This window comes from Citrobacter europaeus (genome assembly GCA_020099315.1).
GTDB classification, from domain to species: Bacteria; Pseudomonadota; Gammaproteobacteria; order Enterobacterales; family Enterobacteriaceae; genus Citrobacter; species Citrobacter europaeus.
This window is the reverse complement of sequence record CP083650.1, coordinates 3,112,318-3,169,988: the sequence shown is the minus strand read 5'-3', so window position 1 is coordinate 3,169,988 and position 57,671 is coordinate 3,112,318. Positions and strand designations below refer to the sequence as shown.

The window sequence follows — 57,671 nt, the reverse complement described above, 5'->3', positions numbered from 1 at the left end:
CTGCCCGGATATCATTCTCTCCGGTTTTTTAAACGGACTGATTTATCATCTGCGTGGTAAAGATGATTCTGCGCCGGAACTGGCGCTTGAGCGTCGTGTTAACAACAATACGGTACTGAAAAAGCTGCGTATCGCCTTTTCGCTGAAAACCGATGATATTCTGGCCATTATGACCGGGCAGAAGTTTCGTGTGTCGATGCCGGAAATCACCGCCATGATGCGCGCACCGGACCATAAGAACTATCGCGAATGCGGCGATCAGTTTCTACGTTATTTCCTGCGAGGTTTGACCTTCCACGTGCATAACGCGAAGTCTTAAAGCGTAAAGCGGGCGACCACGATGAATATCGGGTCGCCGGTGGTTTACTTCACTTCTTTAAAACCCGCCGATTCCATTACCGTTTGCATTTGCTTCATGCTGATGTTTTTATCGGCATTCTCAGAAAGCTTCATCCCGGAAATTGCCTGCAATGCTTTTATATCAACTTTTTCCATATCGATAGTGACATTTTCCTGCGCGTAGGTATCTGTATAGCTGAGCTTTTCTTCTATACCCGCGATATTTTGATATTTAGCGCTTAACGCGTCGAATACTTTCGCTGCTTCTTCTTTATTGCTGGCACCGATCGATGCATAGCTGATTTTACTTTCGGAGATCTGTTTCAGAACCTTATCGCCTTTATAGGTGTAAGAGACGGTAATATCCGAACCGTAAAGGTTGGCATTAAATGTTTTTGTCTCTTCTTTATCACCACATCCCGTCAGAGAAAAAACGACAACCGACGCTGCGACAAGTGAAACTAATTTTTGAAACGCTTTCATGTAAAACTCCATTTCATGAATGTTGGATGCTAAATAATAGCGCCAATGAATTTGATGGGTCCGAACGGCCTTAATAGCAGAGCAGTATAGAATAAATCTAATCGCGTTGGCTGAGCAGTCCGAAAATGGAGTGAGGCAGTGTGTTTAAGATTAGGGATAAAATCATTCAGCAAAAAAAGCGCTGCAGTTGCAGCGCTTGAGATGTCTGATTTACTTCACCTGTTGGCCAGGTTTTGCGCCTTCGTCCGGGCTTAACAGGAAGATATCTTTTCCGCCAGGACCTGCCGCCATTACCATCCCTTCAGAAATGCCGAAGCGCATCTTACGAGGAGCCAGGTTAGCAACCATAATGGTCTGGCGTCCAATCAGGGTTTGTGGATCCGGATAAGCAGAACGAATGCCGGAGAAGACGTTACGCTTCTCGCCGCCGAGATCCAGCGTTAGACGCAGCAGTTTGTCGGAACCTTCCACGAATTCAGCGTTTTCAATTAGCGCCACGCGCAGGTCAACTTTGGCGAAATCGTCAAAGGTGATGGTTTCCTGAATTGGATCATCCGCCAGCGGGCCGATTACCGGTGCGGCAGCGGCTTTCACTTCTTCTTTCGATGCTTCCACCAGCGCTTCAACTTGTTTCATGTCAATGCGATTGTAGAGCGCCTTAAAGGTGTTGACCTTGTGACCGAGCAGCGGCTGCTCAATGGCATCCCAGCTCAGTTCGCAGTTCAGGAACGCTTCCACACGTTCAGCAAGCGTTGGCAGAACCGGCTTCAGGTAAGTCATCAGCACACGGAACAGGTTGATACCCATGGAACAGATCGCCTGCAGGTCGGCATCGCGGCCTTCCTGTTTAGCCACGACCCACGGAGCCTGTTCGTCAACGTAGCGGTTTGCCACGTCGGCCAGCGCCATGATTTCACGGATAGCTTTGCCGAATTCACGACTTTCCCACGCTTCGCCAATCACCGTTGCGGCGTCGGTGAAGGTTTTATACAACGCCGGATCGGCCAGCTCAGCCGCCAGAACGCCGTCAAAACGCTTAGCGATAAAGCCCGCGTTACGTGAAGCCAGGTTGACCACTTTGTTAACGATATCGGCGTTTACGCGCTGGACAAAGTCTTCCAGGTTCAGGTCGATGTCATCAATGCGTGAAGAAAGCTTCGCGGTGTAGTAGTAGCGCAGGCTGTCGGCATCAAAGTGCTTCAGCCAGGTGCTGGCCTTAATAAAGGTGCCGCGAGATTTGGACATCTTCGCGCCGTTCACCGTCACATAACCGTGTACGAACAGATTGGTCGGCTTACGGAAATTGCTGCCTTCCAGCATGGCAGGCCAGAACAGACTGTGGAAATAGACGATGTCTTTGCCAATGAAGTGATAAAGCTCGGCGTCGGAATCTTTCTTCCAGTACTCTTCAAAACTGGTGGTGTCACCACGCTTATCGCACAGGTTTTTGAACGAACCCATGTAGCCAATAGGCGCATCCAGCCAGACGTAGAAGTACTTGCCTGGCGCATCCGGGATTTCAAAACCGAAGTACGGGGCATCGCGGGAAATATCCCACTGCTGCAGGCCGGACTCGAACCATTCCTGCATTTTGTTGGCAACCTGCTCCTGTAACGCGCCGCTGCGCGTCCAGGCCTGCAGCATCTCGCTGAAGGACGGCAGGTCAAAGAAGAAGTGTTCGGAGTCGCGCATTACCGGCGTCGCGCCAGAAACGACGGATTTCGGCTCGATAAGTTCGGTCGGGCTGTAGGTTGCGCCACAGACTTCACAGTTATCGCCGTATTGATCCGGTGATTTACATTTCGGGCAGGTGCCTTTAACAAAACGGTCCGGCAGGAACATGCCTTTTTCCGGATCGTAAAGCTGGGAGATTGTACGGTTCTTAATAAAACCGTTCTCCTTCAGGCGCGTGTAAATCAGCTCAGACAGCTCACGGTTCTCTTCGCTGTGCGTAGAGTGGTAGTTGTCATAGCTGATGTCAAAACCTGCAAAATCAGTCTGATGCTCCTGACTCATTTCACCGATCATCTGCTCTGGCGTGATCCCAAGCTGCTGCGCTTTCAGCATGATTGGCGTGCCGTGAGCGTCGTCCGCGCAGATGAAGTTAACCTGGTGGCCGCGCATTCGCTGGTAACGGACCCAGACATCAGCCTGGATGTGCTCCAGCATATGGCCGAGGTGGATTGAGCCGTTGGCGTACGGCAGTGCGCACGTTACCAGAATTTTCTTCGCGACTTGAGTCATAGTGGGCAATTACTTCTTTTGTAGTGAAAAGGGCTTTGATAGTACCAAAATGGTAATTACTGCGCCAAGCGATAAGGGCATTTATCCGTAAATGAATAATTGTTGCGGTTGGAGTAAACTACCTGGTGACTATTGTATATTCAGAACAACAAAAAGGAGTCGGGATGAACGCACAATCCCAGGCCAAATCACCAGAGACCCTGCGCGCCATGGTTGCCGGGACGCTGGCGAATTTTCAGCATTCAACCCTGAAGCATAATCTGACGACGCTTAAAGCGTTGCACCACGTCGCCTGGATGGATGACACGTTGCACGTTGAGCTGGTCATGCCGTTTGTCTGGCATAGCGCGTTTGAGGAATTAAAAGAGCAATGTAGCGCCGATCTGTTGCGTATTACCGGTGCGAAAGCGATCGACTGGAAGCTGTCGCATAACATTGCGACGCTGAAACGCGTGAAAAACCAGCCAGGCATTAATGGTGTAAAAAACATTATCGCCGTCAGTTCGGGTAAAGGCGGCGTGGGTAAATCTTCTACCGCCGTGAACCTGGCTTTGGCGCTGGCTGCGGAAGGCGCGAAGGTAGGGATTCTGGACGCCGATATTTATGGGCCGTCTATCCCAACGATGCTCGGCGCGGAAAACCAGCGGCCAACCTCGCCAGACGGTACCCACATGGCGCCGATCATGTCTCACGGTCTGGCGACGAACTCTATTGGTTATCTGGTCACTGACGATAACGCAATGGTGTGGCGTGGTCCGATGGCCAGCAAAGCACTGCTGCAGATGCTGCAGGAAACCCTATGGCCGGATCTTGATTACCTGGTACTGGATATGCCGCCGGGCACCGGTGACATCCAGTTGACGCTGGCGCAGAACATTCCGGTCACGGGGGCTGTTGTGGTGACCACTCCGCAGGACATTGCGCTTATCGATGCGAAAAAAGGCATCGTGATGTTCGAAAAAGTCGAAGTGCCGGTGCTGGGTATTGTTGAGAATATGAGCATGCATATTTGCAGCAACTGCGGTCATCATGAGCCAATCTTTGGCACCGGAGGCGCGCAGAAGCTGGCTGAGCAGTATCACACCCAACTGCTGGGACAGATGCCGCTGCATATCTCTCTGCGTGAAGACCTCGATCGTGGTACCCCGACGGTTATCAGTCGTCCTGACAGTGAATTTACCGCCATTTACCGTGACCTGGCTGGGCGTGTAGCTGCCCAGCTTTACTGGCAGGGTGAAGTTATTCCGGGCGAGATTGCCTTTCGCGCCGTGTAATTAACCGCGTGACAGATATTCACCGCATCATAATAAATTGATGCGGTGAATGTATGGGGTGAATAAACTTCGTTATATTGTTTATCCTGCCTGTATAATCCATGTCTTTTTCTGAATAAATCGCTTCAATGCATCATTTGAATTGATCAAATTCATCCTATTAATCTACAATCTCAATTAGTTCTGGTGAGAGAGTTAACCATTACTCACAGCCAGACGGCTTGCACGCTGTTTCCGCCCAATACAGGAATAATGAATGCTATGAAAATTAGTTTATTCTTGGGAGTTATTACTCTGATGTATGGAATGAGCGCTTCTGTTTTTGCCGCAGAGACTGCCACCGTGAATATAAGTGGTCGAGTAACCGAGCCTACCTGCAGCACTGATGTTGTCAATAACGAAGTGCAGCAACGCTGTGGCAATGCCGTTTCCTTTTCAAACGTCAGAGAGGGTGTCTCCAAACCAACAAAAGGTGCGGTAACGGAAATTGTTACTGTCCCCGGCGACGCTACACGGCAGATTGTGCTGACTCGTTATGATTAGAAAGTCTTTTATTAACCATGTATTTTTGTGGTGAATGATACATGGTTAATTATTTCCTCAAAGAATTTCACTCCGACAGTTAATCTCCTAAATTTATTAATTTATAAACAATAAAGAACTCAATTTATTTGTTGCAATTATATTGCACTTTGTAACTTGTTTTAAATCAATAAAACAACGCGTTTACATTGCGGTAACGTTTCTAGTGTGCGAATTTAATTTCAAGAGTTAAACCCTCTTAACAAATAGAATTCAATTCATTAAGGAAGATACTATGAAACGTTCAGTTATTTCTGCTGTTGTACTGTCTGCTGTATTTATGAGCGCTGGGGCTTTTGCTGCTGATACCGATCAGGGTGAACTGATTATTACTGGTAAGGTGGTTGGAACAACCTGTAAATTTACGGGTGACTCCACGGCGACCATTGGTATGAACCAAATTGGTGCTGACAGATTAAATACCTTAAGTGCGGGTGGTGTTTATGACGGATACTCAAATAAGACTACCGTGCCATTGACTGTTGAATGTACCGGGGATAAAGCACCGAAAATTACTTTCTCCAGTTCTCAATTTGATAGCACTAATAAATATATTACACGAAATACTGCCGCAAATAATGGTGCTGGCTTCTCCGTTTACTATGGTGATGACTTTACTAAACAGGTTAACCCAGATACAGGTATTGAGTTAACCAAAACCGCAGACAATAAATATACGCTGAACTTTAGCGCACGCTACGCAAAAATTGGTACTGCCGCTGTTTCCGCTGGTGACGTTGCCTCTTCGCTGACGATGACTGTTGTTACTGATTAAGATTGCTATCCTGTTTATCGGCGGCTCTGGTCGCCGATTATTTCCGTAGTAAGGATAATTATAATGAAAAATATAATAGCATTATTATTAGCTGGCACAGTATTGCCTGCATGGGGTGGGGTGTACATTTACGGCACACGTGTCATTTATCCGGCACAGAAAAAAGAAATTACCGTACAGTTAATGAATGAAGGTAGCCGTAGTTCCCTGGTTCAGTCCTGGATAGATGACGGAGATACCAGCCTGCCACCAGAAAAAATCCAGGTGCCATTCGTGATGAATCCTCCCGTGGCTAAGGTCAGCGGAGGTTCCGGCCAACAACTCAAAATCAGGCAACTGGCAAATACGCTGCCAAAAGATCGTGAAAGCCTTTTTTTTCTTAATGTGTTGGATATTCCTCCTAATTCTGCGGAATCAGCAGGGAAGAATATGATTAAATTTGCTATGCAGAATCGCATCAAATTTATATATCGTCCGCAGGGCATTGCCGGTGTAGATGAAAAAAGCTTTTCTCGCTTAAGCGTCAAATATATCAGTGGTGGCATTAATATCAAAAACAATTCTGCCAACTGGATAACGATACCTGAGCTCGTGGGTAATTCAAAAATAAACAGCGAGACAGTGTTGCTTGCTCCGTGGTCAGATAAAAAGGTTGTCACTGCTGCTGTCGTTAATCATTACAAGGTTACTCTTATTGACGATCACGGAAACTACTTAAGTGAAAAAATAAAAACGGAAAGATAGTCAAGGGCTGATTATGTCAAAGATAAACTCCATTACACTGGCAATCTTGTCAGTGTTAGCCACTTCATCCTCATGGGCTGAAGAAGACACGTTTGATACAAATTTTATGATCGGCGGTTTGAACGGCGAGAAAATCTCTCGCTATCAAATTGATGGTGATAAGCCAATGCCCGGCATATATGAAATGGATGTTTATCTTAATAACCAGTGGCGTGGCCGGTACGAAATTAATATCAACGCTGATCCTGACGCGACATGTCTGTCCTGGGCACAATTGCAGCAAATTGGTATTCGCACAGAGAATATTAAAACGGATAAAAAAGAGGAGTGCGTGCCGCTACGTGAAGCAGTTCAGGGCGGCAGTGTTGGTTATGACATCGGGCAATTTATTTTGAATCTAAGCGTTCCGCAGGCGTATGTGCTGGAATATGAACCAGGATATATGCCGCCTGAAACCTGGGATCGCGGTGTTAACGCTTTTTATACCTCTTATTACGCCAGCCAGTATTACAGTAATTATAAACACGGTGGTGATGATAAAAGCAGCTATGTGAACCTGAATAGCGGGTTGAACCTGTCAGGGTGGCAGTTGCACTCAAATGCCAACTATACCAAAGGCAACGAGGGCAGCGGCAACTGGAAAAGTAATACGCTATATATGGAGCGAGGTATCCCACAAATACTTGGCACGCTACGTACCGGAGATATGTATACCGGCGCGGATATCTTTGATGCGGTACGTTTTCGTGGTGTGCGTATCTGGCGCGATATGCAAATGTTACCGAACTCAAAACAGAATTTTACCCCAGTAGTCCGCGGGATTGCCCAGAGCAACGCGCTGGTAACCATCGAACAAAACGGCTTTGTTATTTACCAGAAAGAAGTTCCACCTGGCCCATTTGCTATTGATGATCTCCAGCTCGCTGGCGGTGGTGCGGATTTAGATGTGAGCGTGAAAGAAGCGGATGGTTCGGTATCTCGTTATCTGGTGCCTTATTCATCTGTACCAAATATGCTGCAGTCGGGCGTATCGAAATATGATTTTGCTGCTGGGCGCAGTCATATAGAGGGGGCTGGCAATCAGTATGATTTCCTGCAAGGTAGCTATCAATATGGTCTGAACAATCTGCTTACGGTCTATGGCGGCACTATGCTGTCACAAAACTATACCTCATTTGTGCTCGGGACCGGTTGGAATACACCCATTGGCGCAGTATCGGTAGACGCCACGCGATCGCATAGTGAGCAGGACAATGGTGATGTTTTTGATGGTCAGAGTTATCAGGTTGCGTGGAATAAGTATGTCGCTCAGACCGGCACGCAGTTTGCGCTGGCAGCTTTTCGTTACTCCTCGCGAAATTATCGTACCTTTAATGACTACGTATGGGCGAATAACAAAAATCACTATGACCGCGATGAAAATGATGTTTATGACGTTGCGGACTACTATCAGAACGATTTTGGTCGTAAGAACAGCTTTTCGCTAAATATCAATCAAGCGTTACCCGAGAACTGGGGATCCCTGGCCGTCAGCGGCCTGTGGCGCGACTATTGGCAGCGCAGTGGAACCGGCAAAGATTATCAGCTGAGCTACTCGAACGCCTGGCAGCGAGTCAGTTACACCTTGTCTGTTAGCCAGACCTATGATGAGAACAACCACGAGGATAAACGTTTTAACCTGTATATCTCCATCCCATTCTCGTGGGGGGATGGGATTTCCTCGCCGCGACGCGATTTGTTCGTATCCAACTCGACGACGTTTGATAATGACGGCTTTCAGTCGAGTAACACCAGTCTCAGCGGTGTTGCCGGAAACCGCGATCAGTTTAGTTTAGGGGCAAATCTGAGCCATCAACGTCAGGAGAGTGAGACAACGGCAGGTGGTAACCTGGTCTGGCGCGCGCCGATGGCGACCTTTGGCAGCAGTTATAGTCAATCGAATAAATATCAGCAGGCCAGCGGCAATATTCAGGGTGGGTTAGTCGTGTGGTCAGATGGTGTCGCGTTAGCTCCTCGGCTTTCAGATACATTCGCCATTGTTAAAGCGCCTGGGTTACAGGGCGCGGCCGTGCAGGGACATCGTTATCTAACAACTAACAGCAAAGGTTACGCGGTTTACGACAGTCTGACGCCGTATCGTGAAAATATGCTGATGCTGGATCTTTCCGACAGTAATAGCGATGTGGCGTTGCTGGGCAATCGAAAAGGCACAGTACCTTATCGCGGCGCGGTCGTGATGACGGAGTTTGAAACCGATCGGCGTAAACCCTGGTATTTCATTGCCGCGCGTTCGGACGGCTCTCCGTTATCGTTTGGTTATGAAGTGGAAGATGAACTTGGTAATAATGTTGGCCTGGTGGGGCAGGGTAGCCGGTTATTTATTCGTACCAATGATATTCCCGCTTCGGTACGCGTTGCAGTTAATAAACAACAGGGGCAGTTCTGTACGATTACCTTCGATAAGGCGATTGATGAGAATAAAGTCTATACTTGCCGCTAAGGATGCAAGATATGAAAGGATACGTATTTTTAATGTTTCTGCTGCTGTCATCCTTTGGCGCCGATGCCGGATGTACATTTCAGACAAAAAATGGTGCATTAACGACAATTAATCTGGATATGACATCTGGAACAGCAACGAACAAAATCAATCTCAGCTCCGGTAGCGATATAGTGTGTACTGCCAATAGTGACAGCTTATATTATACAACACCTCTCAAGGATTACATTGTTGCAATTCAGGGTAGCGGTGGCAAAAAGGTTTTAATAAATATCAATCTAACCAGCAATGATTTTCCTGTTAGCATTGGGAAGAAAACGGTTAGTGCCAGCGAAGTGTTGAATACCAAGGTTTTCACTATTACAGCAAGTTATGTAAATTCAGGAACGGCTAAGCAAACGGTTTCCGGTGATGCATTTAGCCTGAGCGACCCGGCGGTAAGCATAACCTCTGATAACTCGTGTACTTCAAACTGGCTTGCTTATCTTTATTGTTGGATTACCGGGCGTTTATCGAGTAATTCTGCATTTACGCAGAATATTAACTTTACTGTTACGCATAAACCGACGACCTGCCAGTTCTCCTTACCTCGATACGAAATTAAAATGCCAGATACCACATTAAATGAAATGAATACGGCAAATAATACAAAATCAGGATCTGCAAATTTGGTACTGAATTGCAATAGTGTTTATAACGTTACTACCAACCCCGTGAGTTTTAAGGTGGCTCGCGGTGACTGGGATGAAAGCGGGAAAATACTAAAAAATACGCTAACGAATGGCGCAAAAGGAGTGGGGTTCCAGATATATAACGGCACCGCGACGACTCCCCTAAAACTGGGGGATACTCTGATGAACAGAATAGCTAAACTGGATACAATCAACAATCAGTACACTTTCCCTATTACTGCGAAATATGTTCGTGTGACAGGAGAATCGTTACGGCCTGGTGAGGTTCAAAGTAAAGTCATATTTGCGGTATCTTATGACTAATTAGTGCGGTGCGATGTTTCTAAAAAATGTACCTTCGTGATGAAGGTACGTTTTTTTTATCGGTGATAAAAAATCTCGCCGTCGTAGGCTTTAATGATCTTAGCATCGGCATCATTGACCAGCACGTACGCGCCACCCATGTAGGTCCAGTGGGTGCCTGCGGTCGGTGCAGGCAGGTTGCGCAGATTCCACTGTTTAATGGTGTATTCTTCGGTGAGATACAGTGGTGGAACCTTGTCACCGGGTTTGAAATGGGTGAAGTCAGCAATAAAGCTGCTCAGCTCATACTTATCGATACCTGTGGGCGCAGCTGTTGCAGCCGGCGCGGCCCAGACGACACTGCTTGCAAGCAGGAGTGCACCCAGCAACATTTTATTCTTCATACCCATCCTCTCTACCTCTTCGGGTCATCAAAATCAGTCATGTATCATTCCTGGCTTACAGGGCATCTGACAAGGACTTTTTTGTTATCACACCAGTAATTTCGTAAAAAGTGTAAATGAATGTACAGCATTGCGACAATTTCAAGCGGCATTTTAGCGATGAAGTATCACGTTTTTGCATATCAACTCAGAGTGGAGCTGTTAAACGACATACAGGAGTTGCTCCGGTCTCTGTGACCCGGAACAGCTGTCTTCAAGAAGACCCATAACTGGAATAGCGTTAAAAATTGATGCTTGTTTAATCAATTTATTTACTTTACTGTAAAGTAAATAAATACATGGGAGTTTGCTATGGTTAACTGGGGAAAATTATTATTTTTCATTATGTTAATGGCTTTTTCATGTCATCTTAACGCCTCTCTGCATGAGGGGGTATCTGTGGAACCAAAGACTGTTGAACGCTGTCTGGTCACGCGGGACCGTGAGCTGGCTTGCTCTCAGTGCACTGATTTGAATTATCAGCATATGCAGCTACGACTCAGCTATTTACGTTTTTTACTACTACAAAATAGTTTCACTATCCAAACCTATGACTATCTCTGGCGTGAACATCAACGAACAATGTCTTGCCTTGAAATCAGCAGATACATTGTCACAAAAGCAATCAATATTCTGCTATGCCCAGCAACGGTCACATTGCCCATACCTCAACCTGTTTTTAATTTGTGGCAAACATCGCATATGGCTTTTATTCAGCGTGCCAGGCCTCCGCACGTGTTTTCACTGCGCGACCCCATTGACTAAACGGAGGAAAACACGATGCTGGCTCACTTCTTTATTTTCCGTCCTGTATTCGCCGCGGTCATTGCTATTTGCATCGTTTCTGCCGGTATCCTGGCTCTTTTCACATTGCCTGTTGAGCAGTATCCGGATATTGCGCCTCCGGGGGTGAACGTTACGGCAAACTACCCAGGCGCTTCTGCGCAAAACGTTGAGGACAGCGTAACGCAGCTACTTGAACAGCAAATCAAAGGAATTGATGGTCTGCTTTATTTTTCTTCAACCAGCAGTTCAGCTGGTCAGTCTCGTATTAGTCTTAGCTTTGAACAAGGTATTAATCCCGATATAGCGCAGGTCCAGGTACAAAATGCTGTAAATCAGGCTATGACACGGCTACCGCAGGAAGTGCAACAACAGGGGCTTTCTGTGACTAAATCACAGGGAGATAGCCTGATGGTTATCGCCTTATATGACCAGAACGATCGTTTAACCAGTGTCGATATTAGCGACTTCCTTATCAATACGTTGCAGGAGCCCTTAAGTAGAATAAAGGGGGCGGGAGAAACAACTGTTTTTGGTGCGCAATATGCCATGCGGATTTGGCTCAACCCACACCAACTCAATAATTATGGTTTGATGCCATCAGATGTACAAACGGCTATCGAAGCACAAAACTCGCAAGTGACCAGCGGAGAGATTGGCTCTCTTCCTTCTCTCAATGATCAGTATCTGAATGCGACGGTGACCGCCCAGTCCCGCCTGGAAACATCAACGCAATTTGAAAGTATCATTCTTCGGACAAATAATGATGGTTCAGCTGTATATTTGCGAGATGTTGCTCGAATCGAACTTGGGGCTGAAAACTATCAGAATCTGACCACACTTAATGGTCATCCTGCTGCTGGAATATCTATTCAACTCGCATCCGGAGCTAATGCACTGGAAACTGCTGAAAAGATTCGCGTTGAAGTTAACAGATTAAAAGATCGGTTTCCGCAAGGCATTGTCGTTGCTTATCCTCGTGACAGTACACCGTTTGTGACGGTGTCCATCGGAAATGTTGTGCAGACGCTGATTGAAGCGATTGTTTTTGTTGTGGCGGTAATGTATCTATTTTTACAAAACTGGAGAGCCACATTAATCCCCTCATTGACGGTGCCCGTCGTATTATTGGGCACATTCGGCATCCTCAGTCTGCTGGGTTATAGCATCAATACCTTAACACTCTTTGCCATGGTGCTTGCCATTGGGCTACTTGTCGACGACGCGATTGTCGTGGTTGAGAATGTCGAACGAGTGATGGAAGAAGAACATCTCGATCCGCTGCAGGCTACGCTCCACTCCATGCGGGAAATAACCGGTGCATTAATAGGTATCGCGCTGGTCTTATCCGCCGTTTTTATTCCAATTGCGTTTTTTGGTGGTTCAGTCGGCATTATTTACCGCCAGTTCACAGTGACCATTGTTTCTGCTATGTCGCTTTCCGTGCTGGTTGCACTGACTTTAACCCCTACGTTGTGCGCTCATTTGCTTAAAAGCCGAAATGAGAAGAAAGGTAAATTCTTCACTCATTTCAACAGGTATGTCGAAAAAAGTCAGCATCGCTACATTAATATGCTTGCGCAAATATCAGCGCGTCCTGTGAGAATCATTATTCTCGCTTTTCTGATGTCGATGTTCATGGTTTGGCAATATCAAAAACTCGCGACCAGTTTTCTTCCGGAGGAGGACCAGGGGGCAATATCAATCCAGTTCACTCTTCCTCCAGGGGCGCCAATGTCAATGACTCAGAAGGTTGGAGATGAAATCACACGCTATTTTATGACACAGGAGAGTGCCAATCTTAACGCTATATTTACGGTCGCTGGCCGAAATAACGCAGGTAGCGGGCAAAATGTGGGAATGTCCGTTGCTGAGTTAAAGCACTGGGACGAGCGTCAGGGTGAAACGAACAGCGCTCAGGCTATTATCGCAAGGGCTAATCAATATTTTAATCAAACGTCTCAGAACGCAGCTATCAGCATTGTATCTCCACCCACAGTTCGTGGGCTGGGACAATCCAGTGGGTTCGAATTATGGCTTCAGGATATTTCAGACCGCGGTTATCACAGTCTTAATCAGGCGCAAACAATGTTACTTACGGCCGCCAGAGAAAACCAAAATCTGAACGCTGTGCGAGTGAACAGCCTTGCCGCAAAGGCGTTGCTGCAGGTAGATATTGACAGACAAAAAGCACAAGCTCACGGCCTTGAACAGGCGGATATCAACGAAACTCTTTCTGCTGCATGGGGAGGGATTTATGTTAATGACTTTATTGACCGTGGCCGAGTAAAACGGGTTTATATACAAGGTGATGCGCCATGGCGTTCAATACCTGAAAACTTATCCGCCTGGTTTGTACGTAACAGTAGCGATGATATGACCTCATTCGCCAGTTTTGCCTCCTTCCGCTGGACTACTGGTCCACAAATGCTTCAGCGATTCAATGGATTACCTGCTGTGCAATTTCAAGGAGATGCAGCTCCCGGCATAAGTTCTGGGGCAGCAATGGCTGAAATGGTCAGGCTGATAGCGCCAATCGAAGGATTTGATCTGCAGTGGAGCGGGATATCATGGCAAGAACAGGCTTCCTCGGCACAGACACTGTGGGTATATCTTGCCTCCGTTGCGTTCGTATTTTTGTGTCTGGCTGCTTTATATGAAAGCTGGTCTGTGCCTATTGCTGTGCTTCTGATTATCCCACTTGGGGTTCTCGGCGCAGTGAGTGCAGCCTTAATCGCCGGGTTCGAAAATGATGTCTACTTCCAGGTAGGTATACTAACAACGATGGGGCTGTCAGCAAAAAATGCAATTCTCATTATTGAATTCGCTCTGGCGCAAATCCGCAGGGGTAAACCGTTGATTCAGGCCGCTTTTGAAGGCGCAAGATTACGCTTACGTCCTGTCATCATGACGTCTCTGGCATTTGTTGTTGGAGTTATCCCTCTGGTACTCTCTACGGGCGCAGGGGCCTCCAGCCAGAAAGAGATTGGAACTTCGGTAATCGGCGGTATGCTCACAGGCACGTTACTGACGCTGCTCTTTGTCCCACTGTTTTTTATTCTCATTCAGCAGGGAATCTCGAGACTGAAAAAAGGCAAACGTAAGGAATGCAATAATGGTTAATCAACGTGGGCGGCCAATGAAGTCCCGCCCTCGCATTTTACAAACGGCATGTGAGCTGTTTCTCAAGCATGGCATTGACGTGTCCCTTGATACTATCGCCAGTGAAGCAGGGACAACGCGGCCGACCCTTTACAGCCATTTTCCGGGGGGAAAGGATGCTCTCCTGCTGGCGACGTTTGAATTTCTGAATGACAAAATGCAGCCGCCTTTACGCCAGCTACTCCAGGAGCAACTGGATTTTCCCGATCTCCTGAGAGGTTTTGCCCGGGTTGTACAGAATCATTTCTATACCCCTGAGAATATCCATTTCCAGCGATTATTGATTCAAGTGCTGGTTCAAAAGCCCGATTTACACGTTATGCTGGAACAAAGAAACTCTGGACGCGTTTTGCAGGCGCTGACAGAAATTCTGGAACAGAAAAATAATGAAGGAATAGTCACGTTAGATAATCCGGAATTACAGGCTACTGCTTTCCTCGGGGCCATTATGGGATATCTGCTTCCTGGAGCAATAATCTCGCAAAAAGCAGTTGATCCCCATAAACTTGAGAAACTGGCTGAATGTTCAATTGCAACCTTTCTGTCTGCCTGGGGATTTAAGAGCGGATGATCGTGGTGTCTCAGCATTGAGACGCGCTACGAAATGCCTGAGTGGATGACGACGCCTGCGGCAATGAGCGCCCCTTCCAGAATAAACCGCTGCTGTTCACCTCCCTCGCTGGCTGGTAAAGTATGCGGTGTGGATATATTCCGCCATTCAGTAAATGGATAGCAGGGGCTTAAGTATGTAAGTTTCCCTTACTGTCCTTTTAATATTATTGAGTTTTATGTAACAACGACTCGGGGTGCCCTTCCTTGTGAAGGCTGAGAAATACCCGTACCACCTGATCTGGATAATGCCAGCGTAGGGAAGTCTGACACTGCTCGTGTCCCTTCTTCGCGCGGGCAGGAGCTGAACCATGCAGCCTGACCTGCACAGCCGCGCACTCGCGGCTCACACCTTGCACCAATTTAGAACGCTTTCACCACTCACACACTGTATGACCAACGAGGTCGTGCAAAGCTTTACGGCCAATACGCTACTGGCGCTGGGCGCATCCCCTGCGATGGTAATCGAGCCTGAGGAAGCCAGCCAGTTTGCGGCTATCGCCAGTGCGTTGCTGGTGAATGTCGGCACTTTAACCCAGACGCGGGCTACGGCGATGCGTGCCGCCGTTGAGCGGGCACATCTCGTTAAAACCCCGTGGACGCTCGATCCCGTTGCCGTGGGCGCGCTAGAGTTTCGCCGTCGCTTCTGTCTGGATTTACTGGTACTACAGCCTGCCGCTATCCGTGGCAACGCCTCGGAAATACTTGCTATGGCGGGTATGAACAGCGGGGGCCGCGGCGTCGACACGACAGATACGCCAGCCGCTGCGCTTTCCGCTGCGCAGGCGTTGGCTCGTCAGGTTGGGACCATTGTCGTGGTTACCGGCGAAGTGGACTACGTGACCGATGGTCAGCGTACCGTCTGCGTGAACGGCGGTGATCCGTTGATGACCCGCGTGGTGGGCACCGGATGCGCGCTGTCGGCGGTCGTTGCGGCCAGTTGCGCCCTGCACGGTGACCGGCTTGATAACATCGCCTCCGCCTGTAGCTGGATGAAACAGGCCGGGCAAATAGCCACACAACAATCAACCGGACCGGGCAGTTTTGTCCCGGCTTTTCTCGATGCCCTCTATAACCTGAACGCACAGGAGCAAGCATGAAACGGATTAACGCATTAACGATCGCCGGAACCGATCCAAGCGGCGGTGCGGGTATTCAGGCCGATTTAAAAACCTTCTCGGCGCTGGGCGCTTACGGCTGTTCGGTTATCACGGCGTTGGTGGCGCAAAATACGCGCGGGGTGCAGTCGGTTTATCGCATAGAACCTGACTTTGTTGCCGCACAACTGGACTCGGTGTTGAGTGATGTGCGTATCGACACCACCAAAATCGGTATGCTGGCGGAGACGGATATTGTTGAAGCGGTTGCCGAACGTTTGCGTCGCCATCGGGTGCAAAATGTCGTACTGGATACGGTGATGCTGGCGAAAAGCGGCGATCCGTTGCTGTCGCCCTCGGCGGTAGAAACACTGCGTACCCATTTGCTGCCGCAGGTTTCGATTATCACCCCTAATTTACCCGAAGCTGCGGCACTGCTCGGGGCTCCCCATGCGCAGACTGAGCAGGAGATGCTAGAGCAGGGAAGGGCACTGCGGGCGCTGGGCTGCGAGGCGGTGTTGATGAAAGGCGGTCATCTGGAGGATGCGCAAAGCCCCGACTGGCTCTTTACCCGTGAGGGAGAGCAGCGTTTTACCGCGCCAAGGGTGATGACCAAAAATACCCATGGCACCGGCTGTACGCTATCCGCGGCGCTGGCGGCGCTGCGTCCGCGCCATGACAACTGGGCACAGACAGTGCAGGAAGCTAAGCTGTGGCTTTCTGCGGCGTTGGCGCAGGCCGACACCCTGGAAGTTGGTGAGGGAATTGGTCCGGTACATCATTTCCACGCGTGGTGGTAATGGGTATACTGGCTGCAGAGAAGGCTGCAGGAAAAAGATAAATGGAACAAGCGCATACCCAGCTTATCGCGCAACTGAATGAACGCATTGCAGCGGCAGATAACACGCCGCTGTATATGAAATTTGCGCAAACAGTGAAAAACGCTGTGCGTAGCGGGATTCTGGAGCATGGAAATATCCTGCCCGGCGAGCGCGATCTCAGCCAGTTAACCGGCGTTTCGCGAATTACGGTACGCAAGGCTATGCAGGCCCTGGAAGAAGAAGGCGTAGTGACGCGCGCCCGTGGTTACGGGACGCAGATCAACAACATCTTCGAGTATTCGCTAAAAGAAGCGCGTGGTTTTTCACAGCAGGTGGTTTTGCGCGGTAAAAAGCCAGATACGCTGTGGGTCAACAAGCGTATTGTGCCTTGCCCGGAAGAGGTGGCTCAGCAGTTGGCTGTTGCCGCGGGGAGTGACGTCTTCCTGCTCAAGCGCATTCGCTATGTAGATGAAGACGCGGTTTCTATTGAAGAGTCATGGGTTCCTGCCCATCTTATCCATGACGTGGATGCCATCGGCGTTTCACTGTATGACTATTTTCGCAGCCAGCATATTTTCCCGCAGCGCACGCGCTCCCGCGTCAGCGCCCGAATGCCTGATGCGGAGTTCCAGGCGCACATTCAAATGGACAGCAAAGTGCCGGTACTGGTGATCAAGCAAGTAGCGCTTGACCAGCAGCAACGGCCCATTGAATACAGCATCAGCTATTGTCGAAGCGATCTATACGTCTTTGTGTGCGAGGAGTAACGCCTCGCGCGAAGGGGCGCAATCGCCGCCGCGATGCCCTACCACCCAGGACGCAACTGCGTTACCCAGCAGTACGGCATCAGCCAGGGTCCAGCCAGACGCCAGTCCGGCCAGCATGCCGCCAGCGTGGCTGTCGCCTGCGCCGATAGTATCAACGACCGCTGTCGCAAATGCCGGTACGCAACCGGATGTCTGAGCGCTGAAATACCACGCGCCGTCTTTATCGTGGCGAACCACTACCGGCGAGGCGAAACGTTGTACCCATTCTGCGCCAAAACCTTCTACATCATGGCTCAATGCAAACCGCTCGGCGGCAATTTCCGCTTCCTGACGATTAAGTGATACCAGCGGACGGCAGGCCATAATTCTTGCAAGTAAGGGCTCGGGAATGTCGCCGATGCGTGGCCCAAAATCAATAAACGGCGTCACCTCCTCCAGACCTTCCAGCCACTGCACCAGCAGTCCGCCACACCCAGAGGCTAACTGATAGCCCGAGAGATACACCAGACTATGGCGTGGGATATCCAGCTGTGCCAGCCAGTCAGCGTTCCACTGATTTTCAACGCCGCTAAAGGACATAAAGGTACGTTCGCCATCCGGCTCGACCAGAGCCAGACACCAGCCGTTATCGCCCGCGGCATTGTCGATCAGGCTGTGCAATCCCTCTTTTGCCATCCGGTTGCGGATAATGTCGGCCCACACCCCTTGACCCAGCGGTAAAGCATTACTGGCGTCGATACCTAAACGTTTGAGCGCCACGGCAATATTGAGCGCGCAGCCGCCAACGTTCACCCCCTGCTGTTTGAGTTCAATGTCACATCCGCGCCAGGGAAGGGCATATGCATCGGCAATGACATCAATTACCGCCGCACCCACCACCGTAACGGGCCGCTGTGTACGCAACTGCGGGAGGAGGTGTTGCAGATGCGTGGCGATCATAGCGCCTCCCGCTGCTCGCGCAGTCGCATCAATCCACTGGCGTAACGGATAAAGTCCAGTTGATTCACCGCATCCAGCTCATGTTTCAATGTCGGGTTAATCGCGCTTACGCCATGGATAGCGCCACAAATGGCGGTTGCCATCGCCCCGATGGTGTCGGTATCACCCCCGAGGTTTGCGCACAGAATAGCGCAGCGGTTAGGATCGGTCTGCGCCAGTTCAACCATAGCAATGGCGCAAGGCACGGATTCAATGGTACTGGTTCCGGCGCCCACAACCTGATACAACTGCTCGCAGGCAGACTCAATGCCGTCAGCATTACGGACGATTTTCAGTGCCAGCTCAAGTCGTGCAGATAGTGATGCGCTAAAGGTCGTGATCCTTTTTTGCTGCGCATGTTGGGCAATGGCAGGTAGCGCATCGACAATCTCTGACCACTGGCCTCCGTCGATAGCGCGTGATACCGCCCACGCGACCACAACAGCCCCAGCGATAGCCAGATCCGATTTATGCGTCGGGCTGGAGGCCAATGCTACATCATCGATAAAAGCATCGACATCGCGGGCGGGTAGCAGGCATCCCAGCGGCGAAACGCGCATTGCCGCTCCGTTGGTCACGCCGTTGTTTTCCAGTTCGGCGACAGGTTTGCCGTCGCGAATGGCTTTTAGCGCGATTTTTGAAGTTGGGCCGAGCACGTTTTTATTAAAGGCGTCAAAACGTTCGGCCCAGGCCAGAATATTGCGGCCAATAACGTCTGGCACAATCTCTCCGTCGCACTCGAGCAGGGCATCTGCCAGACACAGCGCCATTGACGTGTCATCAGTGAACTCCGCCTGGTTAAAATAGCAGGCGGCATTATTCTCCGCAGGGCCGGGCAAAAAACGGTCGATCCAACCGAAATGAGCTTTTACCCGGGTTCGTGGCCACAGTTCCGACGGCATACCCATCGCATCCCCTAACGCCTGCCCATAAAGAGCACCGAGAATACGTTCTGCTTTCATTTCACTTCCCCTTGTTTCAACGCTACATCGCGATCGTCCACCTTAATGGCGGTGATTTCTTTATCTGATTCGCGAAAGAAAATCATAAACATCACGGCAATGACGGCGATCATGACCGCGCCAAATCCCCACATGCCAGCCCAGTTGAAGGTAAGACCATTAACCGGTTCCTGATAAGCAAACATTTTTTCCATCATGACGCCGCCCAGACGGTAACCGAGCAGGCTGCCGAATCCCTGACAGCAGAGGGTGATAAGCCCTTGCGCAGCGGTGCGCATATGTACCGGTGCTTTTTTATCGACATAAATGTAGGCCGTGACGTAGTAGAAGTCGTAACTAACGCCGTGCAGCAGAATGCCGAGAAACAGCAGAGCATAAGTGAAATATTCCTCCGCGCCGCCGTAAACGAAAAATCCGTAGCGGATAGCCGCAGTAATAAGACCAAGCAGCAATACCTTTTTAATGCCAAAGCGTTTGGTGAAAAACGGTAGCGCCAGCATAAAGAAGATTTCAGAGAACTGGCCCAGCGTCATCCAGCCGGTGGCGTTTTTCATTCCGACTTCTGTCAGGTAGCCGTTGGCGAAGATGTAATAGAACGCCAGCGGCATTGCGAACAGGAAAGAGCAAAAGAAAAAGACGAGGAAGTTCTTATCACGCAGCAGGATCAGCGCATCCAGACCCAGCATGACTTTGAAATCCATCTTGCCGGTACTTTTTGGCGGCGTATCCGGTAAGAAGAACGCAAAGACGCCCAACAGCGCGGAGCTTCCGGCAGTGATAAGCAGGGGGATATTGGTGGGTGAAATATCGCTATAGCCAAGCATTTGCGGTAAGAAACCGCAGGCCAAACCAGAAGCAATCCAGCCGATGGTCCCCATCACACGGATGCGTGGGAAATCACGTTCAACGTCCGGTACGTTGGCAAAAGCGATGCTGTTGGTCAGCGCAATCGTCGGCATATAGGTTAACGAATAGGCCAGTAACAGCGGGAAGAATCCACTGAAGGTGGTTTGCTGGGCGGCGAAATACATCAAAATAGCGCCAGCGAACATCAATACCGCCAGCACTTTCTGCGCGGAGAAAAAGCGGTCAGTGATTGAGCCGACCAGGATGGGCGACAGGATCGCGGCAATCGCGGTACAGGCGTAAGACCAGCCGATCTCCCCGGCGCTAAAGCCGCTTTTACTCAGCCACAGCCACAGCGGTACAAACCAGGCGCCCCAGATAAACCACTCTACAAACATCATGAACGACAGCTTAACTGTAGTTTTCATCTTTAAATCCTTCATGACAGGTAAGGTACGCCATGATAGTACCATTCGATAATACCTTTAAAATACCTTTGAGGTCTAAATTTGACCGCCTTAACATTATTTCTTCCTGAATCGAGCCAGCAGAAGTTGCTGAAAAGTGCGCTAAAGATGGAAAAAAAACGCAGTCGGTACCAGGCTTATTGCTGCCCGCAACAAAACGGGCCAGGACAATCCACATTCCGTTTTCAAAGCGGAACTTACGGGAGCATAGCTATGACTGATATTGCGCAGTTGCTTGGCAAAGACGCCGACAACCTTTTACAGCATCGTTGTATGACCATTCCTTCTGATCAACTTTACCTGCCTGGACATGATTACGTCGACCGCGTGATGGTGGATAACAACCGTCCGCCAGCCGTGCTGCGTAATATGCAGACGCTGTATAACACGGGCCGACTGGCCGGGACAGGTTATCTGTCTATTCTACCGGTGGACCAGGGCGTGGAGCACTCCGCTGGAGCATCGTTTGCGGCTAACCCGCTGTACTTTGATCCGAAGAATATTGTGGAGCTGGCTATCGAAGCAGGGTGTAACTGCGTGGCATCGACCTATGGCGTGCTGGCTTCTGTTTCCCGTCGCTACGCGCACCGCATTCCGTTCCTGGTAAAAATTAACCACAACGAAACGCTGAGCTATCCCAATACGTTTGACCAGACGCTGTATGCCAGCGTAGAGCAGGCGTTCAATATGGGTGCGGTTGCGGTGGGGGCAACCATCTATTTCGGTTCAGAGGAGTCTCGCCGCCAGATTGAAGAGATTTCTGCCGCATTCGAGCGTGCTCATGAGCTGGGTATGGTCACGGTGCTGTGGGCGTATCTGCGTAACCCGGCGTTTAAAAAAGATGGCGTGGATTACCATGTTTCTGCCGATCTTACCGGGCAGGCTAACCATCTGGCGGCCACTATCGGGGCGGATATCGTGAAGCAAAAAATGGCGGAAAATAACGGCGGGTATAAAGCGGTCAATTTTGGCTACACCGACGATCGCGTCTATAGCAAGCTGACCAGCGACAACCCGATTGACCTGGTGCGGTATCAACTGGCGAACTGCTATATGGGACGCGCCGGGTTAATTAACTCTGGCGGTGCGGCTGGCGGCGAAACCGATCTGAGCGATGCGGTACGTACTGCGGTGATTAACAAACGTGCGGGCGGCATGGGGCTGATTCTTGGGCGCAAGGCATTCAAGAAAACCATGGCCGACGGCGTTAAGCTGATTAACGCCGTGCAGGATGTTTATCTGGATAGCAAAGTCACCATCGCCTGATTTCAGGCGACTGCCGTCGTGTTAGCGCAACAGCGGACAACCCGGCGGCAGTCGGCAACGTAACGCCGCGGGCAGGATTTCAATATGAAACTCTTGTCCGCTGAGCGGTTCGCCATCGAGATTAAAGGTAATTTCATGCGGGGCGCGGATATCAAACCACGATGATGCGCCCTCGATAATGTTAGGGTTGTCTTCGGATTGCGTTAACGCCGAAAGCAGCCCAGGCAACAGCTCTTCTCCGGTAAAAATACGCAGTTGCAGCAGACCATCGTTGATAAGCGCTGTCGGGCATAGCTGTTGCCCCCCACCGGCCTGGCGACCATTACCGATACCAATTACCAGCGCTTTACCCTGCCAGTGAAAGTCTTCCCCTCGAATATCGCAGATGTCGGGTTTGAGCGTATCCATGCGCATTAATCCGTGAATAAAGTACGATACGCCACCCAGCGCAGCCTTGAGTTTTTCTGGTGTCTCGGTCGTGATGCGTGTGCCGAAGCCACCGGTTGCCATGTTGATAAAACAGGTTTTATCATTGACCTGCACCATATCGATCGCCGTCGCATTTGCGGCGATAGCCAGCTTTAACGCCTTATCAAGGTCCTCGGGTATACCAACGCTGGTGGCAAAGTCATTCGCCGTTCCCAACGGTAAAATACCCAGCGCCGGAATATTGCCGCCCTGCGACTGGATAAGCGCCGTCGAGACTTCGTTTATTGTGCCGTCGCCGCCACCGGCAATCACCGTTTCAACGCCCAACTGACGAGCTTCATCAACGTATCGTTGGGCGTCGCCTTTTTCCCAGGTAACGCGAACATGGATTTCCACGCCCTCATCACGCAGATTCGCAATGGCGTCACGCAGGGGAAGGTTATCAGCACTTTTTCCATTGAGGATCAGTAAACTGGCAGGGAATGCTATCATCCTTTTGCCTCACTTTTTTTCGTTTTAACAAGTGTACGCCAGGAATGCGTTTCTGGCGTAAGAACTGACTGAAAGCGCAGGCGAAGAGATAAAAAAAGCCGCAGAGCGCGGCTTTTCAGACTGGGCAGACGTTACTGTGGGAACCACTGATCGCTGATTTTCTGGTACGTGCCGTCAGCTTTGATTGCCGCCAGCGCGCTGTTCAGTTTTTCCAGCAGGGCTTTGTTATCCGGGCGAACCGCGATGCCAAGGCCAGTACCGAAGTATTGTGGGTCGGTCACTTTATCAGTGGCTACGCCTAGCTGCGGGTTGGTTTTAAGCCACTCGTTAACCACAGCGGTATCGCCAAATACGCCATCAATACGACCATTTTTCAGGTCGATAATCGCATTCTGATAGCTGTCGTAGGCCACGGTTTTCACTTCAGGATGTTTGTCCTGCAAGTATTTCTGGTGCGTGGTGCCGTTTTCCATGCCGATGCGTTTTCCTTTCAGGTCGGCAAAGGTTTTATAGGTGTCTTTTTTCGCAATCACCAGCGCGGAGTTTGCATAGTACGGCTGAGTAAATGCAACCTGCTTGCTACGCTCAGGCGTGATATCCATTCCGGAAATTACCGCATCATATTTCTTAAATTTCAGCGCGGGGATCAGGCTGTCGAAAGCGTGATTGGTGAAAGTACAGTCAGCCTGCATTTGTTTGCACAGCGCCGTTGCCAGATCGATGTCAAATCCGACAATTTTATTGTTTGCGTCGAGCGACTCAAATGGCGGGTAAGTGGCTGATACACCGAAACTAATTTTATCAGCGGCTGAGGCGCCAGCGGCGAAAGTAGCAAGTAATGCAGCCAGTACTAACTTTTTCATGGTGGAACTCCCGTCTGTCAATCTTATGATTATTTACCGTATCTGCGGCGTGGATTAACAATGCCATTTAATGAATTTATATGCAATAAAAATGATTAAGTATTTTTTTGATATAAAAAAAGACGGACAATTTAGGTTCTTGTCCGTCTTTATTATTTTGCTTTATGCATATTTGCCGGATGGCGGTGCTAGCACCTTATCCGGCCTACAAAAGGTGCATGAACCGTAGGCCTGATAAGCGTAGCTCCATCAGGCATATGTTTAATTCCGCTGTTCAAACGCCAGCGCTTTACGTTCGATTAAGCGCATCATCAGCGTCAGCAAACCGTTGACGATCAGGTAAATCACACCTGCCGCACCGAAAACCATGACGTCATAAGTGCGACCATACAGCAACTGGCTATAGCCCATGACTTCCATCAGCGTGATGGTGTATGCCAGCGAAGTACTTTTAAACACCAGCACCACTTCGTTGGAATACGAGGAGAGGGCGCGTTTAAAGGCGTACGGCAACAGAATCGCCAGCGTATCCTTCTTGCTCATGCCCAACGCTCCGCAGGACTGCCATTGGCCTTCCGGGATTGCACGAATAGCGCCGTAGAACAGCTGAGTGGTATAGGCCGCACTGTTTAACGACAGCGCAATTAAAGCGCACAGCCACGGTTCTGACAGCAGATGCCACAGCACCGGATACTCTTGCAACGTCGGAAATTGTCCTGGCCCGTAGTAGATCAGGAAGATTTGCACCAGCAGCGGTGTACCGGTAAACAGCGTGATATAAGCGCGAACCAGCCAAACCAGAACCGGTGTTTTCAGCGTCAGGATGACGGTGAAAATCAATGCCAGCACCAGAGCAACCACGATGGAGGCGACCGTCAGCGTCAGGCTGGTATGCAGCCCTTTCAACAATTCAGGTAAATACTCAAGCATCAGCCTGGTCTCCGCTCAAAACGTGTCGCGCGCAGGTCAATGCGTTTGAGAATGTACTGACTTACCAGCGTAATCACCAGGTAAATAGCCGCCGCCACAATATACCAGGTAAACGGCTCCTGGGTACGGGTGGCGATGCTCTTGGTTTGCAGCATCAGATCGTTCACGCTGATAAGGCTGACCAGCGCAGTATCTTTGAGCAATACCAGCCACTGGTTACCCAGTCCCGGTAGTGCATGACGCCACATCTGCGGCATCACCAGACGGAAGAAGATCGCAGCTTTAGACAAACCTAATGCCTGACCTGACTCCCATTGTCCGAGTGGCACGGCCTTCAGCGCGCCACGCAACGTTTGCGACGCGTAAGCGGCATACAGCAATGACAGCGCAATCACACCGCACAGGAACGGACTGACGTCGAAGTTTTCGATCTGCATCTGAACCGGGATTTGAACAAACCCGAGATTGATCGTAAAGCCATCGGCTAGCGTCAGCAGCAGCTGCGAGGAGCCAAAATAGATAAACAGAACCACCAGAATTTCCGGCAGACCGCGCAGGATGGTGACCAGAGCTGAGCCGGCCCATGCCACTGGACGCCATTTAACTGACTCCCAGACGGCAAACAACATGGCAAGCGCGAGGCCAATGATCAGCGCACAAACGGCAAGGCCGACGGTCATCCCGGCGGCGCTTGCTAAAGGAAAAAATTCATTCATCAAATATTACTTCTGGAACCATTTGTTGTAGATGGTCTCGTAAGTCCCATCTTTCTTCACTTTTTCCAGCGCAGCGTTAAATTTCTGCTGCAGTTCGGTATTGCCCTGGCGCACAGCAATGCCCAGACCGGTACCGAAGTAATCTTTATCCGTCACTTTGTCGCCAACCGCGGCGAGCTTAGGATTATCTTTCAGCCACTCGGTCACCACTGCGGTATCGCCAAATACGCCGTCAATACGACCGTTTTGCAGATCGAGTTTGGCATTCTGGTAGCTGTCATACGGCACGGTAGTCACTTCCGGATGTTTATCCATGATGAATTTCTGGTGCGTAGTCCCGTTTTGTACACCGACTTTTTTGCCTTTCAGCTGATCAATGCTGGTGTATTTACCCTGTTGGCCAACAAACAGCGCAGAGTTGTCGTAATACGGGGTGGTGAACAGCACCTGTTTTTCACGCTCTGGGGTGATGTCCATACCGGCCATTACCGCGTCAAAACGACGGAACTTCAGGCTCGGAATCAGGCTGTCGAAGGCCTGATTGGTGAAGGTACAGGTAGCGTCAATCTCTTTACACAGCGCATTCGCCAGATCAACGTCAAACCCGACGATCTTGTTATTAGCATCGATTGATTCAAACGGAGGATAAGACGCTTCGGTGGCGAAACGAATGGTTTGGGCTGCGGTAGCGGAAAGGCTAAAACCTGCGATTAGCGCGGCAATCAGAACTTTTTTCATTGTATTGTCCCGAATCTTAGTGAGAAAGATAGTTTTTAAACGCTTCGGTTTGCGGGTTGGCAAAGCAGCTCGCATCCCCAAACTCGACGATATGACCGTTTTCCATATACACCACACGGCTGGCCGTTTTACGGGCAACTTCCACTTCGTGAGTGACGATCACCTGAGTAATGTTGGTTTCCGCCAGTTCACGAATGATGCTGACGATTTGGGCGGTAATTTCCGGGTCAAGCGCGGCGGTCGGTTCATCAAACAGCAGCACCTGTGGCTCCATCATCAACGCGCGGGCAATGGCCACACGCTGTTGCTGGCCGCCTGAGAGATGCAGCGGATAGCGATCGCTGTATGGCTTCAGGCGCAGACGTTCCAGCAGTTTCTCGGCGCGCGCCATCGCTTGCTCTTTTGTCAGACCCAGTACGCGGCAGGGCGCTTCAATCAGATTCTGCACAACCGTGAGATGTGGCCAGAGGTTGTATTGTTGGAAGACCATGCCCACGTTTTGACGCAGATCCCGAATGGCTTTATCTGACGGGGTCTTAGTGAAGTCGAAACGGTTACCCGCAATAGAGAGCGTGCCCGAGCGCGGCATCTCAAGCAGGTTGAGTACGCGCAGCAGCGAGCTTTTCCCGGCGCCACTTGGGCCAAGTAACACCAGTGTTTCACCCTGAGGGCAATCCAGCGTGATATCGAACAGCGCCTGATGTGCGCCGTAGAAGCAGTTAATGCCGTTTAATTGAATACTCATTGACACTCGATACTGGCAGTCTGATAGCTATTGAAGCCGCAGATACTACCTTTGACAGAATAGTTATGCAATATTTATGCGTTAAAAGTTAAATGCAAACCGCATTCTTATCTAAACATAGCACAAAATAGCGGGGCCACCAGTGGGCAAGAATAATTGTCGGCATTCTATGCAGAATGCCAGACAATTTATGGGGGTTATGATTTAAGCAGGTGAATGGGGCGGTTAGCGGTTTTCGACAGACTGGCGCAGCGTCCCGGCTGGCGCGTGTACGCTGCCGCCCAGATAGCGGACATCGTCAACGACCCAGCACTGGCCTTCACGGATCATCAGCACTTCATCACGCCAGCTTTGGTCACCTTGTTTCAGCTCTACACGCAGTGGAATGTTGCGTGCATCACTATTCGGAATAGTCGATGCGCTGGCGACGCTGGCGCTGTCCGGTAATGTGGCGCGACTGGAGAACGGATCGCTGTTAAACAGTTCGCGATGCGCGTTATCACGGCTGGCATCGTTCAGCAGCTTAGCCAGGTCGTCGCTGATGTACGGGCGAAGGGCGGTAATGTCATTGTTTCGATGCTGAATACGGTAATCATAGAATTGTTGAGCCACGCTGTCTGGCCCGCCTTCTACGCATGAACCGCTACGCGTGCCGTTATCTTTATAGACCGGCGTCACGGTAGTACAAGCGCTGAGAAGTAGTGCACAGGGAACCAGCAGAGAGAGTTTCGAGTAGCGCATAATGATTTCCTTATTAGCTTTCTACTATTAGTGTTCTACGTTGATAGAATATATCCTTTCAATGATAGTGGATCGGTTCGATAATGCTTTTGAGATCGTGCTCTTAGCGCAAAAAGGAGATTAATCATGCAGTTTTCGACAACCCCTACGCTGGAAGGACAGAGCATCGTGGAATACTGCGGTGTTGTTACTGGCGAAGCCATTTTAGGCGCGAATATCTTCCGCGATTTTTTCGCCGGCATTCGCGATATTGTCGGCGGTCGCTCCGGCGCGTATGAAAAAGAGCTGCGTAAAGCGCGTGAAATTGCTTTTCAGGAGCTTGGTGAACAGGCGAAAGCACTCGGTGCTGATGCGGTAGTCGGTATCGATATCGATTACGAAACGGTGGGCAAGGACGGTAGCATGCTGATGGTGAGCGTCAGCGGCACCGCGGTGAAAACTCGTCGATGAAACGTCTGTTGTATTTGCTGGCATTAACGCTACTGCTGGTGGGGTGTGCTGGCGAAAAAGGAATAGTCGACAAAGACGGGTATCAGTTAGATACCCGCCGTCAGGCGCAGGCTGCTTACCCGCGCATTAAAGTGCTGGTTATCCATTACACGGCGGATGATTTCGACGCTTCTCTGGCTACGCTGACCGATAAAAACGTCAGTTCACACTATCTGATCCCGGCAGTGCCGCCGCTCTACCACGGCAAGCCGCGTATCTGGCAACTGGTCCCGGAAAAAGATCTGGCCTGGCATGCAGGGATTAGCTTCTGGCGCGGCGCTACGCGTATCAACGATACTTCGATCGGCATTGAGCTGGAAAACCGCGGCTGGCAAAAATCAGCGGGCAGCAAGTATTTTGCGCCGTTTGAGCCCGCGCAAATTCAGGCGTTAATCCCATTGGTGAAAGATATTATCGTCCGCTACGACATAAAACCGCAGAATGTGGTGGCCCATGCGGACGTCGCTCCGCAGCGCAAGGACGATCCCGGCCCGCTATTTCCGTGGAAAGCACTGGCCGCTCAGGGCATCGGCGCGTGGCCGGATACCCAGCGCGTGGCATTTTATCTTGCCGGACGAGCGCCCCATACGCCGGTAGAAACCGCATCATTACTCGATCTGCTGTCGCGCTATGGTTATGAAGTAAAACCTGATATGACGCCGCGTGAACAGCAGCGGGTGATTATGGCGTTTCAGATGCACTTCCGCCCGACGTTGTGGAACGGCGTGGCGGATGCAGAAACTCAGGCAATTGCTGAAGCGTTACTGGAGAAATACGGGCAGGGTTAACGCGGCAGCTTACCGTGGTCACGCAGCCAGGCCGCGGTACGCTCAATTCCTGCATCCAGCGTCACAACGGGCTGATAACCCAACTCTTCCTGAGCGCGGGAAGTATCCAGCGTAAAATCAAAATTCAGCTTCGAGACGCCGTAATGCGTAAGCTTTGGCTCTTTCGCCGATTTATTGCCTAAACGCTCCATGCTGCGGGCAATCATATCCAGCATCGGGTAGGGCACGGAGCGGATACGGCAATCAATATTCAGCTCGTCGATAAGTTTCTGCACAATGCTGCGCAGGGTGCGATGCTCGCCGTTGGTAATGTTGTACGCGCGTCCCGACGGCAGCTTATCGCAGGCTTGTTGACTGGCCAGCCACATCGCGTGCACTGCATTCTCGTAGTAGGTCATATCCACCAGCGCGCTTCCGCCGTGCGGCAGCAGGATACTGCCGTAGTGATACATCATATGGGCCAGGCGTGGAATAAAGACTTTATCGTGAGGTCCGAACAGACTTTGTGGGCGCAATACCGTGAAGCGGGTCTGAGGGTTAGCCTGCGCGAGCAGCGCAATTACCTCTTCGCCTGCCGCTTTGCTGCGGGCGAATTCATTGGCGAAGCGATGTGGACGGAAATCTTCTTTGATATCGCGATGGTGGTGATAATCAAAATAGAGCGATGGAGAGGAGATATGAATGAAGTTACGTACGCCCCAGGCCACGGCCCACTCGCCCAGACGTCGGGTCGCTCGAACGTTGGCCAGATCGAAGGCTTCCTGAGTTCCCCACGGTGAGGTAAAACTGGAGCAGTGCCACAGCGTGTCGATGCCGGCAAGCATCACTTTTGCCTGTGAAGACACCAGCTCGGTCAAATCGGCATGTACAAACTCTGCGCCCATTTTCTCCAGCAGCTTGCCCATCGCTTCATTGCGACCGGTAGCTCTGACGCTGACGCCTTTGCTGCATAGAAACTCAACCGCGTTTCGGCCCAAGCCGCTGGTGGCTCCGGTAACCAGTACCTTCATATCAATCCACTGTGTTTAAAAAACATCGTGCGCATTCTTCCGTGAAATACGCCTGTATGCAATGGGAAACATGAAAGAATACAGGCTCTTTTTATCATTAGTCTGTGATTTGTTCTGCAAGTTTAGCAATACGCTTCGCCATCCCTCTGAAAATGAACAGATGAGCTGGGATCATCAACAGCCAGTAGAAGAGTCCTGGCATGCCGTGCGGATGCCACCAGGCACGTACATCAATGCGTCGGTGATCGCCTTTATCTTCCAGGGTGAAACTCAGGCGACCCAAACCAGGCGCTTTCATCCCAAACAGCAGCGTCAGCTGTTTTTCTGGTTCAACGATGATAACTTTCCAGCTATCGACGGTATCGCCAACCTGCAACAGAGAGTGTTCTGGTCGACCTTTAGCCAGCTTATGGCCAACCAGCAGGTCTAACGCCGCCCGCGTCTTCCACAAAATATTGCCAAAAAAATAGCCTTCTTTGCCGCCGAGTCGATTCACAACCTGCCATAGCGCTTTTTTGCTGGCGGAGGTTTCAACGCTAAAGCCTGCCTGTTTGGCAAAATAGCCATATTCAGGGCGCCAGCGGGCAAACGCCTGCGCGTCGTAACCCCAGTCGCTGGAATTGACCAGCTTCTCCTCTTCTTTCAACGTGCTGCGTACCGCGTCATCAAAGGCAATCAACTTTTGCGGGATCAGCGCGCGTAACTCGGTGTCATCGGCCAGCAGATCGTGTTTTAAACCCTGGATAAGCGCTTTGGCCGTGGTCGGCGGTACTGACGTAATGACGTTTAAAAACCAGACCGAAATCCAGCGGGTAGGAAAGGGGATGGGGATGAGCAGGCGATGTTTACCGCTGACCGCCATAAAATGCTCGAACTGTTCCTGATAGCTCAACACCTGCGGCCCGGCAGCTTCGAGTATGCGGTGATGGCTTGTGGGATGGTCCAACAGCGCCACCAGATAGTACATCAAATTTTCCAGCGCGATGGGCGTGGTACGCGAACGTACCCAGCGCGGAGGGGTGAGAACCGGCAGGTTATAGACCATGTCGCGCATCACTTCAAAGGCGGCGGAACCTGCCCCTACGATAATGCCAGCGCGCAATTCCGTCATTGGCACGCCTGACTCTCTCAGGGTGTCAGCGGTTATTTGCCGCGCACGCAAATGATCGGACTGTTCATGCCGGGGAGCCTGTAATGAGCTCAGGAAAATAAGCTGTTTAACTGGCGTATTACGCAGCGCATCGCGTACGTTCATCGCCACATGGCGTTCGTGGGCGATAAAATCACCGCCTTCACCCATACCATGAACCAGATAGTAAACCGTATCAACACCCGTCAACAGCGGGGTGAGGTTATCTGGCCAATTCAAATCGACCTTATGGCAACTGACATTGGCCAGTTGCTGCTTTTCCAGACGTTCAATGCGGCGTGCCGCAGCCAGCACCTGATGCCCTTGCTGGCTGAGCGCCTGAACCAGATGCTGACCAATGTAGCCACTGGCGCCAAGAACCAAAATCCGTTGCGGCACGCCCATCTCCTTAGCGGGTTAAAAAAGCGCGCCAGTGGGCGACGACTTCAGCAAGTTGTTCACGCGATACGTCCAGATGCATCACCAGGCGCACAATCGGGGAGGCGTTAATCAGCACGCCTTGCGCTTTCATGTATTCACCCAGCGCGGCAGCGTGCTCTTCACCAACGCGAACAAACAACATGTTGGTGTCGTGGCGCATGACGTCTGCCCCTGCTTCGCGCAGTTGTTCTGCCATCCAGGCGGCGTTGTCATGGTCTTCCTGCAAACGCGCCACGTTATTTTTCAGCGCATACAGTCCCGCCGCCGCCAGAATACCGGCCTGGCGCATTCCGCCACCGGTCATTTTGCGCCAGCGAATGGCGCGCTTGATGTAGTCCTGGCTGCCGACCAGCAGCGAACCTACCGGCGTTCCCAGACCTTTGGAAAGACAAATGGTGAACGAGTCGCAGTATTGCGTGATGTCTTTAAGCTCACAGCCATAGGCGACGATGGCGTTAAAAATACGCGCGCCGTCGACGTGTAGGGCAAGATTGCGCTCACGGGTGAATTCCCAGGCGTCTTTCAGATACTCGCGCGGAAGCACTTTGCCGTTGTGGGTGTTTTCCAGACTGAGCAGACGGGTGCGGGCAAAATGGATATCGTCAGCTTTGATTTTCGCTGCCACTTTGTCTAACGGCAGGGAACCATCCGGGGCGGCGTCGATGGGTTGCGGTTGAATGCTGCCAAGCACCGCTGCGCCGCCCGCTTCATAGAGATAGTTATGTGCGCCCTGACCGGCAATATACTCTTCGCCGCGCTGGCAATGACTGAGCAGCGCAACCAGGTTTGCCTGAGTGCCGGTGGGTAGGAAAATAGCGGCTTCTTTGCCAGAGAGCTCTGCAGCGTATTGCTGGAGAGCGTTAACGGTAGGGTCATCACCGTACACGTCGTCCCCGACCGGGGCTGCCATCATCTCTTCCAGCATGGCGCGACTTGGCCGGGTGACGGTATCACTGCGTAAATCAATCATGGTGTCTCCTTATTACACTTCATCCTTCAAGCTGCCTCTACGTTGGCCGCACCCTTAAACCCCAGTCACATAGTTTACCTATGCTCCTGGGGGTTTTCGGGCTAGCCGCCTTGATGCATCATGAATGATTTTGTGTGTGATTTAATAAGGATGTTTTACCTGAGCCAGTTAGTTTTCGCCAGTTCCATCACTTCATCACCGCGCCCACTAATGATTGCGCGCAACATATACAGGCTAAAACCTTTCGCTTGTTCGAGTTTGATCTGTGGCGGGATGGCTAACTCTTCTTTCGCCACAACCACATCGACCAGCACCGGGCCGTCAATCGACATTGCCCTTTGCAGCGCTTCATCAACCTCTGAGGATTTCTCCACACGAATGCCCGTAATACCGCAGGCTTCGGCAATCCGCGCGAAGTTGGTATCGTGCAGCTCCGTGCCGTCGGTCAGATAACCGCCAGCCTTCATCTCCATCGCCACAAATCCCAGTACGCTGTTGTTAAAGACGATAATCTTCACCGGCAGCTTCATCTGGACCACCGACAGAAAGTCGCCCATCAGCATACTAAATCCGCCGTCCCCGCACATTGCGACAACCTGGCGTCCCGGTTCGGTCGCTTGGGCGCCGAGTGCCTGCGGCATGGCATTGGCCATCGATCCATGATTAAACGAACCGAGCAGGCGACGTTTGCCGTTCATTTTCAGATAGCGTGCCGCCCACACCGTTGGCGTGCCAACGTCGCAAGTGAAGATGGCGTCGTCTGCGGCAAAGTGGCTAATTTGCTGTGCCAGATACTGCGGGTGAATGGCTTTATCGCTGGGTTTAGCTAAATCATCCAGCCCTTTGCGCGCTTCACGGTAGTGCTCCAGCGCTTTGTCCAAAAACTTCCGCTCTGTTTTTTCTTCCACCAGCGGTAGCAGGGCGCGGAGGGTGGATTTAATATCGCCCACCAGCGCCATATCAACTTTACTGTGCGCGCCGATGCTCGCCGGATTGATATCAATCTGAATAATTTTGGCGTCGGTTGGATAGAACGGGCGATAGGGGAACTGGGTGCCGAGCAGGATCAGCGTGTCGGCATTCATCATGGTATGGAAGCCGGATGAAAAGCCAATTAGCCCGGTCATGCCCACGTCGTACGGATTATCGTATTCAACATGCTCTTTACCCCGCAGGGCGTGCACAATCGGCGCTTTGATTTTAGCCGCAAACTCGACCAGCTCTTTATGCGCACCGGCGCAGCCGCTGCCGCACATCAGAGCGATATTGCTGGAGTAGCGCAGCAGTTGCGCCAGTTTTCTGAGCTCTTCCTCTTCCGGAGTGACCACCGGCAGCGGCGCATGGTACCAGTGCGTGGTGGCGCTCTCAGGGGCCGGCTTCAGCGCGACATCGCCAGGTAATACCACTACAGAGACACCGCGGTTGAGCACCGCTTTACGCATGGCAATTGCCAGCACCTGTGGGATCTGTTCAGGGCTGGAAACCAGCTCGCAATAATGGCTACATTCGCGGAATAACTCTTGCGGGTGGGTCTCCTGGAAATAACCGCTGCCTATCTCGCTGGATGGAATATGTGCGGCAATGGCCAGCACCGGAACGTGGTTGCGGTGGCAATCAAACAGGCCATTAATCAGGTGCAGGTTGCCTGGCCCACACGACCCTGCACAGACGGCCAATTCACCCGTTAACTGCGCTTCAGCACCTGCGGCGAAGGCAGCAACCTCTTCATGACGGGTTGGCATCCAGTCAATCGTTCCCATACGATTCAGACTATCACTTAGGCCATTGAGTGAGTCACCCGTTACACCCCAAATGCGTTTTACGCCAGCTTGTTCGAGTGTTTTAGCAATAAAAGCGGCAACCGTTTGTTTCATGGTTTTCCTTCTCCTTTAATGTGATACCGGTTACAAGTTTAGATGAAGATAATAGTTATGCTTCTCATTCCCCCTTATTTCCGGCAGGTTTCATTTGACCTGTACTAAGCGTAGTTTGTTATTGGACATGGCGAAACAAGGAATAAATTCAGATGGTTATAAAACTATTAAATAGCGTTAACCGGGTACTGACTCATGAAGATTTTGGCAAGTTTTTGTTACGCCTGGCCGTGGGTGGGCTGATGCTTTTTCATGGGTTGCATAAACTGTTCGCGGGTATTGATGGCATCAGCGGCATGCTGATAGCGAAAGGTTTCCCGGGCTTTATTGCGTATGGCGTCCTGCTGGGAGAAGTTGTAGCGCCGTGTCTGATTATCCTTGGGATCCTGACGCGTCCTGCAGCGTTGGGGCTGGCGTTTACGATGGTTGTGGCATGGCTGATGGTTGGGATGGGCGAAACCTGGTTACTGGATAAAACCGGTGCATGGGCGATTGAAAGTCTGGTGTATTTCTTCATCGGCGCGCTGGCCGTGGCGTTTTTGGGGGCGGGGCGATTCTCCCTTGCCGGAAATTCAGCCTGGCGATAGTTTGCCATCCGAGAATCAATACAGAGGCGGGAACGCGTAGCCTTGCTCCGCCTCGTCGTTCATTGTGTAGCTAATCTATGTCGTCTCTGTTCCAGAGTTTGTGCCGACGTCTCAGCGCTCGCTGCGTCAATGCTTTGGCCATCGCGGCGCCTATTTCAGCGCTGACCACCAGTCCCTGAATGAACGGACGATCGTGCATCAACCACGGCAGCCCGCCAAAAGCGATGCGATTGCGGGCATACTCCGGCGCTTGCAGTGTGTAATCCTCGCCAATCTCCGGGATCTCATCGCCACAAGCCAGCAGTTGATCGCGTAGCGTTGGGAACGGGATATCTTTGCTCTGCAATGCCCGTTGTCCTCGGGCGTCAATAAACACATCAAATTCGTGGCGCTGGCCCTGGTGGTAAATCACCGTCATTCCCTGTTCATTCATACGCTCATAATCTGAGCCGAGCGCGAGGATCTCTATCAGCCCGGCGTCGTGCAGCGCCAGCAGTCGGCGGACAGACTCAGACGGGATAGCCGCATAGTTATCAATAAATACGCGCGCCAGTCCGCGCCTGAAACGTTTTTCGTCGCAGTCATCAAGATGAGGGACTATCTCTTCGATAACCTCGTGCAGGCGCAGCAAGGTATATCGCCAGGCGACGGTATGTTGTTCCTGCTTGTTGCGTTCAACCTCCACCAGATTACGTCTCGCCCAGTCAAAAGGGTCATGCCTGATCCTGTCGGCAAAATAGACTTCGGGGAATGTGTCGGCGTTAAGCGTCGCAAGTGTTATCTGTTGGCACCACCCTGGCGCCGCATCTTGCAGTTGTCGAGCAATAAGGCGGAAGATGCGGTCCAGCAATCCGTTTTGGCCCCGGGCAATGGCGTCTTCAATCGCTTCTGGCGTCGCGATATTCAGCGGTTCATAGGGAAGAGGACAGTAAAAATCAGCTTCAGGCAGCACTCCGCTGCGCGACATCAGGGTCAGTTTCAGATTTTGGCTGTCAGGTTTACGTGTGAACCGCAGTGAATGGTCGGTATTGGTCGTAAAGGTGCCATGCTGACAGACCACGGCCATCGCTGCGTCGATAGCGCTTAGCGATGTGCCCAGAATCCCCACCCTACAAGCGCTAATCTCGGCGTCCATCAGACCGGTCCACGGACTGGGGAAAAACTTGCGTGCCTGAGCATCCGTTTCGGGCCACAGATGACCGGTAGCGATAGCGGCGAAATCCACCTCAACGGGTTCGGACGCGCGGTTGATCCACAGGGAGACCCCATTCGACGTTGCTTGCAGGTCGGTGACCTGGCTTGATTCATATATGCGAATTGTAAAACCGGCTCTTTGTGCGTTATCGACGATGGCTAAAAAACGATCGCGATAATAGTCGCCGAGGATCACGCGGGGCAAAAATTGCCGCTCATGCAAAGAGGTGCGTTCAATTCGAAACTGCGCCAGGTAGTCATCGCTTTGATTTTGTAGCCACGTCAGATAGCTGATATAAATCGGTGGGATCTCGATGCTGGCTATATTTGCCAACATGTGTTCTGCGTTGTTGTCGCTGTTATAAGGCATGCCGACGCCCGCTTCCTCAGCTTGCTCATAAAGCTGTATCTCCAGCGGTTCACCACGCTCAACCAGGGCATAAAACGTATAAATACCGGTGGGACCGACGCCGACAATGGCCACTTTTTTCATGGGGATCCTTGTAGAAAGTTCGACGTGGTAGTCGGGGATATTGCTTACGTTGTGCAGGGTAAGTGTGGTCGATAATTGGCGGGAGGAAGGTGCTATTTTGCCCTTGGGGATGGAAAAATCAGAATTTTGCAGCGCCTGACAGGATAAAAAAAGGCCACCCGGTATAGCCAGGTAGCCTTTTGTACATCTGATATCAGGCGATTACGCCAGCACTAAGTCACTCTGCGGATGGCAGGAGCACGCCAGTACATAACCTTCAGCGATTTCTGCGTCGGTCAGCGTCATGGTGCTGCTTACCGTGTAGTTACCGTCAACCACTTTAGTTTTACAGCAGCCGCAAACGCCTGCACGGCAAGCGGCAACAACCGGTACTTTATTGCTTTCCAGCGCTTCCAGCAGCGTACTGCCCACCGGCGCATAAAACTCTTTCGCCGGCTGCAGTTTAGTGAACTTCAGACCGCTGGTGGCGGCTTCAGCCACCGGGGTAAAGAACTGCTCTTTAAAGAAGCGCGTCACGCCCAGCGCTTTGACTTCTTTCTCGACCAGATCCATGTACGGCGCCGGGCCACAGGTCATCACGGTGCGTGAGGCGAGGTCCGGAACGCTTTGCAGCAGTTCGGTAGTCAGTCGGCCGGAAACAAAACCTTCAGTGGCATTGTTTTCAGCAACTAATGTCACCGGATACTCGCGCCATTCGTCGGCAAAAATAACATCTTGCGGAGAACGTACGTTGAAGATCACCTGCACATCAGCCTGTGGGCGGTATTTTGCCAACCAGCGGCGCATTGACATGATTGGCGTAACGCCGCAGCCGGCGGCCAGCATCAGGAACTTGTCTTCCGCTTTATCTTCACAGGTGAATTCACCCATTGCATCAGACAGCCAGATATAGTCGCCGCGCTTCACGTCGCGGGTCAGCCACTGTGAGCCTGCGCCATCGTCAATTCGGCGGATGGTCAGCGTGATGTATTCGCTAACGCCCGGCGTTGAAGAGATGGTGTAAGCACGCAGTGTGTCCGCTGAATTACGTACGCTGACCAGTGCATACTGCCCGGCGCGGTATGGATAATAGTCGTGGCACAGCAACGAAATTGTCCATACATCCGGCGTTTCCTGATGGATGTGATGAACCTGCATCCGCCATGGGCACTGATGAGTTGGCATTGTCATTCTTTACTCCTTACGCGCTCAGCAATTGCTTCATGTCTTCTTCAACGGTGGTCACGGAACGCAGACCGAACTTCTCGTTGAGCACGGCCAGCAGGTCCGGTGTGAAGAAGCCTGGCGCGGTCGGGCCAGTAACGATATTTTTCACGCCCAGAGACAGCAGGGTCAGCAGGATAACAATCGCTTTCTGTTCGAACCAGGAGAGCACCAGAGACAATGGCAGATCGTTCACGCCACAGCCCAGTTTCTCAGCCAGGGTTACCGCCAGGATGATGGCCGAGTATGCATCGTTACACTGACCGGCATCCACCAGACGCGGCAGACCTTCGATATCGCCGAACTCCAGTTTGTTGAAACGGTATTTACCGCACGCCAGGGTCAGGATCAGGCAGTCGTCCGGTACGCTGGTCGCGAAATCGGTGAAGTAGTTACGTTCGCCACGTGCGCCGTCACAACCGCCCACCAGGAAGATGTGACGCAGTTTTTCACGGCTGACCAGGTCGATCAGGGTATCCGCGGCGCCCAGCAGGGTTTGACGACCAAAACCTACGGTTATCAGGTGCGGAATTTCGCTATACGGGAAGCCCGCCATTTGCTGTGCCTGAGCAATTACCGGACCGAAGTTGTCGCCTTCGAGATGGCTCACGCCCGGCCAGCCGACGATGCTACGGGTCCAGATACGGTCGTCGTACGCGCCAACGGTTGGGTCGATGATGCAGTTAGAGGTCATCACGATTGGACCAGGGAAGCGGGCGAATTCAACCTGCTGATTCTGCCAGCCGCTGCCGTAGTTACCGATCAGGTGTTTGAATTTACGCAGTTCCGGGTAACCGTGTGCCGGCAGCATTTCACCGTGGGTATAGACATTAACGCCGGTACCTTCGGTTTGCTCCAGCAGGTTGTACAGATCTTTCAGGTCGTGACCGGAGATCAGAATGCACTTACCTTCGGTGGCTTTGACGTTGACCTGAGTCGGAGTCGGGTGACCGTATTTGGTGGTTTCACCGGCGTCCAGAATGCTCATCACTTTGAAGTTCATCTGGCCGATTTCCATTGAGCACTCCAGCAGAGCGTTCATATCAGAAGGCCAGGTACCCAGCCACGCCATGATTTTGTGGTACTGAGCATAGATGTCGTTGTCGTACTGACCAAGAACGTGCGCGTGCTCCATGTAAGCTGCCGCACCTTTCAGGCCGTACAGGCACAGCAGACGCAGGCCGAGAATATTCTCGCCGATGGCTGCTTTGTCTTTATTCGGGGTAAATTCAGCGGCCTGACGTTGCAGGTCGCCCAGATCGTCGCTGACCAGTTGCAGATCGGCCATCGGGTTGACGACCGCGGCATTCGCGTCGATGTTCAGGCATTGCGCTTTCAGGGCGTCGCGCATGGCGATAGCTTCACGGGCATAGCCAACAATACGTGGGGAATCGAAGTTTACGTTGGTCAGCGTGGAGAAGAACGCACGCGGCGCAAAGTTATCAACCTCATGGTCGATGATGCCGTATTCACGTGCTTTAACAGCCCATGCAGACAGACCTTGTAGGGAAGCAATCAGCAGATCCTGCAAATCGGAGGTTTCAGCCGTTTTACCGCACATACCCTGCGCGTAAGAGCAGCCGTTTCCTGCCGGAGTACGGATGGTTTGTTCACATTGCACACAAAACATGGTCACACCTTTTTAAAGTTATATTTAATATACATGTTTAAGGTTATGCCTGTGCGCGAAGGGATAAAAGGGATTTCTGCTACAACTTGCAGGGAGATTGATTTAGCGCAATTTTGGCGGTAGCTGACTACCGCCAGGGAGGTATTTGTTCGGGTTTCAGGCGGAGAAAAACGCCATCAGCAGAGGCACCAACAGACTCAGAATAAAACCGTGAACGATGGCTGCCGGGACCATTTCCAGGCCGCCGCTGCGTTGTAGTACGGGCAGGGTAAAATCCATTGATGTCGCGCCACATAGCCCCAACGCGGTAGAGCGGCTACGGCCAACCAGTCCTGGAATCAACATAATGGCGATCAGCTCGCGCGCCAGGTCGTTGAAGAAGGCGGCACTCCCAATTACCGGGCCGAACGATTCGGTCAACAAAATACCTGACAGGGAATACCAGCCAAAACCTGACGCCATCGCCAGCGCGGTTTTCAGCGGCAGGCCGAGAATCAACGCATTGATAACCCCCGCCAGCATCGAACTGGCGACCACCACCACCGCCACAATCATCCCCCGGCGATTCAGCACAATTTGCTTTAAGGTCATACCGCTGTTGCGCAGTTGGATCCCCACCAGGAACAGTAAAAAGATTAACGTATATTCGCTGGCTTCGGTGGCGTGCTGCAGAATGGGAAGACCGGTGAGGCCGAGCAGAAAACCGATGACGACGACGCCGCAAAGCTGAAGTGACTCAAGCGCCATTGCTATTCGTGAGGGGAGCTTTTCTTGCTTGTGATTATGTCGCCAGGGCAGCGTACGCTCCAGCCAGAACAGCGCCGCGATATTACACAGCAAAATGACCGTCACGCTGACTGCAGAATAATGAAGAATGGCCAGCAGGTTACTGGCGAGATTATCCAGAAACGCCAGACTGATACCCATAAAAAAGAGAATAAGGTAGACGATCCAGCTCAACAGGCGATTGATTATTTTTAATGCAGCCCTGTGCCGAAGCGGAATAAGGTAGCCCACAATAAGGGGAACCAGAATGATTAACAGCCCTGAAAACATGAAAACCCGATCCTTGCTGAGATGTAAGACGAAATGCGCCAGCACACACTACTCAATGCAAAGAGGGGAGTAAAGTTGCAAATAAAAGGAAATATAGAGAGGAAAAAAAAGACCTGACTTTCGCCAGGCCTTTTTGTTAGCGATTAATCGCGTTTTTCGAGCAGGGTGCGGTAAATAAGACCGCCGAGAACCCCACCGATAATCGGCATAACCCAGAAGAACCACAATTGTTGTAACGCCCAGCCACCCTGGAAGATGGCTACTGCGGTACTACGCGCCGGGTTTACCGACGTGTTGGTAACCGGAATACTGATCAAGTGGATCAGGGTTAACGCCAGACCAATCGCAATGGGGGCAAAACCTGCCGGAGCATGTTTATCAGTTGCGCCGTGGATCACTAATAAGAAACCAGCGGTCAGAATAATTTCAATTACTACGGCAGAAAGCATGGAATAGCCGCCTGGTGAATGTTCACCAAAGCCGTTCGAGGCAAAACCGCTGGCGGAGGCATCAAAACCTGCTTTACCGCTGGCAATAAGATACAGCGCCGCTGCTGCAACAATACCGCCCACAACCTGAGCAATAACATAACCAATAACGTCTTTTGCCGGGAAGCGACCGCCAGCCCATAAACCGAAGGTTACCGCTGGGTTAAAGTGCCCACCGGAAATATGACCTACGGCGAATGCCATGGTCAGTACGGTCAGACCAAACGCCAGGGCCACACCGGCAAATCCAATACCCAACTCCGGGAATGCTGCGGCCAGTATTGCGCTACCGCACCCGCCAAAGACGAGCCAAAACGTACCGAAGAATTCGGCTGCTAATTTCCTGAACATAACCACCTCAATTAAAAGTTCCGGGTTCGTGTTCCTTGCCCGGTAATTCATCGCTAAAAAGGGACGATGATGAAAGAGCGGGTATTTTAGATAAAAAAATCATCCCTTCGCCAGTTAAATTGATGAAAAAATTTGATTTAAGGCAATATGTTGTTATTCCTTTATGAATATTGGATGAATGAAGCATAGTTCAATTAGAAAAAGGTGATGATTGAGTTCTGAAATAATATTCCGAGGAAAACATAAGAAGAATATTCTTATATTATTCAATTTCTGCGACTAACCTCCTGATGATATCGGGTGTCCTGCGCGCCCGCTTGCCGTTATACTCCTGATAACTTGAAGGAAAAAGTTAGCATTTCCGGAGGCTATATGATTCTCGAACGCGTTGAGATTGTTGGATTTCGTGGTATTAACCGTCTGTCGTTGATGCTGGAGCAGAGCAACGTGCTGATTGGGGAGAACGCGTGGGGGAAGTCCAGTCTGCTGGATGCCTTAACCCTTCTGCTGTCACCGGAAACTGATTTGTACCACTTTGACCGCGAAGATTTTTGGTTCCCGCCGGGTGATATACAAGGGCGGGAACATCACCTGCATATCATCCTGACCTTTCGTGAGTCTCAACCGGGTCGCCACCGCGTACGCAGATATCGTCCTCTGGAAAACTGCTGGACGCAGTGCCAGGATGGCTATCACCGCATTTTCTATCGGCTGGAAGGTGAATGTGCGGATGATGGTAGCGTTCTGACGTTACGCAGTTTTCTTGATGGCGAGGGCCACCCGCTCACTCTTGACGACATTAACGATATGGCGCGGCATCTCGTGCGTTTGATGCCGGTCCTGCGCCTGCGCGACGCGCGTTTCATGCGACGTATCCGTAACGGTACGGTGCCGGATTCGGCGGATGTCGAAGTGACCGCCCGGCAACTGGATTTTCTGGCGCGCGAATTGGCCACCCGACCGCAAAACCTGACAGATGGGCAGATACGTCAGGGGCTATCGGCTATGGTCCAGCTGTTAGAACACTATTTTTCTGAGCAGGGTTCCGGCCAGTCCCGCTATCGTCTGATGCGTCGGCGTTCTAATAACGAACAACGTAGCTGGCGCTATCTGGATATTATCAACCGGATGATTGATAAACCCGGCGGACGCACGCACCGGGTGATCCTGCTGGGCCTGTTTTCAACGTTGTTACAGGCCAAAGGTACGCTGAGACTGGATAAAGACGCCCGGCCTTTGCTGCTGGTCGAAGATCCGGAAACGCGTTTACATCCTATTATGCTCTCCGTTGCCTGGCACCTGCTGAATTTACTGCCTCTGCAGCGGGTAGCGACTACCAACTCTGGTGAACTGCTGTCCCTCACGCCCGTGGAACACGTTGTCCGCCTGGTGCGTGAATCCTCCCGGGTTGCTGCCTGGCGGCTTGGACCGGGTGGGATCAGCGCAGAAGATGGTCGGCGCATTGCCTTCCATATTCGTTTCAATCGTGCTTCGTCGTTGTTTGCTCGCTGCTGGCTACTGGTGGAAGGCGAAACGGAAACCTGGGTCATTAACGAACTGGCCCGACAGTGCGGCCACCATTTTGACGCGGAAGGTATCAAGGTGATTGAATTTGCCCAGTCTGGACTTAAGCCGCTGGTTAAGTTTGCCCGCCGGATGGGAATCGAGTGGCATGTGCTGGTCGATGGAGATGAAGCCGGGAAAAAGTATGCCGCTACGGTGCGGAGTTTATTGAATAACGACAGGGAAGAAGAGCGCGATCATTTAACCATGCTCCCCGCGCTGGATATGGAACACTTTATGTATCGCCAGGGATTCGCTGACGTTTTTCACCGGGTGGCGCAAATCCCCGAAAACGTGCCCATGAATATGCGCAAAATTATCTCAAAAGCGATTCACCGGTCGTCAAAACCAGATTTAGCCATTGAGGTGGCGATGGAAGCCGGGCGGCGCGGCGTTGACGCGGTGCCAACGTTGCTGCGAAAAATGTTTTCCCGCGTGCTGTGGTTGGCACGCGGCAGAGCGGATTAGTGGCGAAACATCGACGACAGCTGCGAGTGGATGCTGTCCAGTAGCTGATAGCGACGGCGGTATTCCGCGCGTTTTTTGCTGGCAATGTCCGCTTCGCTTTTTCGCGCCATTGTGCGTGGAATATGATAGTAACCGTGGCTGTCGCACTCACCGCCAACCGACTCCCAAAATGTGTTGTAGTCGGAAAGGATTACCTTGTTTTTGTCGTGGTAACGAGGGCTGCGAAAAATATGCTGTTCATTGCTGACAGCAAGAATTTGTTCGACATTCAATTGTTCTGCAAAACAGCAAATGGCTTCCATCACAATACGTTTTGGGAAAATCCCATGGCATGACTTGGTCGCTTTTTGAATTTCTTCATGTGGCAGTAATCGGCTGCCTCCCTGTAACCCGCCAATAAACAACGTACTGCTTCCTTGATAATTGCATAGCGTAAACGTCATTTCCGCTAAAGTCTCGCCAGCGCAATTACGTACCAAAATGGTGCTTTCACCTTCTTTATCCAGTGAGATAAATGAGGCCATTATTACGTTAAATATTTCGCTGTTTTTGCCTTCAATTTGTGCCAGTTGTAATCCATCTGCACTTAAATAATCCTTAAACTCAGTGGTTGAAAAAGAGCTGCGGATAGCATGGTAATGATAACGCACAGCATCCAGTTTCGTCTTCCGGTCAAGGTTTTGCGCAAGATAGGCGCGATGCAAACGAACCGGCAATCGAGGCTGGCGTGCAAGTACGCTATCCAGGTCAGGCCATTGTGCCAGCTCAGACATCCATTCACGCGTTAATCTCGGCATAAGCGCTGAGCGCAACAAAAACTTACGACGAAAGCTTCGCTGATGCCAAAATTTTCCGGGGCGCCAATGTCCGGTCATCAGGCTACAAAAGAGACTAAAACTTGTGACTGGTTTTGAAGAATGAAAAGTGCTGTCAGTTAGCTGGCTCATAATAACAATCCGATGGATACTCTGGCACTAATTTCAGCACAGCGGATCTTAACCATTCATCAATAACTCTGTTATTCTTGCATTTTTCAACGGCTATTTATTTAACGTTGATGTTTAACACTTCACTCTGGTGGACGTATTGGGGGAAATTGGGACATTTATGAAGCTCAAGGGAAAAATCAAAAAACGCTATATTCTTTTCGCCATCATCATTATTGTGGCGATAATTGCACTTTGGCGAACGCTTAATGCGCCTTTACCTCAGTATCAAACCTTAATTGTTCGTCCGGGCGATCTGCAGCAAAGCGTACTGGCAACCGGGAAACTGGATGCGCTGCGTAAAGTTGACGTCGGGGCGCAGGTCAGTGGGCAGTTAAAAACGCTGTCTGTCGCGATTGGCGACAAAGTAAAAAAAGATCAACTGCTCGGCGTTATCGATCCTGAACAGGCGCAAAACCAGATCAAAGAGGTCGAAGCGACGCTGATGGAATTACGCGCCCAGCGGTTACAGGCTGAAGCCGAGTGGAAACTGGCGCGGGTGACGCTTTCCCGTCAGCAACAGTTGGCGAAAACCCAGGCGGTCTCACAGCAGGATCTCGACACCGCGGCTACCGAGATGGCGGTAAAACAGGCGCAAATCGGCACAATTGACGCACAAATTAAGCGTAATCAGGCCTCTCTTGATACGGCAAAAACTAACCTTGATTACACCCGCATCGTCGCGCCAATGGCAGGTGAAGTCACGCAAATTACTACCCTGCAGGGGCAAACCGTTATTGCCGCCCAGCAGGCACCTAACATTCTGACGCTGGCCGATATGAGCACCATGCTGGTGAAAGCGCAGGTTTCCGAGGCGGATGTGATTCATCTGCATCCTGGGCAAAAGGCCTGGTTTACCGTTCTCGGCGATCCGCAGACGCGTTACGAAGGTAAGCTCAAAGATGTTCTTCCGACGCCAGAAAAAGTGAATGACGCTATTTTCTACTATGCTCGCTTCGAAGTTCCCAACCCGAAAGGGATCCTGCGCCTGGATATGACCGCGCAGGTCCATATTCAGCTTACGGATGTTAAAAATGTCTTGACGATCCCGCTGTCGGCATTGGGCGATCCTATCGGCAACAATCGTTATAACGTCAGGCTGCTGCGCAACGGCGAAACCCGCGAACGTGAAGTGATTATCGGCGCGCGTAATGACACCGATGTGGAGATCGTGAAAGGGCTTGAAGAGGGGGATGAAGTCATCACCGGTGAGGGCAACGCTGGAGCTGCAAAATGACGGCATTGCTTGAACTGAGCAATATCCGCCGCAGCTATCCGTCAGGCGAAGGCCAGGTTGAGGTGTTGAAGGACGTATCCTTGAGCATTCAGGCCGGGGAAATGGTGGCGATTGTCGGGGCGTCTGGCTCGGGTAAATCGACGCTGATGAACATTCTCGGCTGTCTGGATAAACCCACCAGCGGTACGTATCGGGTTGCCGGGCGTGATGTCTCCACGCTGGATAGCGATGCGCTAGCGCAACTGCGTCGTGAGCATTTCGGTTTTATCTTCCAGCGTTATCATTTGCTGTCGCATTTAACCGCCGCGCAAAATGTTGAGGTACCCGCGGTCTACGCTGGCACCGAACGCAAACAGCGCCTGGCTCGTGCGCAGGAACTCCTTCAGCGGCTGGGGCTGGGTGACAGAGTTGACTATCAGCCTTCTCAACTTTCCGGTGGTCAGCAGCAGCGGGTCAGTATTGCGCGTGCGCTGATGAACGGTGGGCAAGTGATCCTTGCCGACGAACCCACCGGGGCGCTGGACAGCCATTCCGGCGAAGAGGTGATGGCGATTTTGCATCAGTTGCGCGATCGCGGGCATACGGTGATTATCGTCACTCACGATAGCCAGGTCGCCGCGCAGGCTGAACGCGTCATTGAAATTCGTGACGGCGAGATTGTGCGCAATCCTCCGTCGCACAAGCCCTCTGGCGGGCGCGACATCGTGGAGCCGACGGTGAAAGCGGCGTCCGGCTGGGGGCAGTTTGTCAGTGGTTTTCGTGAAGCGCTCACTATGGCCTGGCTGGCAATGGCCGCGAATAAAATGCGAACGCTGCTGACCATGCTTGGGATCATCATCGGTATTGCTTCGGTGGTGTCGATCGTGGTGGTTGGCGATGCGGCTAAACAGCTGGTGCTGGCGGATATTCGCGCTATCGGCACTAATACCATCGATATCTACCCTGGCAAAGACTTCGGCGACGACGACCCGCAATATCAACAGGCGTTGAAGTATGACGATTTAACGGCGCTACAGAAGCAGCCATGGGTAAGTTCGGTGACGCCTGCGGTGTCGAAGAACCTGCGGCTACGCTATGGCAATATCGATGTGGCAGCCAGTGCTAACGGCGTGAGCGGCGACTATTTCAACGTCTATGGCATGACGTTTAGCGAAGGGACCACTTTTAACGCTGAACAACTGGCGGGCCGCGCTCAGGTGGTGGTGCTCGACAGCAATACCCGGCGTCAGTTGTTCCCCAATAAAGCGAAAGTCGTTGGCGAAGTCGTGCTGGTGGGGAATATGCCTGCCACGGTTATCGGCGTTGCAGAAGAGAAACAGTCGATGTTTGGCAGTAGCAAGATCCTGCGGGTCTGGCTGCCTTACAGCACCATGTCCGGGCGAATTATGGGGCAGTCGTGGCTGAACTCGATAACCGTGCGGGTGAAGGACGGTTTTGATAGTGCCCAGGCCGAGCAGCAGCTCACCCGATTGTTGACGTTGCGCCACGGTAAGAAAGATTTCTTCACGTGGAACATGGACGGCGTCTTGAAAACTGCCGAAAAGACCACACGTACATTACAACTCTTCCTGACGCTGGTGGCGGTGATTTCGCTGGTGGTCGGTGGGATTGGCGTGATGAATATTATGCTGGTGTCGGTAACCGAGCGAACGCGCGAGATTGGCATTCGTATGGCGGTTGGCGCTCGCGCCAGTGACGTGCTGCAGCAGTTCTTAATTGAAGCGGTGCTGGTATGTCTGGTGGGCGGTGCGTTAGGTATTAGCCTGTCGATGTTGATCGCCTTTACGCTTCAGCTATTCCTGCCTGGCTGGGAAATTGGTTTCTCACCCGTGGCCTTGTTGACGGCGTTTCTGTGCTCAACCGCGACCGGGATTTTGTTTGGCTGGCTACCAGCACGAAATGCGGCGCGGCTGGATCCGGTAGATGCCCTGGCGCGGGAATAATGCCACTGAGATAAAAATGCCAGCCGCAAGGGCTGGCATTTTGACTGCGGGATGTACACAATGAGACAGAAGAGTTATGCGACTGCTTCTGCTTCAATGACAGGCACGATGACACTGGCATGATTGCCTTTTGGCCCCTGGTGGACATCAAACTGGACAGACTGTCCGGCTTTTAGCGTTCTGTAACCATCCATCTGAATGGTGGAGTAATGGGCGAAAATATCTTCGCCGCCGCCTTCGGGGCAGATGAAACCAAACCCTTTGGCGTTGTTGAACCACTTAACAGTACCCGTTTCCATACTTCGACATCCTTCGTAAATCTTATATAAGTAAGATGGAATGAACCGGTGGCGGAGTGGGGGCTGTTCAAAACCTCGCCAACTCTCGAAACTACAATTTAGAGAAATCAGGCGAGGCGTCAAGCGCCAGGCAGACGGAATAGGGTAAAAATGCATCAAAATTTGAAGCAGTTAACGCTATTGTCGGTTATGTGACAGATGTCGCGGATGGCACTAATAGATGATAGTTATCTAATACTTGAGGTAGATTGATTGTGCGCATAGGCTGCTTGTCAGCGGCAAGATTTTCTGCCGGAAACCGTAACTGAAGATGACGACAGACAATGGGTAAGACGAACGACTGGCTGGATTTCGATCTGCTGGCGGAAGATAAATTGCGCGACGCGCTAAAACCGCCATCTATGTATAAAGTGATATTAGTCAATGATGATTACACTCCGATGGAGTTTGTTATTGACGTGTTACAAAAATTCTTTTCTTATGATGTAGAACGTGCAACGCAACTGATGCTTGCAGTTCACTATCAAGGTAAAGCGATCTGCGGCGTATTCACTGCCGAAGTAGCTGAAACCAAAGTGGCGATGGTGAACAAGTATGCGAGGGAGAACGAGCATCCGTTGCTGTGTACGCTAGAAAAAGCCTGAATGCAGGCATAAATATTGGGGGAGGTGCCTATGCTCAATCAAGAACTGGAACTCAGTTTAAACATGGCTTTCGCCAGAGCGCGCGAGCACCGACATGAGTTTATGACCGTCGAGCACTTGTTACTGGCGTTGCTCAGTAACCCATCGGCCCGCGAAGCGCTGGAAGCGTGTTCTGTGGATCTGGTGGCGCTGCGTCAGGAACTCGAAGCCTTCATTGAACAAACCACACCCGTATTGCCTGCCAGTGAAGAAGAGCGCGACACGCAGCCAACGTTGAGTTTTCAGCGAGTGTTGCAACGTGCGGTCTTCCATGTTCAGTCCTCCGGGCGCAATGAAGTTACCGGCGCGAATGTGCTGGTCGCTATCTTCAGCGAGCAGGAATCTCAGGCGGCTTATCTGCTGCGTAAGCATGAAGTGAGTCGCCTTGATGTGGTGAATTTTATTTCTCATGGCACGCGCAAAGACGAACCAAGTCAGTCTTCTGACTCTGGTAATCAGCCGAATAACGAAGAGCAAGCTGGCGGGGAGGACCGTATGGAGAACTTCACGACTAACCTTAACCAGCTTGCCCGTGTGGGCGGAATTGATCCGCTCATTGGCCGGGACAAAGAGCTGGAGCGCGCCATTCAGGTACTGTGCCGTCGCAGAAAAAACAACCCGCTGCTGGTGGGAGAGTCTGGCGTCGGTAAAACCGCGATTGCTGAAGGCCTCGCCTGGCGTATCGTCCAGGGCGATGTGCCTGAAATCATGGCTGATTGTACCCTTTATTCTCTGGATATCGGCTCGCTGCTGGCGGGTACCAAATATCGCGGCGATTTTGAAAAACGCTTCAAGGCGCTGCTGAAACAGCTGGAACAGGATACTAACAGCATTCTGTTCATCGATGAGATCCATACCATTATCGGTGCGGGTGCGGCATCGGGCGGCCAGGTGGATGCGGCTAACCTGATCAAGCCGTTGCTCTCCAGCGGTAAGATCCGTGTGATAGGGTCTACTACTTATCAGGAATTCAGCAATATCTTTGAAAAGGACCGTGCGTTAGCGCGCCGTTTCCAGAAAATCGATGTCACTGAGCCATCGGTCGAAGAGACCGTGCAGATAATCAACGGTCTGAAGCCGAAATACGAAGCGCACCATGATGTCCGCTATACCGCCAAAGCGGTGCGTGCAGCGGTCGAACTGGCGGTGAAGTACATTAACGATCGTCACCTGCCGGATAAAGCGATTGACGTGATCGACGAGGCGGGCGCGCGTGCGCGTCTGATGCCGGTCAGCAAGCGCAAGAAAACCGTCAACGTGGCGGATATCGAGTCCGTCGTGGCCCGCATTGCGCGGATCCCGGAGAAGAGCGTTTCGCAAAGCGATCGTGATACGCTGAAAAACCTGGGTAACCGTCTGAAGATGCTGGTATTCGGACAGGATAAAGCCATTGAGGCGCTGACTGAAGCGATCAAAATGAGCCGTGCTGGTCTGGGACACGAGCATAAACCGGTTGGTTCGTTCCTGTTTGCCGGGCCAACTGGCGTCGGTAAGACCGAGGTCACGGTACAGCTATCCAAAGCGCTGGGTATTGAACTGCTGCGTTTTGATATGTCCGAATATATGGAACGCCACACCGTTAGCCGCCTGATTGGTGCGCCTCCGGGATATGTTGGTTTCGACCAGGGCGGTTTGCTGACCGATGCAGTCATTAAGCATCCGCATGCGGTACTGCTGTTGGATGAAATCGAAAAAGCGCATCCGGACGTCTTTAACCTGCTGCTGCAGGTAATGGATAACGGCACGCTGACCGACAATAACGGGCGTAAAGCGGATTTCCGCAACGTGGTGCTGGTCATGACCACTAACGCCGGCGTACGTGAAACCGAGCGTAAATCGATTGGGCTTATTCATCAGGACAACAGTACCGATGCAATGGGCGAAATCAAAAAAGTGTTTACGCCGGAATTCCGTAACCGTCTCGACAACATTATCTGGTTCGATCATCTCTCTACAGAGGTGATTCATCAGGTTGTTGATAAGTTTATCGTCGAGCTTCAGGTTCAGTTGGATCAGAAAGGTGTCTCTCTGGAAGTGAGTCAGGAAGCCCGTGACTGGCTGGCAGAGAAAGGCTACGACCGTGCAATGGGCGCACGTCCAATGACGCGTGTGGTCCAGGATAACCTGAAAAAACCATTGGCTAACGAACTGCTGTTCGGTTCGCTTGTGGATGGCGGTCAGGTGACCGTTGCGCTGGATAAAGAGAAAAATGAGCTGACCTATGGTTTCCAGAGTGCGCAAAAGCACAAGCCAGAAGCAGCACATTAATTTCTAATCACCTAATAAGCCGGGCATAATGCCCGGTTTTTTTCGCCTGAAAGTAGTGAATAGAATAGGGGGACTCGCAGAGTTTAAACGGCAGGCAAAAAATAAGCCTGCGTAAGGGAGATTACGCAGGCTAAGGAGGTGGTTCCTGGTACAGCTAGCATTTATGGGTTATGTTTTTCAGCGGAAGCGATAATACCCTTAATGAACGAAACGGTATGTGATCGATTTCTAAGAATCTTCCGAACGCTGAAAAATAACCGTAATTAACTACTTAGCATGCGGGTTGCGCGTGGACTCACCGGTAAAATTACGCATCAACAATGCATAATTCAGATCGATATCCTCCGGTACAGGCATCCACACGGTGTAACCATCGCCTGGCGCAACTGGCATCGCTTCGCCTTTCGCGTTTTCCATCTGCTCGAGAGTAAAGTTGATGTTGCCCTGTGGGGTCATCAGCTCCAGGCTGTCGCCAACGGTGAATTTGTTTTTCACCAGTACGGCTGCCAGCTCGCCTTTACGCTCGCCAGTGAATTCGCCGACAAACTGCTGACGCTCGGAAACGGAGAAACCGTATTCATAGTTCTGATAGTCGTCATGCGTATGGCGGCGCAGGAACCCTTCGGTGTAACCGCGATGCGCCAGGCCTTCCAGCGTTTCCAGCAATTGCGGGTCGAACGGTTTACCGGCCGCGGCATCATCAATGGCTTTGCGATATACCTGCGCGGTACGTGCACAGTAATAATATGACTTGGTACGGCCTTCGATTTTCAGCGAATGCACGCCCATCTGCGTCAGACGTTCAACGTGGGCAATGGCACGCAAATCCTTTGAGTTCATGATGTAAGTACCATGCTCGTCTTCAAACGCGGTCATGTACTCACCCGGACGCTGGGCTTCTTCAATCATAAAGACTTTGTCTGTCGGTGCGCCAATACCTAACGTTGGCTCAACGTTTTGTACCGGGATAGGCTCGTACTTATGCACGATATTGCCCACCACGTCTTCTTTGCCTTCCTGTACGTTGTATTCCCAGCGGCAGGCATTGGTACAGGTACCCTGGTTTGGGTCACGCTTGTTGATGTAGCCAGAGAGCAGGCAGCGACCGGAGTAGGCCATGCACAGGGCGCCGTGAACGAAGATCTCAAGCTCCATATCCGGCACCTGAGTGCGGATTTCTTCGATTTCTTCCAGTGACAGTTCGCGAGAGAGGATCACTCGGGTCAGCCCCATCTGCTTCCAGAATTTCACTGTCGCCCAGTTTACGGCGTTAGCCTGTACTGAAAGGTGAATGTCCATGTCGGGGAAGTTTTCGCGCACCAGCATGATAAGACCCGGGTCCGACATGATCAGTGCATCCGGTCCCATTTCCACCACCGGTTTCAGGTCACGAATAAAGGTCTTCAGCTTGGCATTGTGTGGGGCAATGTTAACCACCACATAGAATTTTTTACCCAGTTCATGGGCTTCATTAATGCCGAGCTGCAGGTTTTCGTGGTTGAATTCGTTGTTGCGTACGCGCAGTGAGTAACGCGGTTGGCCCGCATACACAGCGTCTGCGCCATAGGCGAAAGCGTAACGCATGTTTTTCAGCGTTCCCGCCGGGGAAAGGAGTTCCGGTTTAAACATAATTTTCTCGTTCTGATGACAGGTCAGACTCGCCTCACTCAATGAGGCGGTTAGGGGAGTGCCCCCATATTAAGGGCGGGCATTGTAGCGCTACGCGAAGATGCCGTAAACCTTGTAGGCTCAATCAACCCGTAGATAGTGTCCGTCGGCGCTGACATTCATACCGAAACCGCAGTTTTGCGGGTCGTCGGTTCTGGCGTCGATGCCCTCAGGCGTGACCGTAAGTGAGATATCGCAGTGGATATAGTCGCCCTCTCTGAGCGCGATCACGCCTTTATCGTTTTTCAGCGTGACCAGTTCTGAGAATTCACCCATGTTTGGGCCATAATAAAGAGCCATCATGCCAAAGTAATAACCCTGAAAATCAACCTGATAGTCTGATTTATTCTCTGTAGGTTTAATAACCAGCGTTTCCCAGGATGCCAGACCGGCGTAGTTCCAGTATTCACCGGCAGGAGAATCGTTCTTTGGCAGTGCGGCCAGCTTATCTTTGATAAGACCCAGGTTGTAGACCGACTTCGTATCATTGGGATTGATCATCAGCCAGGCCTGCGCCTTACGCCATTGTCCTTCGCGCATCCAGGTCAGGGCCACGTTGTTGTAGGCCGTCGCTACGGTTTTATCATCAAGGCGGCAGCCTTCGCTCCAGGTGACCTGCTTTTCAAAAGCTTCACGCGCTTTTGCGTAGTTCTTAGCTTTGTAGAACTGTTCGCCCTGGCTGGCGTAGGTCGGGACTTTGGCACAGTCAGCTTTGATTTGCTGCTCAGTGATTTCAGCGTGGGTAAAACCTGAGGCCAGTAAAAACAGTAACGGTCCGCAGCGTAAGTCCATTTTCATGTATGCATCCTTTAAAGACATTAAGCAATTCGGCAGGCGTCCGCTTCCCAGCGATATCCTACGCCATAGACCGCGCGGATAAACGACTGCTCCGCATCCAGCGACTCCAGTTTGCGTCGCAGGTTCTTAATATGGCTGTCGATGGTGCGGTCGGTGACGACGCGGTAATCGTCATAGAGATGATTGAGCAACTGTTCACGAGAGAACACTTTTCCCGGTTCATGCGACAGCGTTTTGAGTAAGCGAAACTCTGCGGGCGTTAAGTCGAGCATTTTCCCCCGCCACGATGCCTGAAAGCGACCTTCATCGACAATTAGCGGGCTGTCGGCATCCATTTGTTGCAGTTCGCGCTGCGGTTTACAACGCCGCAGAATTGTTTTCACGCGAGCCACAACTTCGCGCGGGCTGTAGGGTTTACAAATATAATCATCCGCACCAATCTCCAGTCCCAGCAGACGGTCAATTTCTTCTATCTTGGCGGTTACCATCATGATAGGGATTTCAGAGAAACGGCGAATTTCCCGACACAGGGTCAGGCCATCGGTACCGGGCAGCATCAGATCCAACAGGATCAGATCGGGCGGCGTTTGACGCACGTAAGGCAGCACTAAATCGCCATGGCTGATGAGCGTAGGCGCGTAACTTGCTGCACGCAGATAATCGATAAGCAGTTGTCCCAGCTTGGGCTCGTCTTCCACGATCAGAATACGCGGCGTGTTTTCATCAATGGGTAACTCAGTCATACATCTCTCTGTAAATCGCGTTCCAGCGGTAACTCTACTGTAATGCTAACCCCGCCAAAAGGCGAATGGGCGGCACGGATCAGACCATTATGCGCCTGTACGATATTGACGCAAATCGCCAGCCCCAACCCGGAACCTCCGCTGGCGCGGTTACGCGAGCCTTCGGTGCGATAAAATCGCTCAAACAGCTTCTGTAACTGGCTGTCACTTACGCCGGGAGCGGAATCCGCAAAGGTTATTAAAACCATACGCTCGTGTTGTTCGGCGCTGATGTGCAGCCCGCCGCCGCTGTCGGTGTAGCGCAGGCTGTTTTCCAGCAGATTGTTGAACAACTGCATCAGACGATCCCTGTCGCCAAACACCGTCATGCTGTCGGGGAGCGAAAGTTGTATCGTCAGTCCACGGCTGGCGAAGCGTTCACGAAATGCGCCGCTTGCCACTTCCAGCAGGGGAATAAGATCCAGCGAGGTTTTCTGGTAAGCCAGCGCGCCTTCGTCAGACATAGAGAGCTGATGAAGATCGTCCACCAGCTTGGTGAGGGTACCGACTTCAGCCTGCAACGAGGCGACGGAGTCAGGGGTAAACTGGCGTACGCCATCCTGAATGGCCTCCAGTTCACCGCGTAACACCGCCAGCGGCGTGCGCAGCTCGTGAGAAATATCGGCCATAAAATCTCGACGCATCTGCTGGTTTTTTTCCAACGTACTGGCGAGCTGGTTGAAGTCCTGCGCCAGTTTGCCCAGCTCATCCGTACTGGTTGGCGCAACGCGAGTGGTGAAATCGCCTGCCGCCAGTTTATGGGTGCCTTCCACCAACCGCTTGACCGGGGCCAGCAGGCTGCGCGCCAGCGTAAACGTTGCCAGTGCCGCCAGGATTGTGGAGAGCGCAACGATGAGCCAACTGGAACGCCTTTGCTGCATGTCGAAATTGATATCCGTATTCCGCGTTAAGCGTTCCACGGGAGAGGCAATCACGGCGCCCACTTCGCTACCGTTGACGCGGATAGGGTGGCGCATACCGTCGCGGGGAACCGGAGCACGCGGACCGACCAGAACGTGGGCATTTTGATCAACAACCCAAAACTGCGTACGCCAGCCGTGCGGCGGCATGCCTGGACCTGGCTTATCATCGTCGTTGTCGTGTTCAAAAGAGCGCAGGATCTGAAAAACAAAACGATCGTTATTGCGCAAGAACCGCCAGTTGCCGTGCTGCTCATACTGCTCGCTTAATGCGTCGCTGAGCATTTGCAGCCGCTGTTCGTTACCGTGCTTGATATAGTCAATAAAACCACGTTCGAAGCTTATGCGTACGGCCCAGTGCATGCTGATCAGCAATACGATGCAGGTGGCGAAAATCGCCAGAAACAGTTTGCCGGTGATACCGGGCCGCCAGAACTTCATCAGGTGCTCCTTTTGCGCCGTGAAATCACCGCGTTGGTTTGCGTGTCGTTCGGCACGCGGGCAAAAATAATGGCGGGCAGCGCAATAATGAAGGCGATGCACAGCCAGGTATACATAAAGACGGTATGCGTACTACCGCTATCGATGGCAATATGCTGCTGACCGAACATACCTAGCAGCAGGCCCGCGATGGTCACCCCAATACTCATCGACAGTTGCATGATCATCGACAGCAGGCTATTGCCGCTACTGGCGAGATCGTCAGGCAGGTCTTTTAACGTCAGGGTGTTCATGGATGAAAAGCGCGTTGAGTTGACCATTCCCTGTAAGAACAGCACGAAGGGGAGAGCGTAATACCAGCCGAGCAGCGCGGTGGTCATCAGCAGTAAACTGACCAGCGACAGGCCAAACGTTGTGGCGACCAGTACGCGACGGTAGCCAAAGCGGTTAACGACCTGTACCACAATGCGCTTCATACCCATACTACCCAGCACCATTGGGATCATCATCAGCCCGGCATGAAAAGGTGAAAAACCGAGACCAATCTGTAAAAACACCGGCGTCATAAACGGCAGCATGCCGCTGCCGATGCGTCCGGCAAAACTGCCGAACAGCCCCAGCGAGAAGGTTGGTGTGCGAAACAGATTCAGGCTGAACAGCGCGCGTGGATTTCGATGGGCGTGTTTCAGATACAGCGCAATAGCCAACACCCCGCAGATAACCAGCGCCGCCAGCGTGATACTGGAGAGGCCAGTTCCTTTACTGCCATCGAGCGCCAGCGTCAGTACCGCCATGCCGACCGCCAGCATCGCGAATCCCGAGAGGTCGAAGCGTCGGGTTTGCATGGTGTAGTTGGGCATCAACATTAACGTCGCTATAGCGCCGACAATACCAACCGGAATGTTAATCAAAAATATCCAGTGCCAGGAGGCGTACTCAACCAGAATCCCGCCTAATGCCGGCCCCAGCAGAGGACCAATCTGACCGGGCAAAGTGACAAACGTCATCGCCGCCATATATTGCTCACGCGGGACGATTTTCATCACCGTTAGCCTGCCGACCGGCACCATCATCGCACCGCCAACGCCTTGTAAGACGCGCGCCATCACCAGCTCGTTGAGGGTGCTGGACCCGGCACAAAACAGCGAGCCAAGCGTAAACAGGATAATGGCGGTGAAGAAGATATTACGCACGCCAACTTTGTCCGCCAGCCATCCGCTGGCGGGCAGCATCACGGCAACGGTTAAAACATATGACACAATGACCATATGCATGTGTAACGGGCTTTCCCCGAGGCTTGCCGCCATTGAGGGAAGCGCGGTATTAACGATGGTGGTATCCAGCGACTGCATAAAAAAGCCGAATGCCACAATCCAAAGTTGCCAGCGGGTGCTGTCGGGAAGTTCTGTCATAACTCTGCTACCGGTTTGCTGTTTTTACGCGAAAAACGCAGACGCAGACGGTCGAAAAAGAGATAGACCACGGGCGTGGTGTACAGCGTCAGGAGTTGGCTCACAACCAGCCCACCGACAATGGTTATCCCCAAAGGCTGGCGCAGTTCGGAGCCATCCCCTGCGGATAACACCAGCGGCAACGCGCCAAACAACGCCGCCAGCGTGGTCATCATTATTGGGCGAAAGCGCAACAGGCAGGCCTGGAAGATAGCTTCTTCCGGCTGCAGCTTACCGTTTCTCTGCGCTTCCAGCGCAAAATCGACCATCATGATGGCGTTTTTCTTCACAATGCCAATTAATAGCATGATCCCTATCAGGGCGATTAGGCTGAACGGGGCATTGAACAGTTCCAGTGCCAGCAACGCTCCGACGCCAGCCGAAGGTAGCGTGGAGAGAATGGTCAGCGGATGGACATAGCTTTCATACAGCATACCCAGCACGATGTAGACCGTGGCGATGGCGGCAATAATCAGGATCACCTGTGAGTTCATGGTGTCCTGAAATACCTGTGCCGTTCCGGCAAAGCTACCGCGAACCGTGGACGGGACGCCGAGCTGGGTCATGGTTCGGTTGATGGCCTCTGTCGCTTCGGACAGTGAAGACCCTGTCGGCAGGTTAAACGACACGGTTGAGGCGGCGGACAAGCCCTGATGGTTCACCGACAGCGGGGCATTCGCCGGTTGCCATT

52 protein-coding genes and 1 riboswitch (2 of these 53 only partly in view) are annotated in these 57,671 nt (G+C 51.7%); of the genes, 22 read left to right on the top strand and 30 right to left on the bottom strand.

The window, feature by feature from the left end; all coding sequences use genetic code 11:
• On the top strand, positions 1-319 hold the 3' portion of the coding sequence (locus tag LA337_15055) for a DUF1456 family protein (GenBank protein UBI14501.1). 152 nt of this gene lie to the left of the window's left edge; only the last 319 of its 471 coding nucleotides appear in the window; its start codon lies off the left edge, out of view; its stop codon occupies positions 317-319.
• Between the two features lie 44 nt (positions 320-363).
• On the opposite strand, the gene LA337_15050 is transcribed toward LA337_15055, so the two are convergent.
• On the bottom strand, positions 364-822 hold the full coding sequence (locus LA337_15050; protein ID UBI14500.1) for a YehR family lipoprotein: 459 nt from the start codon (positions 820-822) through the stop codon (positions 364-366).
• Between the two features lie 210 nt (positions 823-1,032).
• On the bottom strand, positions 1,033-3,066 hold the full coding sequence (gene metG / locus LA337_15045; protein UBI14499.1) for a methionine--tRNA ligase: 2,034 nt from the start codon (positions 3,064-3,066) through the stop codon (positions 1,033-1,035).
• Between the two features lie 164 nt (positions 3,067-3,230).
• Between metG and apbC the strand changes: the two genes are divergently transcribed.
• The 6 genes from apbC (at position 3,231) to LA337_15015 (ending at position 9,936) form a co-directional block, all read left to right on the top strand.
• Complete coding sequence (gene apbC / locus LA337_15040) at positions 3,231-4,340, top strand: iron-sulfur cluster carrier protein ApbC (protein UBI14498.1); 1,110 nt, start codon at positions 3,231-3,233, stop codon at positions 4,338-4,340.
• 261 nt (positions 4,341-4,601) lie between these two features.
• A complete protein-coding gene (locus LA337_15035; GenBank protein UBI14497.1) occupies positions 4,602-4,883 on the top strand; it encodes a YehE family protein in 282 nt (93 codons plus the stop codon).
• Between the two features lie 274 nt (positions 4,884-5,157).
• Positions 5,158-5,697, top strand: coding sequence for a fimbrial protein YehD (gene yehD / locus LA337_15030; protein UBI14496.1), 540 nt, complete (start codon positions 5,158-5,160; stop codon positions 5,695-5,697).
• 63 nt (positions 5,698-5,760) lie between these two features.
• Positions 5,761-6,441: a fimbrial assembly chaperone gene (locus LA337_15025; GenBank protein ID UBI14495.1), complete on the top strand. Its 681-nt coding sequence runs from the start codon at positions 5,761-5,763 to the stop codon at positions 6,439-6,441.
• A 13-nt stretch (positions 6,442-6,454) separates the two neighbouring features.
• Positions 6,455-8,941 (top strand): fimbrial biogenesis outer membrane usher protein, encoded by a 2,487-nt coding sequence (locus LA337_15020; GenBank protein UBI14494.1) that lies wholly within the window; start codon positions 6,455-6,457, stop codon positions 8,939-8,941.
• A gap of 11 nt (positions 8,942-8,952) precedes the next feature.
• Positions 8,953-9,936, top strand: coding sequence for a fimbrial protein (locus LA337_15015; protein ID UBI14493.1), 984 nt, complete (start codon positions 8,953-8,955; stop codon positions 9,934-9,936).
• Between the two features lie 56 nt (positions 9,937-9,992).
• Here the strand turns inward: LA337_15015 and LA337_15010 are convergent, their stop codons facing one another.
• Positions 9,993-10,325: an RcnB family protein gene (locus tag LA337_15010; GenBank protein ID UBI14492.1), complete on the bottom strand. Its 333-nt coding sequence runs from the start codon at positions 10,323-10,325 to the stop codon at positions 9,993-9,995.
• Between the two features lie 345 nt (positions 10,326-10,670).
• Here LA337_15010 and LA337_15005 point away from each other — a divergent pair, with 345 nt between their 5' ends.
• The 6 genes from LA337_15005 (at position 10,671) to LA337_14980 (ending at position 17,597) form a co-directional block, all read left to right on the top strand.
• Entirely contained in the window at positions 10,671-11,123 is a 453-nt protein-coding gene (locus LA337_15005; protein ID UBI14491.1) for a hypothetical protein, read from the top strand.
• A gap of 15 nt (positions 11,124-11,138) precedes the next feature.
• Positions 11,139-14,264: an efflux RND transporter permease subunit gene (locus LA337_15000; protein UBI14490.1), complete on the top strand. Its 3,126-nt coding sequence runs from the start codon at positions 11,139-11,141 to the stop codon at positions 14,262-14,264.
• Positions 14,257-14,874: a TetR/AcrR family transcriptional regulator gene (locus LA337_14995; GenBank protein ID UBI14489.1), complete on the top strand. Its 618-nt coding sequence runs from the start codon at positions 14,257-14,259 to the stop codon at positions 14,872-14,874. The genes LA337_15000 and LA337_14995 overlap by 8 nt, the downstream gene beginning before the upstream one ends.
• A 221-nt stretch (positions 14,875-15,095) precedes the next feature.
• A riboswitch (TPP riboswitch) is annotated at positions 15,096-15,192 on the top strand.
• 31 nt (positions 15,193-15,223) lie between these two features.
• A complete protein-coding gene (gene thiM / locus LA337_14990; GenBank protein UBI14488.1) occupies positions 15,224-16,012 on the top strand; it encodes a hydroxyethylthiazole kinase in 789 nt (262 codons plus the stop codon).
• Positions 16,009-16,809 carry a bifunctional hydroxymethylpyrimidine kinase/phosphomethylpyrimidine kinase gene (gene thiD, locus LA337_14985; protein ID UBI14487.1) on the top strand — a complete coding sequence of 267 codons (801 nt, stop codon included), beginning with the start codon at positions 16,009-16,011 and terminating at the stop codon, positions 16,807-16,809. Before thiM ends, thiD begins: the two co-directional genes overlap by 4 nt.
• A 41-nt stretch (positions 16,810-16,850) precedes the next feature.
• Positions 16,851-17,597, top strand: a complete 747-nt coding sequence (locus LA337_14980; GenBank protein UBI14486.1) for a GntR family transcriptional regulator — start codon at positions 16,851-16,853, stop codon at positions 17,595-17,597.
• Here the strand turns inward: LA337_14980 and LA337_14975 are convergent.
• From LA337_14975 to LA337_14965, 3 genes are read right to left on the bottom strand one after another with little or no spacing between them, the layout of a single operon-like run.
• Positions 17,571-18,536: a PfkB family carbohydrate kinase gene (locus LA337_14975; protein UBI14485.1), complete on the bottom strand. Its 966-nt coding sequence runs from the start codon at positions 18,534-18,536 to the stop codon at positions 17,571-17,573. The genes LA337_14980 and LA337_14975 overlap by 27 nt on opposite strands.
• Positions 18,533-19,537 (bottom strand): ADP-ribosylglycohydrolase family protein, encoded by a 1,005-nt coding sequence (locus tag LA337_14970; GenBank protein ID UBI14484.1) that lies wholly within the window; start codon positions 19,535-19,537, stop codon positions 18,533-18,535. The genes LA337_14975 and LA337_14970 overlap by 4 nt, the downstream gene beginning before the upstream one ends.
• Complete coding sequence (locus LA337_14965) at positions 19,534-20,811, bottom strand: nucleoside permease (protein ID UBI14483.1); 1,278 nt, start codon at positions 20,809-20,811, stop codon at positions 19,534-19,536. Before LA337_14965 ends, LA337_14970 begins: the two co-directional genes overlap by 4 nt.
• 252 nt (positions 20,812-21,063) lie before the next feature.
• Here LA337_14965 and fbaB point away from each other — a divergent pair, with 252 nt between their 5' ends.
• A complete protein-coding gene (gene fbaB, locus LA337_14960) occupies positions 21,064-22,116 on the top strand; it encodes a class I fructose-bisphosphate aldolase (GenBank protein ID UBI14482.1) in 1,053 nt (350 codons plus the stop codon).
• A gap of 21 nt (positions 22,117-22,137) precedes the next feature.
• On the opposite strand, the gene yegS is transcribed toward fbaB, so the two are convergent.
• From yegS to LA337_14925, 7 genes are all read right to left on the bottom strand, one after another.
• Positions 22,138-23,037, bottom strand: coding sequence for a lipid kinase YegS (gene yegS, locus LA337_14955; protein ID UBI14481.1), 900 nt, complete (start codon positions 23,035-23,037; stop codon positions 22,138-22,140).
• A 131-nt stretch (positions 23,038-23,168) separates the two neighbouring features.
• Positions 23,169-23,900 carry an ABC transporter substrate-binding protein ArtJ gene (gene artJ / locus LA337_14950; protein UBI14480.1) on the bottom strand — a complete coding sequence of 244 codons (732 nt, stop codon included), beginning with the start codon at positions 23,898-23,900 and terminating at the stop codon, positions 23,169-23,171.
• A 261-nt stretch (positions 23,901-24,161) separates the two neighbouring features.
• The gene (gene artM, locus LA337_14945) at positions 24,162-24,830 is read right to left on the bottom strand and encodes an arginine ABC transporter permease ArtM (GenBank protein ID UBI14479.1); all 669 of its coding nucleotides are present in this window, start codon (positions 24,828-24,830) and stop codon (positions 24,162-24,164) included.
• Positions 24,830-25,546, bottom strand: a complete 717-nt coding sequence (artQ, locus tag LA337_14940) for an arginine ABC transporter permease ArtQ (protein UBI14478.1) — start codon at positions 25,544-25,546, stop codon at positions 24,830-24,832. The genes artM and artQ overlap by 1 nt, the downstream gene beginning before the upstream one ends.
• Before the next feature lie 6 nt (positions 25,547-25,552).
• Positions 25,553-26,284 carry an arginine ABC transporter substrate-binding protein gene (gene artJ, locus LA337_14935; protein ID UBI14477.1) on the bottom strand — a complete coding sequence of 244 codons (732 nt, stop codon included), beginning with the start codon at positions 26,282-26,284 and terminating at the stop codon, positions 25,553-25,555.
• Between the two features lie 16 nt (positions 26,285-26,300).
• Positions 26,301-27,029: an arginine ABC transporter ATP-binding protein ArtP gene (artP, locus tag LA337_14930; GenBank protein ID UBI14476.1), complete on the bottom strand. Its 729-nt coding sequence runs from the start codon at positions 27,027-27,029 to the stop codon at positions 26,301-26,303.
• A gap of 225 nt (positions 27,030-27,254) precedes the next feature.
• Complete coding sequence (locus tag LA337_14925) at positions 27,255-27,770, bottom strand: lipoprotein (protein UBI14475.1); 516 nt, start codon at positions 27,768-27,770, stop codon at positions 27,255-27,257.
• Positions 27,771-27,896: 126 nt separating this feature from the next.
• Here LA337_14925 and LA337_14920 point away from each other — a divergent pair, with 126 nt between their 5' ends.
• Positions 27,897-28,220, top strand: coding sequence for a heavy metal-binding domain-containing protein (locus tag LA337_14920; GenBank protein UBI14474.1), 324 nt, complete (start codon positions 27,897-27,899; stop codon positions 28,218-28,220).
• Positions 28,217-29,047, top strand: coding sequence for an N-acetylmuramoyl-L-alanine amidase (locus LA337_14915; protein UBI14473.1), 831 nt, complete (start codon positions 28,217-28,219; stop codon positions 29,045-29,047). The genes LA337_14920 and LA337_14915 overlap by 4 nt, the downstream gene beginning before the upstream one ends.
• Here LA337_14915 and LA337_14910 read toward each other — a convergent pair.
• The 4 genes from LA337_14910 to poxB form a co-directional block, all read right to left on the bottom strand.
• Positions 29,044-30,057: an NAD(P)-dependent oxidoreductase gene (locus LA337_14910; GenBank protein ID UBI14472.1), complete on the bottom strand. Its 1,014-nt coding sequence runs from the start codon at positions 30,055-30,057 to the stop codon at positions 29,044-29,046. The genes LA337_14915 and LA337_14910 overlap by 4 nt on opposite strands.
• 97 nt (positions 30,058-30,154) lie before the next feature.
• Positions 30,155-31,585, bottom strand: coding sequence for an SDR family oxidoreductase (locus tag LA337_14905; protein UBI14471.1), 1,431 nt, complete (start codon positions 31,583-31,585; stop codon positions 30,155-30,157).
• Between the two features lie 10 nt (positions 31,586-31,595).
• Entirely contained in the window at positions 31,596-32,597 is a 1,002-nt protein-coding gene (gene ltaE / locus LA337_14900) for a low-specificity L-threonine aldolase (GenBank protein UBI14470.1), read from the bottom strand.
• Between the two features lie 155 nt (positions 32,598-32,752).
• The gene (gene poxB / locus LA337_14895; GenBank protein ID UBI14469.1) at positions 32,753-34,471 is read right to left on the bottom strand and encodes a ubiquinone-dependent pyruvate dehydrogenase; all 1,719 of its coding nucleotides are present in this window, start codon (positions 34,469-34,471) and stop codon (positions 32,753-32,755) included.
• A gap of 152 nt (positions 34,472-34,623) precedes the next feature.
• On the opposite strand from poxB, the gene LA337_14890 reads away from it, so the two are divergent.
• Positions 34,624-35,058 carry a DoxX family protein gene (locus tag LA337_14890; GenBank protein UBI14468.1) on the top strand — a complete coding sequence of 145 codons (435 nt, stop codon included), beginning with the start codon at positions 34,624-34,626 and terminating at the stop codon, positions 35,056-35,058.
• A 70-nt stretch (positions 35,059-35,128) separates the two neighbouring features.
• Here the strand turns inward: LA337_14890 and LA337_14885 are convergent, their stop codons facing one another.
• From LA337_14885 to aqpZ, 5 genes are all read right to left on the bottom strand, one after another.
• Positions 35,129-36,745, bottom strand: a complete 1,617-nt coding sequence (locus LA337_14885; GenBank protein ID UBI14467.1) for an FAD-NAD(P)-binding protein — start codon at positions 36,743-36,745, stop codon at positions 35,129-35,131.
• A gap of 201 nt (positions 36,746-36,946) precedes the next feature.
• Complete coding sequence (hcr, locus tag LA337_14880; GenBank protein UBI14466.1) at positions 36,947-37,915, bottom strand: NADH oxidoreductase; 969 nt, start codon at positions 37,913-37,915, stop codon at positions 36,947-36,949.
• 10 nt (positions 37,916-37,925) lie between these two features.
• On the bottom strand, positions 37,926-39,578 hold the full coding sequence (gene hcp, locus LA337_14875; protein UBI14465.1) for a hydroxylamine reductase: 1,653 nt from the start codon (positions 39,576-39,578) through the stop codon (positions 37,926-37,928).
• Positions 39,579-39,734: 156 nt separating this feature from the next.
• Positions 39,735-40,634 (bottom strand): lysine exporter LysO family protein, encoded by a 900-nt coding sequence (locus tag LA337_14870; protein ID UBI14464.1) that lies wholly within the window; start codon positions 40,632-40,634, stop codon positions 39,735-39,737.
• 143 nt (positions 40,635-40,777) lie between these two features.
• Positions 40,778-41,473: an aquaporin Z gene (gene aqpZ / locus LA337_14865; GenBank protein ID UBI14463.1), complete on the bottom strand. Its 696-nt coding sequence runs from the start codon at positions 41,471-41,473 to the stop codon at positions 40,778-40,780.
• 372 nt (positions 41,474-41,845) lie between these two features.
• On the opposite strand from aqpZ, the gene LA337_14860 reads away from it, so the two are divergent.
• Entirely contained in the window at positions 41,846-43,504 is a 1,659-nt protein-coding gene (locus tag LA337_14860; GenBank protein UBI14462.1) for an ATP-dependent endonuclease, read from the top strand.
• Here LA337_14860 and LA337_14855 read toward each other — a convergent pair.
• On the bottom strand, positions 43,501-44,451 hold the full coding sequence (locus LA337_14855; GenBank protein ID UBI14461.1) for a VirK/YbjX family protein: 951 nt from the start codon (positions 44,449-44,451) through the stop codon (positions 43,501-43,503). The genes LA337_14860 and LA337_14855 overlap by 4 nt on opposite strands.
• Positions 44,452-44,611: 160 nt before the next feature.
• Here LA337_14855 and macA point away from each other — a divergent pair, with 160 nt between their 5' ends.
• Both macA and macB read left to right on the top strand, forming a co-directional pair.
• Positions 44,612-45,727, top strand: a complete 1,116-nt coding sequence (gene macA, locus LA337_14850) for a macrolide transporter subunit MacA (protein UBI14460.1) — start codon at positions 44,612-44,614, stop codon at positions 45,725-45,727.
• On the top strand, positions 45,724-47,670 hold the full coding sequence (macB, locus tag LA337_14845; protein UBI14459.1) for a macrolide ABC transporter ATP-binding protein/permease MacB: 1,947 nt from the start codon (positions 45,724-45,726) through the stop codon (positions 47,668-47,670). Before macA ends, macB begins: the two co-directional genes overlap by 4 nt.
• Positions 47,671-47,744: 74 nt before the next feature.
• Here the strand turns inward: macB and cspD are convergent, their stop codons facing one another.
• On the bottom strand, positions 47,745-47,969 hold the full coding sequence (gene cspD, locus LA337_14840) for a cold shock-like protein CspD (protein ID UBI14458.1): 225 nt from the start codon (positions 47,967-47,969) through the stop codon (positions 47,745-47,747).
• Positions 47,970-48,292: 323 nt separating this feature from the next.
• Here cspD and clpS point away from each other — a divergent pair, with 323 nt between their 5' ends.
• On the top strand, positions 48,293-48,613 hold the full coding sequence (gene clpS, locus LA337_14835; GenBank protein ID UBI14457.1) for an ATP-dependent Clp protease adapter ClpS: 321 nt from the start codon (positions 48,293-48,295) through the stop codon (positions 48,611-48,613).
• A gap of 30 nt (positions 48,614-48,643) precedes the next feature.
• Complete coding sequence (gene clpA / locus LA337_14830; GenBank protein ID UBI14456.1) at positions 48,644-50,920, top strand: ATP-dependent Clp protease ATP-binding subunit ClpA; 2,277 nt, start codon at positions 48,644-48,646, stop codon at positions 50,918-50,920.
• 267 nt (positions 50,921-51,187) lie between these two features.
• On the opposite strand, the gene yegQ is transcribed toward clpA, so the two are convergent.
• The 6 genes from yegQ to mdtC form a co-directional block, all read right to left on the bottom strand.
• Positions 51,188-52,549 (bottom strand): tRNA 5-hydroxyuridine modification protein YegQ, encoded by a 1,362-nt coding sequence (gene yegQ / locus LA337_14825; protein UBI14455.1) that lies wholly within the window; start codon positions 52,547-52,549, stop codon positions 51,188-51,190.
• 120 nt (positions 52,550-52,669) lie between these two features.
• Complete coding sequence (locus LA337_14820; GenBank protein ID UBI18481.1) at positions 52,670-53,380, bottom strand: tetratricopeptide repeat protein; 711 nt, start codon at positions 53,378-53,380, stop codon at positions 52,670-52,672.
• Positions 53,381-53,406: 26 nt separating this feature from the next.
• Positions 53,407-54,129, bottom strand: a complete 723-nt coding sequence (baeR, locus tag LA337_14815) for a two-component system response regulator BaeR (protein UBI14454.1) — start codon at positions 54,127-54,129, stop codon at positions 53,407-53,409.
• The gene (baeS, locus tag LA337_14810; protein UBI14453.1) at positions 54,126-55,529 is read right to left on the bottom strand and encodes a two-component system sensor histidine kinase BaeS; all 1,404 of its coding nucleotides are present in this window, start codon (positions 55,527-55,529) and stop codon (positions 54,126-54,128) included. Before baeS ends, baeR begins: the two co-directional genes overlap by 4 nt.
• Positions 55,529-56,941: an MFS transporter gene (locus tag LA337_14805; protein UBI14452.1), complete on the bottom strand. Its 1,413-nt coding sequence runs from the start codon at positions 56,939-56,941 to the stop codon at positions 55,529-55,531. The genes baeS and LA337_14805 overlap by 1 nt, the downstream gene beginning before the upstream one ends.
• Positions 56,938-57,671: the 3' end of a multidrug efflux RND transporter permease subunit MdtC gene (gene mdtC, locus LA337_14800; protein UBI14451.1), read on the bottom strand. 2,347 nt of this gene lie beyond the right edge of the window; the window shows 734 of its 3,081 coding nt (coding positions 2,348-3,081); the start codon falls outside the window, past its right edge — the gene reads right to left on this strand; the stop codon is at positions 56,938-56,940. Before mdtC ends, LA337_14805 begins: the two co-directional genes overlap by 4 nt.

Excerpts from the sequence above, each read along its gene's own strand:
- LA337_15050 (UBI14500.1), bottom strand. The coding sequence starts at position 822 with ATGAAAGCGTTTCAAAAATTAGTTTCACTTGTCGCAGCGTCGGTTGTC.
- metG (UBI14499.1), bottom strand. The coding sequence starts at position 3,066 with ATGACTCAAGTCGCGAAGAAAATTCTGGTAACGTGCGCACTGCCGTAC.
- apbC (UBI14498.1), top strand. The coding sequence starts at position 3,231 with ATGAACGCACAATCCCAGGCCAAATCACCAGAGACCCTGCGCGCCATG.
- LA337_15035 (UBI14497.1), top strand. The coding sequence starts at position 4,602 with ATGAAAATTAGTTTATTCTTGGGAGTTATTACTCTGATGTATGGAATG.
- yehD (UBI14496.1), top strand. The coding sequence starts at position 5,158 with ATGAAACGTTCAGTTATTTCTGCTGTTGTACTGTCTGCTGTATTTATG.
- LA337_15025 (UBI14495.1), top strand. The coding sequence starts at position 5,761 with ATGAAAAATATAATAGCATTATTATTAGCTGGCACAGTATTGCCTGCA.
- LA337_15020 (UBI14494.1), top strand. The coding sequence starts at position 6,455 with ATGTCAAAGATAAACTCCATTACACTGGCAATCTTGTCAGTGTTAGCC.
- LA337_15015 (UBI14493.1), top strand. The coding sequence starts at position 8,953 with ATGAAAGGATACGTATTTTTAATGTTTCTGCTGCTGTCATCCTTTGGC.
- LA337_15010 (UBI14492.1), bottom strand. The coding sequence starts at position 10,325 with ATGGGTATGAAGAATAAAATGTTGCTGGGTGCACTCCTGCTTGCAAGC.
- LA337_15005 (UBI14491.1), top strand. The coding sequence starts at position 10,671 with ATGGTTAACTGGGGAAAATTATTATTTTTCATTATGTTAATGGCTTTT.
- LA337_15000 (UBI14490.1), top strand. The coding sequence starts at position 11,139 with ATGCTGGCTCACTTCTTTATTTTCCGTCCTGTATTCGCCGCGGTCATT.
- LA337_14995 (UBI14489.1), top strand. The coding sequence starts at position 14,257 with ATGGTTAATCAACGTGGGCGGCCAATGAAGTCCCGCCCTCGCATTTTA.
- thiM (UBI14488.1), top strand. The coding sequence starts at position 15,224 with ATGCAGCCTGACCTGCACAGCCGCGCACTCGCGGCTCACACCTTGCAC.
- thiD (UBI14487.1), top strand. The coding sequence starts at position 16,009 with ATGAAACGGATTAACGCATTAACGATCGCCGGAACCGATCCAAGCGGC.
- LA337_14980 (UBI14486.1), top strand. The coding sequence starts at position 16,851 with ATGGAACAAGCGCATACCCAGCTTATCGCGCAACTGAATGAACGCATT.
- LA337_14975 (UBI14485.1), bottom strand. The coding sequence starts at position 18,536 with ATGATCGCCACGCATCTGCAACACCTCCTCCCGCAGTTGCGTACACAG.
- LA337_14970 (UBI14484.1), bottom strand. The coding sequence starts at position 19,537 with ATGAAAGCAGAACGTATTCTCGGTGCTCTTTATGGGCAGGCGTTAGGG.
- LA337_14965 (UBI14483.1), bottom strand. The coding sequence starts at position 20,811 with ATGAAAACTACAGTTAAGCTGTCGTTCATGATGTTTGTAGAGTGGTTT.
- fbaB (UBI14482.1), top strand. The coding sequence starts at position 21,064 with ATGACTGATATTGCGCAGTTGCTTGGCAAAGACGCCGACAACCTTTTA.
- yegS (UBI14481.1), bottom strand. The coding sequence starts at position 23,037 with ATGATAGCATTCCCTGCCAGTTTACTGATCCTCAATGGAAAAAGTGCT.
- artJ (UBI14480.1), bottom strand. The coding sequence starts at position 23,900 with ATGAAAAAGTTAGTACTGGCTGCATTACTTGCTACTTTCGCCGCTGGC.
- artM (UBI14479.1), bottom strand. The coding sequence starts at position 24,830 with ATGCTTGAGTATTTACCTGAATTGTTGAAAGGGCTGCATACCAGCCTG.
- artQ (UBI14478.1), bottom strand. The coding sequence starts at position 25,546 with ATGAATGAATTTTTTCCTTTAGCAAGCGCCGCCGGGATGACCGTCGGC.
- artJ (UBI14477.1), bottom strand. The coding sequence starts at position 26,284 with ATGAAAAAAGTTCTGATTGCCGCGCTAATCGCAGGTTTTAGCCTTTCC.
- artP (UBI14476.1), bottom strand. The coding sequence starts at position 27,029 with ATGAGTATTCAATTAAACGGCATTAACTGCTTCTACGGCGCACATCAG.
- LA337_14925 (UBI14475.1), bottom strand. The coding sequence starts at position 27,770 with ATGCGCTACTCGAAACTCTCTCTGCTGGTTCCCTGTGCACTACTTCTC.
- LA337_14920 (UBI14474.1), top strand. The coding sequence starts at position 27,897 with ATGCAGTTTTCGACAACCCCTACGCTGGAAGGACAGAGCATCGTGGAA.
- LA337_14915 (UBI14473.1), top strand. The coding sequence starts at position 28,217 with ATGAAACGTCTGTTGTATTTGCTGGCATTAACGCTACTGCTGGTGGGG.
- LA337_14910 (UBI14472.1), bottom strand. The coding sequence starts at position 30,057 with ATGAAGGTACTGGTTACCGGAGCCACCAGCGGCTTGGGCCGAAACGCG.
- ltaE (UBI14470.1), bottom strand. The coding sequence starts at position 32,597 with ATGATTGATTTACGCAGTGATACCGTCACCCGGCCAAGTCGCGCCATG.
- poxB (UBI14469.1), bottom strand. The coding sequence starts at position 34,471 with ATGAAACAAACGGTTGCCGCTTTTATTGCTAAAACACTCGAACAAGCT.
- LA337_14890 (UBI14468.1), top strand. The coding sequence starts at position 34,624 with ATGGTTATAAAACTATTAAATAGCGTTAACCGGGTACTGACTCATGAA.
- LA337_14885 (UBI14467.1), bottom strand. The coding sequence starts at position 36,745 with ATGAAAAAAGTGGCCATTGTCGGCGTCGGTCCCACCGGTATTTATACG.
- hcr (UBI14466.1), bottom strand. The coding sequence starts at position 37,915 with ATGACAATGCCAACTCATCAGTGCCCATGGCGGATGCAGGTTCATCAC.
- hcp (UBI14465.1), bottom strand. The coding sequence starts at position 39,578 with ATGTTTTGTGTGCAATGTGAACAAACCATCCGTACTCCGGCAGGAAAC.
- LA337_14870 (UBI14464.1), bottom strand. The coding sequence starts at position 40,634 with ATGTTTTCAGGGCTGTTAATCATTCTGGTTCCCCTTATTGTGGGCTAC.
- aqpZ (UBI14463.1), bottom strand. The coding sequence starts at position 41,473 with ATGTTCAGGAAATTAGCAGCCGAATTCTTCGGTACGTTTTGGCTCGTC.
- LA337_14860 (UBI14462.1), top strand. The coding sequence starts at position 41,846 with ATGATTCTCGAACGCGTTGAGATTGTTGGATTTCGTGGTATTAACCGT.
- LA337_14855 (UBI14461.1), bottom strand. The coding sequence starts at position 44,451 with ATGAGCCAGCTAACTGACAGCACTTTTCATTCTTCAAAACCAGTCACA.
- macA (UBI14460.1), top strand. The coding sequence starts at position 44,612 with ATGAAGCTCAAGGGAAAAATCAAAAAACGCTATATTCTTTTCGCCATC.
- macB (UBI14459.1), top strand. The coding sequence starts at position 45,724 with ATGACGGCATTGCTTGAACTGAGCAATATCCGCCGCAGCTATCCGTCA.
- cspD (UBI14458.1), bottom strand. The coding sequence starts at position 47,969 with ATGGAAACGGGTACTGTTAAGTGGTTCAACAACGCCAAAGGGTTTGGT.
- clpS (UBI14457.1), top strand. The coding sequence starts at position 48,293 with ATGGGTAAGACGAACGACTGGCTGGATTTCGATCTGCTGGCGGAAGAT.
- clpA (UBI14456.1), top strand. The coding sequence starts at position 48,644 with ATGCTCAATCAAGAACTGGAACTCAGTTTAAACATGGCTTTCGCCAGA.
- yegQ (UBI14455.1), bottom strand. The coding sequence starts at position 52,549 with ATGTTTAAACCGGAACTCCTTTCCCCGGCGGGAACGCTGAAAAACATG.
- LA337_14820 (UBI18481.1), bottom strand. The coding sequence starts at position 53,380 with ATGGACTTACGCTGCGGACCGTTACTGTTTTTACTGGCCTCAGGTTTT.
- baeR (UBI14454.1), bottom strand. The coding sequence starts at position 54,129 with ATGACTGAGTTACCCATTGATGAAAACACGCCGCGTATTCTGATCGTG.
- baeS (UBI14453.1), bottom strand. The coding sequence starts at position 55,529 with ATGAAGTTCTGGCGGCCCGGTATCACCGGCAAACTGTTTCTGGCGATT.
- LA337_14805 (UBI14452.1), bottom strand. The coding sequence starts at position 56,941 with ATGACAGAACTTCCCGACAGCACCCGCTGGCAACTTTGGATTGTGGCA.